Origin of the sequence: Streptomyces sp. 184, from assembly GCF_045781775.1 — a bacterium.
Lineage (GTDB): Bacteria > Actinomycetota > Actinomycetes > Streptomycetales > Streptomycetaceae > Streptomyces.
This window is the reverse complement of record NZ_CP123230.1, coordinates 425,001-481,753: the sequence shown is the minus strand read 5'-3', so window position 1 is coordinate 481,753 and position 56,753 is coordinate 425,001. Positions and strand designations below refer to the sequence as shown.

Sequence of the window (56,753 nt, the reverse complement as noted above, 5' to 3'; positions counted from 1 at the left end):
GAGGCTGGCGGCGGAGCGCAGGACGCCGGCGCCGGCGGTCATGACGCGCTGGACGTCGGCGCGGGCGTCCGGCGGGAGGAGCGGGATCTCGCGGGGCGCGGCCTTCTGCGCGGGCCTCTCCTGAGGCGGAGTCGGGTCCTCCGTTACGGGCCCGGCGGCGACGTCCGCCGCGATGCGCTCGGCGAAGACCAGGCCCTCCAGCAGGGAGTTGGACGCGAGCCGGTTCGCGCCGTGCACCCCCGTGCAGGCCACCTCACCGCAGGCGTACAGCCCCGGGACGCTCGTCCGCCCGCGCAGGTCCGTGACGACGCCGCCGGAGGCGTAGTGGGCGGCGGGGGCGATCGGGACGAGGTCGTGGACCGGGTCGAAACCGTGCGCGCGGCAGGCCGCGAAGATCGTCGGGAAGCGCTGCTTCCACATCTCCGCGCCGAAGTGCCGCCCGTCGAGGTACATGTGGTCGGCGCCCTGCTCCCGCATGCGCCGCGTGATGCCCTTCGCCACGATGTCGCGCGGCGCCAGCTCCGCCAGTTCGTGCTGCCCCACCATGAACCGCACGCCGTCCGCGTCGACGAGATGGGCGCCCTCACCCCGTACCGCCTCGGAGACCAGCGGCTGCTGGCCCTGGGCGTCCGGGCCCAGGAACATCACCGTCGGGTGGAACTGCACGAACTCCAGGTCCGACACCTCCGCCCCGGCGCGCAGCGCGAGCGCGACGCCGTCGCCGGTGGAGACCGCCGGGTTGGTGGTCGCCGAGAAGACCTGGCCCATGCCGCCGGTGGCGAGCACCACGGCGGGGGCGTGCACGGCGCCCACGCCGTCGCGCGCGCCCTCGCCCATGACGTGCAACGTGACGCCGGCGGCACGCCCTTCCGCGTCCTTGATCAGATCGAGTACGAGTGCGTGCTCGACGGTCTCGATACCCGCCTCGCGCACCGCCTCGACCAGCGCGCGGGAGACCTCCGCGCCGGTCGCGTCGCCGCCCGCGTGGGCGATGCGGCGGCGGTGGTGGCCGCCCTCGCGGGTCAGCTCGATGGCGCCGGTGGCGGGGTCGGTGTCGAAGGCGGCGCCGGTGGCGATGAGGCGGCGTACGGCGGCGGGGCCCTCGGTGACGAGGGTGCGTACGGCGTCCTCGTCGCACAGCCCGGCGCCGGCGACGAGGGTGTCGGCGAGGTGCTGCTCGGGGGTGTCGCCCTCGCCGAGGGCGGCGGCGATGCCGCCCTGGGCCCAGCGGGTGGAGCCGTCGTCGAGGTTGGCCTTGGTGACGACGGCGACCCGGCGGCTCGCCTCGGCGCAGCGCAGCGCGGCGGTGAGGCCGGCGACGCCGGAGCCGACCACGACGACGTCGGTGTTCAGCACCCAGCCGGGGGCGGGGGCCCCGAGCCGTATCGCGGTCACCGGTTACCTCCGAAGGTGAGGCGGATGTTGTCGATGAGGCGGGTGGTGCCGACCCTGGCGGCGACGGCGAGGACGGCCTCGTACGCGACGCCGTCCTTCCGCGCCGTGCCGTCCGCGACCGGCGTGAAGTCCGCCGGGTCGACCAGCGCCGCGTAGTCAGGCTCCAGCGGGGGTGTCCGTCCCTCCGCGTCGTGCAGTACTTCCTGTGCCGCTTTCAGCGCTTCCTCGGGCCCGCCGCTCGCGGCGCGCGCCGCGAACAGCGCGCGGGAGAGCGCGAGCGCGGTGCCGCGCTCCGGCGCGGAGAGGTAGACGTTGCGGCTGGACAGTGCGAGGCCGTCCGGCTCGCGTACGGTCGGCACGCCGAGGATCCGTACCGGGAAGTCCAGGTCCCGCACCATCCGCGTGATCAGCGCGAGCTGCTGCGCGTCCTTCTGGCCGTACAGCGCCGCGTCCGGCCGCGTGAGGTGCAGCAGCTTGGCGACGACGGTCAGCACGCCGTCGAAGTGCCCCGGCCGGTACGCGCCCTCCAGCCGCTCCCCCATCGGCCCGGCGCTGATGCGCACCTGCGGCTCGCCGCCCGGGTAGACCTCGCCGGCGGACGGCGCGAAGACGACGTCCGCGCCCTCCTTGCCCGCGAGCAGGACGTCCGCGTCGAGAGTGCGCGGGTAGCGGTCCAGATCCTCGCCGGGGCCGAACTGGAGCGGGTTGACGAAGACCGTGACCACGACCTGCCCCCGCGGGCCGACCTCGGCGCGGGCGGCGCGGACGAGCGCGGCGTGGCCCTCGTGCAGGGCGCCCATGGTCATCACCACGGCGCGCGACGGGCGCCCGGGCGCCGCGCCGGGCTCACCCGGCGGACCGTGCGCCCCCGGCGGCTCCGGCAGATCCGGCAGGGCCGGCAGGGCCGGCAGATCGGCGGCTTCGTGTACGAGCAGAGCGGTCATCCTCGCCGTCCCTCAACGTCCTCCGTCGGCGAGGACCCCGAGCAGGTCCTCGGCCAGCTCCGGCTTGAGCAGCCCGCCCGACAGCGCGCGGTCCGCCGTCGCCCGCGCCATCGCGACGTACGCCGGCACGGCCTGCGGCGCGTGCACGCGCAGCTCCGCGATGTGCGCCGCCACGGTGCCCGCGTCGCCGCGCGCGACCGGGCCGGTGAGCGCGGCGTCGCCGCTGCGCAGCGCGTTGTCGAGGGCCGCGCCGAGCAGCGGGCCCAGCATCCGGTCGGGGGCGCCGACGCCGGCCTTGACCAGCAGCTCCATCGACTGCGCGACCAGCGTGACGAGATGGTTGGCCCCGATGGCGAGCGCCGCGTGGTACAGCGGCCGGGCCTCCTCCTCCACCCACTCCGGCTCGCCGCCCATCTCCACGACCAGCGCTTCCGCGGCCGTACGCAGCTCGCCCGGCGCGGTGACGCCGAACGAGCAGCCGGCGAGCCGCTGGACGTCGACGGCGGTGCCGGTGAACGTCATCGCGGGGTGCAGCGCGAGCGGCAGCCCGCCGACGCGGGTGGCGGGATCCAGCACCCCGGCCCCGTACCGGCCGGAGGTGTGCACGAGGAGCTGGCCGGGGCGTACGGCGCCGGTGCCCGCCAGGCCCTCGACGAGGCCGGGCAGCACGTCGTCCGGCACGGTGAGGAGCACGAGGTCGGCGCGGGCCAGCACCTGGGCGGGCTCGGTGACGGGCACGTCGGGCAGCAGTTCCTCGGCCCGCCGGCGGGCGCCGTCGGAGACGGCGTGCACGGCGACGGGGCGGTGTCCCGCGAGCGCGAGCGCGGCGGCGAGCGGCGGGCCGACCCGGCCGGCGCCGACCACGCCGACGGCGAGCCGGGCGGGCTTCTCCTGCGGCTCGGGGGTGGGGCTGGGGTTCACGTCGCCTTCCGTTCCAGTCCGCTTCGGGTACCGGACGTACGGGTTCATGGTACTTGCGGCGCGGCCAGGTGCCGGTGTGTGCCTGAGCACGCCGGGCCCGCCGTACGGGCACAGGGTGCGGCAGGCGCGCGTACGCGCGCGTGCCGGTGCGCGGCGGACGCCGGATGGCCCTGCCGGGTGCCCCCGGGGCGTAAACCCGCTGTGCCGGAGGTGCGGCGGCGGGCATGATCGGGGCCCATGACGGACGCGGACGACCTCATGACCCGTAGGCGCGCGACCTGGGCGGCGGCCGAGCACACCCTCTCGGCCTCCCTGCCCACCATCTCCGCACGCCTGGCCCGCCTCGCCACCACCCGCCCCGGCGGCGTCGACCTCGACCAGCAGGTGGACATCTACGCCGGCGGGATCGTCGGCGAACTGGAGGAGCGCACCGCGGAACTCCTCGGCTGCGAGGACGCGGCGTTCTTCCCCACCGGCACCATGGCGCAGCAGGTCGCGCTGCGCTGCTGGGCGGAGCGCACCGGCAGCCCCGTCGTCGCCTCGCACCCGCTCGCCCACCTGGAGGTGCACGAGCGGGCGGCGTACGCGGTCCTCACCGGGCTGCGCACCGTCCACCCCACGCGCGCGCCGCGGGTCGCGACGGCGGCGGAGGTACGGGCGCTGGGCGAGCCCTTCGGCACGCTGATGCTGGAGCTGCCGATGCGCGAGCCGGGGTTCGTGCTGCCGGGGTGGGCGGAGCTGGAGGAGCTCGTCGCGGCGGCGCGGGAGCGGGAGGCGGTCGTCCACTTCGACGGCGCCCGGCTGTGGGAGTGCACGACGCACCTCGGGCGCGGGCTGGCGCAGATCGCGGGGCTCGCGGACAGCGTGTACGTCTCGTTCTACAAGTCGCTGGGCGGGCTGTCCGGCGCGGCGCTGGCCGGTCCCGCGGGGTTCGTCGAGGAGGCGCGGGCGTGGCGGCACCGGTACGGCGGCGCGTTGTTCCAGCAGTGGCCGGCGGCGCTGGCCGCGTTGGAGGGGCTCCAGCGGGAGCTGCCGCGGCTGCCGTCGTACGTGGCGCACGCGCGGGTCGTCGCGGGGGCGCTGCGGGAGGGGTTCGCGGGGGCGGGGGTGCCGTTCTTCCGGGTGCATCCGGAGGTGCCGCACACGCACCAGTTCCAGGTCTGGCTGCCGTACGGGGCGGAGGCGCTGATGGACGCCGGGACGGCGCTGGCGCGGGAGACGGGGACGTGCCTGTTCCGGATGTGGACGGAGCCGGGCGACCCGCCGGGGCTGTCGGTGACGGAGGTCACGGTGACGGAGCCGGGGCTGGCGTGGACGGCGGAGGACGTGGCGCGGGAGGCGGCTCGGGTGGTGGAGCGGGTGGCGGCGGGCGCCGGGTCGAGGTCCGGCGGGTCGGGGTCCGGCGGGTCGGCGGGCGGCTGAGGCGCCGCTGCCCAACGACGCTGTCCAACTGCTCGAAAGTGAATCCGAGCCCGTCGTTTCGGGCTTTGTCCAACTGCGCAGCCGCGGAAACGGGCTCGCGGGCCCCGGCGGCGTCAGTGCCGTACCCGACCATGGATTCATGAGCGTCACCCTCGACATCACCGGCCTGGCCGCCGAGCGCATCGGCTTCACGCCCTCCCCGCTCGCCGAGCTGGGCGCCGCGCTGCACACGCTCACCGCGCCCGCGCACCACCCCGGGGCGGCCGGCTGGGCGACCGCGACCGCCGCCGCGCTCGACCCCGGGCTCGCGGACCGGCTGAGCGAGGCGGAGTTCCTGTGGAGCGCCGGGCGGGCGGACATCCTGCTGCCCGCCGCGCCGGGAGCGACCCTCGCCGAGGATCTGGACGCGCTCGACCGGATCCCGGACGACGCCTTCGTCACCGCCGCGTTCGAGATCGTCTGCAACCCGGCGTACCAGCACGGCGGCCCCTCCCCGCTCGCCGACCCGGTCACCCGCCGCGCCGCCGTCGAGCGCGCGGCCGCCCGCGGCCCGCGGCAGGCGGGCTTCGTGGAGCGGATGCTCGCCGACCCCGACGGGCTGCGGGTGTGGCTGCGGCGGCTGTTCGAGGACTGCGCGCAGGCGTTCTTCGACGAGACGTGGGAGCGGGTCCGCCACCCGCTGGCCGCGGACGCCCGGCACAAGACGGACCTGCTGCGGCGCAAGGGCCTGGCGGTGACGCTGGCGGACGTGTCGGGGGCGCTGCGGCTGGACGAGGGCGAGGACGGCTCGGTCCGGATCGTCGCGGACAAGCTGAGCAACGGCGGCGCCGTCGCGCGGGAGAGCGTGACGTTCATACCGACGGCGTTCGGCTGGCCGCACGTGCTGGTGGTGTACGCGCCGGGCTGGCGGCCGGTGATCCAGTACCCCATACCCTCGCCGGACCTGCCCCGGACGCCGACGCTGGAGACGCTGCAACTGCGGCTGGAGGCGCTGGCGCACCCGGTGCGGCTGCGGCTGTGCCGCACGATCTCGCGGACGCCGACGACGACGGGCGAACTGGCCGCCGTGCACCAGCTCACGGCGCCGGAGGTCTCGCGGCACCTGGCGGTGCTGAAGAAGGCGGGGCTGGTCGTCACGCGGCGCCGCGGGCGGTACGTGCAGTACGAGTTGTCGCTGCCGGCGGTCGCCCACCTGGGCGGGTCACTGCTGGAGGGCCTGCTGCGCTGAGACGGGCCGCAGCCCGCCCTCGCCCTCGCCGCCTGCCCCGCGCCGGCCTGCCCTGCGTCAGCCGTCAGCCTCCGGCCCGTACGAGACCCGTCTCGTACGCCAGGACCACCGCCTGCACCCTGTCCCGCAGCTCCAACTTCGTGAGGATCCGCCCCACATGCGTCTTCACCGTCGCCTCGGACAGCACCAGTTGCGCCGCGATCTCCCCGTTCGACAGCCCCTGCGCGATCAGCAGCAGCACCTCGCGCTCCCGGTCCGTCAGCCGCTTCAGCTCCGGGTGCGCCCGCTCGCCCGCCGGGGCGGGCATCACGGCGGTGAACCGGTCGATGAGCCGCCGCGTCGTGCTCGGCGCGACGACCGCGTCGCCGCTGTGCACGGCCCGGATGGCGCTCAGCAGGTCGGCGGGCGGCACGTCCTTGAGCATGAAGCCCGACGCCCCGGCCTGGAGGGCGGAGAAGGCGTACTCGTCGAGGTCGAAGGTGGTCAGGATCAGCACCTTCGGCGGCGCCTCCGCAGGCTTGTCCGCGCAGATGCGCCGCGTCGCCTCGACGCCGTCGAGGCGCGGCATGCGCACGTCCATCAGGACGACGTCCACCTTGGTGACGTCGAGGAGCTGCACAGCCTCGTCGCCGTCCCCGGCCTCCGCGACGACGTCCATGTCGGGCTGGGCCGCCAGCACCATCCGAAAGCCGGTGCGCAGCAGCGCCTGGTCGTCCACGAGCATGACCCGGATCGTCACGTGAGTCCCTTCTCTTTCAGCGGGGCAGCCTGGGCCGCCCCGGGTATTCGTTTCTTCCCGCGTTTTTCCCCGCGTCTCTTCCCGCGTCCGACGGTAAACCGTCGGGGCCGCCCGTCAGGCGGCCGTCTTCAGCGGCAGCACGGCCCGTACGCGGAAGCCGCCGCCGGGCCGCGGCCCCGCGTCCAGCTCGCCGCCGGTCATGCCCACGCGCTCGCGCATGCCGATGAGCCCGTGGCCCTGGCCGTCGGCGCCGCCCTCCTCGTACAGCTCGGGCAGCGACCCGCGGCCGTCGTCCTCGACCAGCACCTCCAGCTCGCCGTCCGCGTACGTCAGCCGCACCGCCGCGCCCGCCTCGGGACCGCCGTGCTTGCGGGTGTTGGTCAGCGCCTCCTGCACGATGCGGTACGCCGCAAGCTCGATGCTGCTCGGCAGCTCCCGCGGCGAGCCGGCCACCTCGAACGAGACCGCGAGCCCCGCGCCGCGCACCTGCTCGACCAGCTCCGCCAGTTGCTCCACGCCGGGCTGCGGCACGTACTCGCCGCCCGCGCCGTGGTCGCCGGTGCGCAGCACGCCGAGCAGCCGGCGCATCTCCGCCAGCGCCTGCCGGCCGGTGCCGGAGATGGTGGTCAGCGCCTCCTTGGCCTGCTGCGGGGCGCTGTCCAGCACGTACGCGGCGCCGTCGGCCTGCACGACCATCACGGACACGTTGTGCGCCACGACGTCGTGCAGCTCGCGGGCTATCCGCGCCCGCTCGGCCGCGACCGCGATCCGCGACTGCGTCTCCCGCTCCCGCTCCAGGCGGGCGGCCCGTTCCTCAAGCTGCGCGTAGTAGGCGCGGCGGGTGCGCAGCGAGTCGCCGAGCACCCAGGCGAGGAGGAACGGGACGGTCAGGAAGGCGAGGCCGACGACCTGCTCGACGACGGTCTCGCTGGAGATCTGCCAGCGGAGCTGGTTGACCGCGGGCGCGATGGCGGCGCCGACCAGCGCCAGCCGCGACGCCCAGGGCACGTCGCCGGCGGCGACGGTGAAGATGACGACGAGCATGGCGAAGTTCGCCGGGCCCGGGGACGAGTCCAGCACGACCTGCGCGACGCCGAGCGCGCCGGCGAAGAGCAGCATGCGCTCGGGGTAGCGGCGGCGCAGCGCGACGACGAGGGCGTATCCGATGCCGATGAGCAGCGCGATCGTCTTCTCGACGTCGGTGACGGGGGCGTGCGGGTTGTCGTCGGGGGTGGTCGTGTCCACGGCGATCAGCCAGGCACCGGTCATCAGGACGAGGCAGACAGCCCAGAAGCTGTCCACCAGCGTCGGATGACGGCGGAGGAAATCGTAGACACGTTGCACGTCACCCAGCGTAGGCACGCGCGCGTAGGCGGGAGTCAGTCCGCGGGGCGATCCCTGGCCGATGCATCTACTCCGCAGGGTGGAGGATGCGCCTGTGGAGAACGGTGGGACCGGTCGACTGGACGCGGGGGCGGAGGGCAGCCACTCGGGCGCTGCCCCGGGGGCGGACGGCGGGCTGCGCTGGCGGGAGGCCATGCGGCGGGCGCTGTACGGGCCGGAGGGCTTCTACCGCCGCGGCGGGCCCGGCGCCGGGGCGGCGGCGCACTTCCGCACCTCGGTGCACGCGTCGCCGCTGTTCGCGGCGGCGGTGGCGGAGCTGGCGGGGCGGGTGGCGGTCGCGCTGGGGCGGCCGGCGGAGCTGGACGTGGTGGACGTCGGCGCGGGGCGGGGGGAGCTGCTGACCGGGGTGCTGGCGGCGTACGGCGGACCGGGGCGGCTGCGGGCGTACGCGGTGGAGGTCGGCCCGCGGCCGGAAGGGCTGGACGAGCGGATCGCGTGGTCGGCGGCGCCGCCGGAGGGCGTACGGGGGCTGCTGTTCGCCAACGAGTGGCTGGACAACGTGCCGGTGGAGGTCGCGGAGACGGACGAGGAGGGTGTGCCGCGGTACGTGGAGGTCGCGCCGGACGGCACCGAGCGGCTGGGGGCGGAGGTCGGCGACGCCGACGCGGAATGGCTGCGCTGCTGGTGGCCGCTGGCGGGCGCCCCGCCGGGCAGCCGCGCGGAGATCGGCGCGCCGCGGGACGCGGCGTGGGCGGCGGCGGTCACGACGCTGACCGCCGGCCTGGCGCTGACCGCGGACTACGCGCACACCCGCGCCACCCGGCCCCCGTACGGCACGCTGACGGGCTTCCGCGGCGGGCAGGAGGTGAGTCCGGTCCCGGACGGGAGCTGCGACGTGACGGCGCACGTGGCGCTGGACGCGGTGGCCGCCGCCCTGACCGGGGACACCGGTACGGGGCGGGCGGAGGCCGGCGGTGACACGCCCGGGGGGCGGGGCGCCGGGCGGGCGGCAGGTACGGACGGCGGCGTGTCTCCGGACCCGCCGTCCTCTGCCGGAACCGGTGCCGGGCGGCCGGAGGGCACGGACGGCAGTCCGCCTGCGGGCCCGCCGTTCGGCGCCGGGAGCGGGCGGCCGGTGCTTTTGTCGCAGCGGGAGGCGTTGCGGGGGCTCGGGGTCGACGGCAGCCGGCCGCCGCTGGCGCTGGCGTCGTCCGACCCGGCCGGCTACCTGCGCCGGCTCGCCGCCGCGGGGCAGGCCGCCGAACTCCTCGACCCCGCGGGCCTCGGCGGCTTCACCTGGCTCGCCCACCACGTGTGCATCGCCCCGGTCCTCCCCTGACCCCGCGGGGGCACGTACGCGCCGACACCCGGCACCCGCCGCCGGCCGGTGCGGCTCCGCGGCGCCCGTAGCCATGCCCGTGCCGTACGCGCACGCACCGCGACCCCGGGCCCGCCCGGCCCGTACCGGCACACCCGCTCCGCCCCCTCACACCTGCGGCAGCGAGTCCAGCTCCACTTCCTCCCGCGCCACCGCCCGCGCGTCCGCGTCGATCGACCGCCGCAGCGCCTCGTGCAGGCTCGCCGGTGTCAGGACGCCGGCGAACCGACCCGTCTCCTCGGCGTCCACCACGGCGATCCACCCGGCGTCGTACTGGAGCATCGTCGCGAACGCCTTCTTCAGGCTCGCCCCCAGCGGCAGCCAGGCGTCCATCCGCCGCGCGTAGTCCGACACCGCGCCGCCCTGGGCGATCTCGTCCGCGCCGACCCACCCGTGCAGGTCGCCGTCGCCGTCCAGCACGACCGCCCACCGCGCGCCCTCGTTCCGCAGCGTCGCCGCGGCACTGCGCGCGTCGTCGTCGAGGCGGACCACCGGCGGCTGCTCCAGGTCGCTGCGCTCGATCTCCGTCACCGACAACCGCTTAAGCCCCCGGTCGGCGCCGACGAAGTCGGCCACGTACGGGGTCGCGGGCGCGCCCAGGACCGCCGCCGGCGAGTCGAGCTGTTCGATCTTCCCCTTCCCGAAGACCGCGATGCGGTCGCCGAGGCGTACCGCCTCCTCGATGTCGTGCGTGACGAAGAGCACGGTCTTGCGCATCCGCGCCTGGAGCTTCAGGAACTCGTTCTGAAGGTGCTCCCGCACCACCGGGTCCACCGCCCCGAACGGCTCGTCCATCAGCAGCACCGGCGGGTCCGCCGCCAGCGCCCGCGCCACGCCGACGCGCTGGCGCTGGCCGCCGGAGAGCTGGTCGGGGTAGCGGCGGCCGTGTTCTTCCGGGTCGAGGCCGACCATGTCCAGCAGCTCGGCCGCCCGCTTCAGCCGCTTCTCGCGCGGCCAGCCCAGCAGGTGGGGCACGGTCGCGGTGTTGTCGAGGACGTTCTTGTGCGGGAAGAGGCCGACGTTCTGGATGCAGTAGCCGATGTGGCGGCGCAGCTCGACGGGGTCGGTGGCCATGACGTCCCGGCCGTCGACCTCGATGCGGCCGGCGGTGGGCTCGATGAGCCGGTTGACCATCTTCAGGGTGGTGGTCTTGCCGCAGCCGGAGGGACCGACAAGTGTCACCAGCTCGCCCTCGGCGACGTCGAACGACAAGTCGTTCACCGCGGTAGTCCCGTCGGGGTACCGCTTGGTCACGTGCTCGAATCGGATCATGCTTCCTCATTCTGCCCCGCCCTCCCGCTGGGATGTCGGTGGCGGAGGGTCTAATGGAGCTGCCTACGGGAAGGAGCGGTGGCGTGAAAGCGTCAAGCTGCCTGGCAGCGAACGAGTGGATCTGCGGCGAATACGTCCGCAGCCGCAGCGATGAGCTGGTCGACGCCACGGTCCAGCACGTCTGGATCACCCTGGCGTCCGTGGCCATCGGCCTGCTGGTCTCCTTCCCCCTGGCGCTCGTCGCCCGCCGCTGGCGGGTGCTGACGGGACCGGTGCTCGGCCTGACGACGGTGCTGTACACGATCCCGTCGCTCGCCATGTTCTCGCTGCTGGTCCCCCTCCTGGGCATCTCGGCGTCCGTCGTCGTCACCGGCCTCGTGCTCTATTCGCTCACGATCCTCATCCGCAACCTGCTGGCGGGCCTCGACTCCGTGCCGGCAGAGGCCCGGGAGGCGGCGCTCGGGATGGGGTACGGGCAGACGCGGCTGCTGTTCGCCGTCGAGCTGCCGCTCGCGCTGCCCGCCGTCATGGCCGGGCTGCGGATGGCGACGGTGTCGACGATCGCGATGACGACGGTCGGCGGAATCATGGGCTATGGCGGCCTGGGCAACCTGATCGTCGAGGGCATGCGCAGCCTGTTCAAGGCGCAGGTGCTGACGGCGTCGGTGCTGTGCGTGCTGCTCGCCGTGCTCGCCGACCTGCTCCTCCTGGGCCTCCAGCGGCTGCTGACGCCGTGGGCGCGGGCGCAGCGCAAGAGCGGTGGCGGTGGCGGTGCGGGGTCGCGGACGCCTCTGGGCAGGTTCCGCGCGAAGGCCGCCGGGCGGCAGAAGGAGACGGCCTGATGGGCACCATCGCGGACGCGTGGACGTGGCTGACCACGGGGTCCAACTGGTCGGGGCAGAGCGGCATCGGCGTGCGGCTGGGCGAGCATCTGTATCTGACCGGCATGTCGCTGGCCATCGCCTGCGCCATCGCGCTGCCGATCGCGTTCTGGCTGGGCCACATCGGCAAGGGCGGCGCGCTGGCGATCAACATCTCGAACGTCGGGCGGGCCGTGCCCACCCTCGCGGTGCTCGGCCTGCTCCTGCTGACGCCGCTGCGGATGCACGGCGACTGGCCGACGGTCATCGCGCTGGTGCTGTTCGCGGTGCCGCCGCTGCTGACGAACGCGTACGTGGGCATCCGCGAGGCCGACCGGGACGTGGTGGAGGCGGCGCGGGGCATGGGCATGTCCGGGCCGCAGTTGCTGGGCCGGGTGGAGCTGCCGCTGGGCTATCCGCTGGTGATGACCGGCCTGCGGTCGGCGACGGTGCAGGTGGTCGCCACGGCCACGCTGGCGGCCATCGCGGGCGGCGGCGGGCTGGGCCGGATCATCACCGCGGGTTTCCGGACGTACAACACCCCGATGGTGGTGGCCGGCGCCTTCCTGGTGGCGGTGCTGGCCCTGGTGCTGGAGGGCGTTCTCGTCGTCGCCCAGCGGCTGCTCGACCCGATGCGCGGGCGCCACGACGGCCGCCGCGGGCGCGGGCACGGGACGCCGGCGGACCACCTGGCCGGGCCGGGAGCGGAAGGGGCGGACGTACCGCCGGGGGAACAGAAGCACGCGCCGGCGTCGCTGTAGGGTTCTGCGTCACATCGCGCGCGGCGCAGCGCAGCGCCGTGCCACGTGGCGTCGGCATGTTCGTATAACGTCGGCATTCTCCTCCGGAAGAACTCAATCAAACCGCACGTAATCCCACACCCCTTTCGCAGCGCATTGCCACGAATACCAACTCCCTACGGATGGAGAATCCCTTGATCACCAACCGCGTTCGAGCCCGCGCCGCCGCCTCGGTGCTGGCCGCCGCCGCCCTGACCGCGGGGCTCGCGGCCTGCGGCGGCGACAGCCTGGAGGAGAAGAGCGGCTCGGACTCCACGGACGACGACAAGTCGTCTCTGGTGGTGGGCCAGGCCGGGTTCACGGTCTCCACGGTCACCGCCGAGCTGTACTCGGCGATGCTGAAGGACGCCGGCTACGACGTCACGATAAAGAAGCTGGAGAACCGCGAGCTGTACGAGCCGGAGCTGGAGAAGGGCAGCATCGACGTCTTCCCGGAGTACGCCGCGACCTTCGCCGAGTTCCTGAACGCTAAGGAGAACGGCGCGGAGGCGCCCGAGAAGAACCCCGTCGCGTCGAACGACGCGGACGAGACGGTGACGGCCCTGCGCGAGCTCGCCGAGCCCCGCGGCCTGAAGGTGCTCGACGCCGGCGACGCGGTCGACCAGAACGCCTTCGCCGTCTCCAAGGACTTCGCCGCCGAGAACGACCTCAAGACGCTCAGCGACCTCGGCAAGACCGGCGACCCGATCCGCCTCGCGGCCGGCGACGAGTGCCCCGAGCGCCCGTTCTGCGAACCGGGCCTGGAGAACACGTACGACATCGACATCACGAAGATAGACCCCCTCGGCGTGGGCACCCCGGCGGCCAAGCAGTCGGTCCAGGACGGCACGAACCAGCTCGTCCTGACGACGACCACGGACGCCACGCTGGACGACTTCGACCTGGTGCTCCTGGAGGACGACAAGGGCCTCCAGAACGCGGACAACATCCTCCCTGTCGTCAACGCCAAGGAGGCCGGGACGAAGGAGATCGCGGCCACCCTGGACAAGCTGACGCGGGTGCTGACGACGGAGGACCTGATCGAGCTGAACCGCAAGGTGGACGCGGAGCGGATGAAGCCGGAGGACGCGGCGAAGGAGTACCTGGAGGAGAAGAGCCTGATCGGCTCGTAGAGCCGACTCGCCGAGGCGACCCACCAAGGCGACTCGTCAGGCCGACTCGTCAGGCGAGCGGCCCCGCCGGTCCGGACCGGGCCGAAGTTCGGTCCGGCCGGCGGGACCCGCAGACGTCCCGGATGAACGGCAACCGATCCGGCCCGGGCGGCGACCAACTCACGCGCGCAGCGCGCACCCCCCACCATCCGGGAGTTGGTCGACCATGGCACCAGGCAAGCCCGACAGCAGCCCCAGTCCCGCGAGCCGGAGCGCCGGACGCGACAGCCGCACCGGACGCCGTCGGCGTACCGCCGCGCTCACCGCCGCCTGCCTGACGGCACTGGCAGCCGCAGCCGCCACGCTGACGGCCCAGAGCAGCGCCCACGGCGAGGAGGCCCCGGCCGCGCCTCTGGCCTGCGGCGACGGTTCGTACCACGCGGAAGCGGTGAAGAGCGGCAGCACCTGGACCGCCCGCCGCGGCAGTTCGGTCGTCTACAGCGGCAACGACATGCTGTCGGCCATGAGCGCCGCCGTCGGCAGCCTCACCCCGGGCCGTACGGCGAAGGAGCGCGTCGTCGTCCGCGGCTCCGGCACGATGAGCGCCAACGCGCGCCTCTCCCTCCCCAGCCACACCGCCCTCGACGTCTGCGGCACCATCGACGTCACCGGCTCCGGCTCCGGCGACCGGGCCCCCGTCTACGCCCGCGGCGCCACGAACATCGAGGTCCAGCACCTCAACGTCACCGGCAACCCGCTCTACGGCATCTTCATGCGCAACGTCACCGACGTCACCCTCGGCCAGATCGACATGCGCCTCTCCGCCGGCCTCGGCATCCGCATCGACAACCACGGCGACACCAGCGTCCCCACCCGCAACGTCGACATCGGCAACGTCTACGTCTCCGGCGCGAGTGCCCACGCGGTCGAGACGTACGGCGTCGACGACCTCACCATCGGCACGGTCACCGCCCGCGACGTCGGCGAGTCCGGCCTGCTCCTCAACGACACGACCAACGCCACCATCGGCACGGTCGACGCCGTCGACGCGGGCACCGGCACCGGCTACGCCGCCTTCCGCATGGCCAACCGCAACGGCCGCATCGGCGACAGCTACTCCACCAACATCCGCGTCGGCCAGGTCATCGCCCGCGGCGGCGGCCGGGGGGTCTTCTGCGTCTCCGAAAGCGGCGGCGCGGTCATCGACCGCGTCGACATCGCCAACACCGGCAGCAACGCGATCCTGCTGGAGAACTGCTACAACGTCACCATCGCCGGCCAGAGCGGCTCGGTGGCCGGTCCCGGCGACATCCGCATCGCGGCCCGGTCGGAGTTCGCGAACTCCCGGGACATCACGCTACAGAACCTGACGGTGACGAACTCCGCCCTCAACGAGAGCCCGTGCGCCGACAACCTCACCGTACGCAACGTCCAGTTGGTCAACTCCAGCCGGAACACCTGCTGAAACGCTACTCCTGGGGCGGGGCGAAACTCACGGTACGGAGGACGGCGGCGACCATGTCGCAGAACTCGCCCCAGTAGTCGGTGGCCACGGTGTCGAGGGTGAAGACGGCGATGTACGGTCCGGTGGGAAACGGCACGTGGACCTGGATCTGCCCGGTGTGGAGCCTGGTGTCCTGCCCGTCGGCCGATAACTCCGCGGGCACGGTGAACTCCCGTAAGGAGACACAGGACACGGCGGGCCCGCACGGCAGGTCCAGCCACCGCACATCGTTCGTCTCATCCCGTACGAGCACCTCCTTGATCCCCGTGGCGGCGACCTCGGCGGAGGAATGCTCGCTCTCCAGCGCACCCACGTTGAACGCACAGTGCGCCACACCACCCTCGTCCCGCGCAAACAGCCCCAACGCCGAGTACTCAAGCCCACAACTCCCCATCACCTCCCCCATCCCGGCGTAATACGGGGAGGTGGAGGCCCAGAGGGCGTCGTCGCCGTTGGGGAAGAGTTCGCGTACGAACTCGTCGGCCAGGGCGGCGCGTTCTTCGGTGGTGGCGGCGATGGGCAGGGAGTGGAACCCTTCGGGGACCGTGAACCAGAGGGGCGGGATGCTGTCGGAGTCCAGGGGAGCCATCAATTCATCCCACCGATCCAATCCGTGTCGCCGGGCTTCAATTTGCCAGGTTCGCCGTCCGGGCCGAACCAACTACCTGGGCCGGCGGAGATGCCTTTGACCGGATCGACAATTTCGGACCAGGTCTCGAAGTAGAGGTTTCCGCTCGGCATCCGCGTGACGGTGCGATAGGGGTACGCAGAACCTGCGACACCGGAGTCGCCCTCGGCGGGTGCAACCTTGGCCAGAAAATCATCGACGGCTTGACGTTCACCGGGGGTGAGTCGATCCATCGGAACGAATTCACTCGGCACGCCGGTGTGCAGGATCAGGCGATTGACGCAGTCCGAATCGTACGAGTGGAGCCGACACCACGAGCCGTCGGTGAACGTGATCGTGAAGTCCCGTTTGCCTTCACTGAACTTCTTCCGCGCCACCTGTGCGACGACCGAGCGGTCCGCTTCCCAGAGAAGTTCGTCCCGGGACGGGTCGTCGTCGGGAAATCCGACCACGACCAGGCGCACGTCGGTGACGATGATGTGGGTCCGGAGGTTCGCGGGACGGCGAGCGGGGTCGAGTTGCCAGGGAAGGTCTCTGGCAATCCCGCCTGGCTGCCCCCACATGGCAGGGAAGTCATCGACCTCGTTCTTCGGGTCCTCGCTTTTACCGCGCACATTCGGTGAGCCGAACGGGCTCCCCACGGCCCCCAGGACACCGGCGGCCAAGACGACCAGCGAATGGGTCACTACGCCCACCCCCCTGGCCGCACGCCGGGTCGTCTGGTCCGCCCGGCTGCGTACGACGTATGTCGGCCCCTCCGGCCATCCGGGCAACTCCTGCTGGATATCGCGGCGCTCGGTGTCACGGAACCAGCGCATTCCGGAGACCGGCGCCGCCATCCCCGTGGCGAACTCCACCGCCCCGCGGCTGAGTAAGGTCTCTCCCTGACGTGGCTGCCAGGCTGCCATGATCCGTCCTCTCCTCAACGGCCGAATGCCGCCTCGAAACGATCACCGATATTCACGTCACCGCCGAGGTGTTGCGGAAGGGTCACCAGCTTCGGCGCCATCTTCAGCCCGGAGTCCAGCATCCGGGCGCCCGCGGAGAACGGGTCGATGGCCACGTTCCCTCCGCTGACCAGGCTGAGCCCTCGGGTGCCGAGCCACTGGCCTTGCCCGTAGCCTGCCTGGGCCACACCGGCCATGCGGCTTCGCAGACCGCTCCCCGCGAATTCCACGATGCCGACACTTTTCTGCCCCCAGAGGGCCACGTCCTTGCCGAACACGGTCTTTTGGAGACCACCCCTGACCTCGCCTGCCCTCCGGCCGAGCGAGACGTAGTTGCGCGCGTCCTTCACGTCCGCGACGTATTTCGTCCCCAGCTCGAAAGCTCGAGTCTGCGCCGACCCGAGGTCGGCCAGCTTCGCGCCCTTCGTGAACGCCCCGAGACCGGGCAGCACTCCGAGGACGTCCAGGCCGATCGTTGCCCAACTGATCTCCGCGCCCGCCGCCTTGGCGATCCCGTGCGCGGCCAGCGTCAGCCCGCCCGTCACCAGCGCGGCCGTCGCGAAGGCCGCCCCGATCCCGAAGGGGGCGGTGACGATGGCGAGCACCGCCAGCGCGGCGGTGACGTAGCTGAGCACGTCGCCTATCGCCTTGATGAGGTCCGCGTGGTCCTTGACCCAGTCGAGGGTGGCGCCCAGCACGTCCGACACTCCGCTGGCGATCCGGTCGAACAGCCCGGGCTCGTTCGGTGCGATACCCGCCGCGGTGTCCAACTGCCGGCAGATCGCTCCGGCCGCCGCGAAGTAGCGCGTGCGCAGTTCCTCCGCCCGCTTCCGTACCTCCTCCAGCGCGTCACCCGCATCCTCGGCGGCGGCCTTCCGCTTCTCGTGCTGCTTCTTCTCCCGCTCCGCCTCACGGTCGTCCGAGCCACCGCCCGCCGACGGGGTGTCGAGGTACGGCTTCGCCACCACGGCGGCCACGAGGCCCTGCGCCGTGTCGAGAGCCTCCCGCTTACGCCGCGCCTCGCGCTCCAGCCCCTGGGCCTCGTCCTGGAAGCGCTCCAGGTCCACGGACCAGCGCCGCAGGGCGGTCGCGGCCTTCTCGAACGACGTGTGCGCCCGCTTCATGTCGGGCGCCACGTCCTCCGCCACATGATCGGTGAAAGCGGTCGCCGCCTTGCCCTTCCACTGGCCGCCTTCGAGGCGCTCCAACTCCCGCACGGTGGTGCCCAGCTCATCGGCGAGCTTGCCGATGGCGCGAGACAACTGGCGCGTGCCGTGTACGTCCCCGGGCGCCGGATCGAAGCCGAGGTTGGGGAAGTCCTTGTCGCCCACCTCAGCTCCCCTTGGGCTGGAGAGCCGCCTCGAGTTCGCGTTCCAGCCCGTCGAAGTCCTTGGCGATCTTCCGCAGCATCTGCGCCGCCCCGTCGGCGTGCTTCCCCAACTGCTCGATGCCGTAATCCCACTCGTCGGCGAAGTCCTTCACCTGACGTACTAACATCCAGGCCCCGACGGTCTCGCTGTCCGCACCTTTCATGGACCTGCCGGCGCGGTCCATTCGCTTGGCTATGGTCGTGAAGGTGTGATGCAGTTCATCGAGAACTTCGCCGTTGATTTTCAGGTCGGCCATGGTGTTCCTTCCCGTCGGGGGCGGGCGCATCCGGCAGCGGAAAGCCGTTGCCGAGGCGGGTGGGGGTGCGGGTCTGGAGAGCGTGGGCACGCGGCCGGTCAGCGGACGACTGACTGGACTTCCCTGACGGTGACGTCCTGGGCGGTGCCGAATGTCCCGGAGGGGAGGTCGGTGGGTTCGGGATTGCTGCTCCCGGTCCAACTGACCTTCCATGTGACGGTGCCCTCGAACGCGTACGGCCCTGTTGCCTCGGTGGACCGGAGGTACTGCACACCGCACGGCGGCGGCCCCTCGGCTCCGGCCGGCCGCTTCTGGCCGACACTGCCGTCGTCGTTGAGGGGGCATTCGCCGGACTCGGGGAAGGTGAGGGCGTCATCGGTGCCGGGTTCGATGCGCAGGCTGCCGGGTGTGGCGGTGGTGGTGGCCGAGATGCCCAGCGCCTCCACGGACGCGGTGACCGACACGGGCTGGAAGGCGGCGTCGTCCAGGGACACCCAGGTGTGCAGGTTCACGACCTGCTTGTCGCCCTCGGGTTGGAGCGTCGGAGTGGCCTCCGGGATACGGATCTGCTCGTAGGCGAGCTGGGCGAGGATCTCGGGGCTGATGGTGTTCGCGATCTCAGTCGGCGGCTCATCCCCGGTAGCCACCCAGAAGGGCATCTCTGTGCACTCCATGGCGGCCGCATCACCCATGCGATCAGGATTCTTGTACACGCCCCACCAATAGCCTTCATCGCCCTTCTTGGTATTGAAGGGGCCGTGCTTGCCATCGATGTACTTTTCTCGCATCGAATCCGCGTTATCCGCGTCGTGCTGCGGACTCAGGTCGATCAACCCGTCGAACCGGCTTTGTGCGGCCTCGTCAGCGGTCCATTTCGGTGCGTACCAACACGCGGGAGGCGTCCAATTCCCCACCGGCATCATCTGGCCCGAGCCGCCTCTGCTGGACCCTCCGGTCTGATCGTATGTGATCTTTGCACCAGCGGTCGCCGTCGCAGTCCCGTCCGTCAACGACCCCTTCTCGGTGATGTCGCCGCGCGCCCCCTTGTCGCCCCAATCCTTGGCGTAAGCCAATCCAGGCGACAGAACGACACCTAACGCGACCACCACGGTCAGCCCTCGGGCGCAGCTACTCACGGCAGGCACTCCGCTGCCCCCCTCTTCGCCTCTACCTCAACGGTCTGCCATACACCTTTATCGTTTTCAACAAGCCGCGTGCTCGTCAAGGCATAGGCGTCGTTCGACGAGGATGACTTGTCAACTTTCCCCGTCCTCCCATCCTTGATGAACGCGTTGCTCTGGTCGATGCAGTAGATGACGACCGCGGATCCGTCGTCATTGAAGCTGACCTTCTGATCACGATAGCGAGCAGTTCCAACCCACGTGTCTTTGTCGTCGACCCAACGCTCGATGTAGTCGACTGAGTCCGCGAGGGCCGTGCCGCTGTTGTAGAAACTCAGAGCATCCGATTCCTTCACACCACGAAAGATGGCGTCGTCGACCGCGTTGACAGACTCGGCGCTGTCCGCCAGAACCGCGTCCTTCTTCGGATCGCCGGTCTCCCAGTCCTCGAAGACGTTCTTCGCGTCGTCCGGCAGTTCGATCTCCGGTCTTTCCGCGGCCGATTCGCTCGGCGACGGGGACGGCTTTGCCGAGTCGGCGCCGTTGATCTTGTCTTCCGACTTCGTGTCGTCGTCGCTGCCGCCGCAGGCGGTGAGGAGCAGGCTCAGGGCGGCAACGGCCGCCGCGGCGGCGGGGAGAGGGCGGCGCTTCACGTTCAACTCCGGGGGGATCGGGGGGCTCTGTCGTGGTGTGACGCTATCGAAGGTTGATCCAGTTGCACCAGCGTCGGCTTTTCGTCAGACATTGCCTCTTCCGGCAATGATGGAATTCCACGCACCGCAGGATTCGAGCCAATCGGCTCCGACTCCTGCTAAACCGATTCCCCTTATCGGTCTCCCCGCCCGCCAGCGCATCCCCGGTGGTCCTGATCGCCGGCGCAGCGCACCTCCGCGAGGCGGTCGGGGCGGCGGGGACGGGTGGGTGGGACGTAACTGGCGGGAAACGATCGGTTCGGGGCTGCTCCATTTGGGACATCTCCACGGTAAGTTGCGGCCTATGCCACGTGGACGCCATCGCTTCTCCTCGCCGATGCGCGGGCTGCTGCCGCCCGTGTCGTTCGCCGCGGTCGCGCTGGGTTGCGCGGCCGGGGCTTGGCTGGTTTCCGGTGACGGGGCCGCCGTGCGCTGGTTGGCCATGGGGGCTGCCGGGGCCGCCGTGGGGGCTTCGGCGCTGCTGCGGTTGCGGGATCGGACGGCCGCCCTGCACGTCACCGAGGCATCCGGGGCGCAGGCGCGGGCCGAGCGGCGGCACGAGGAGCAGTTGGCCGAGTTGAAGGGCGACCTGGAGGAGGCGCGCCGGATACGCGGGGAGTTGGAGAAGCGGCTCGGGTCGCGGCACGGGGACCTCGCCCGGTTGCGTACGGATCACGCCGCGTTGCTCGCGCGGTACGCCACCGCCGAGTCCGAGCGCGCCGCCGCGCTCGAAGGGCGGCGGCAGTTGGCCATCGAGGCCGCGACGCCCGTCAAGCAGTTGCCGGCCGCCGGTTCCGGGCCGCAGACGCGGCCGCCCTCCCTCAGCGCGTACCTGCGCGCCTCGCACGCCCTCGACAGCCTGGCCGGAAACGCCGCCCGTCAGGGCCACGGGCAGAGCCACGAGCAGGCGCCGTCCGGCGACGCCGGCGGCTTCAGCTACTTCGCGCGGGCGAAGCAGCCGCATTCCCCCGCGCAGCCTCCCGCCCGCGGCCCCCAGGAGGGCCGGCGGCAGGCTCCCCCCGCGTCCGGTCGTCCGCGTCGGACCGGCGCGGGCCACCGTTCCGCCCCCGAGGAGCCCGGTGCCGCCGGTACCGATCTCGCCGACGTCGTCGGGCCCGAGGTCCTTGCCGAGGCGGAGGCGGAGGCCGAAGCGGAGGCGGGGACCGGCTCCGGCGCCCCTCCCGCTTCCTCCGGCGAGGCCGACGACCCCGACGACGACCCGCACGGGCCCGTCGGGCGCGTTATCAACCTGGAGCAGGCGAGCTGATCGGGGATTCGCCCCCGTTCGTCCTCACTTGTCGATGTCCCCGACCACGAAGAACATCGACCCCAGGATCGCCACCATGTCCGCCACCAGCGTCCCCGGCAGCAGCTCGGTCAGCACCTGGATGTTGTTGTACGACGCGGAGCGCAGCTTGAGCCGGTACGGCGTCTTCTCGCCCTTCGACACCAGGTAGTAGCCGTTCAGCCCGAGCGGGTTCTCCGTCCAGGCGTACGTCTCCCCCTCCGGCGCCTTCAGCACCTTCGGCAGCCGCTGGTTCACCGGCCCCGGCGGCAGCTCCGCCAGCCGGTCCAGGCATGCCTCGGCCAGGTCGAGGGAGTTGTGCGTCTGCGCCAGCAGCACCTCGAAGCGGGCCAGGCAGTCGCCCTCCTCGCGGGTCACGACGCGCAGCGTGCCGCCCAACTCCCCGTACGCGAGATACGGCTCGTCGCGCCGCAGATCGAAGTCGACGCCCGAGGCGCGGCCGATGGGCCCGCTCACGCCGTACGCGTGCACCGTCCGCGGCGGCAGGACGCCCACGCCGCGCGTACGGCCGCGGAAGATCTCGTTCCCGAGCACCAGGCGGTCGAAGACGTCCATCCGCGCCCGCGTCGCGCGTACGGCCGCGCGCGCCCGGTCCGTCCAGCCTGCCGGCAGCTCCTCCTTCAGGCCGCCGACGCGGTTGAACATGTAGTGCATCCGCCCGCCGGAGACCTCCTCCATGACGGCCTGGAGATCCTCGCGTTCGCGGAAGGCGTAGAAGATCGGCGTGATGCCGCCGAGTTCGAGGGGGTACGAGCCGAGGAACATCAGATGGTTGAGCATCCGGTTCAGCTCGGCGAGCAGCGTACGCAGCCACACCGCCCGCTCCGGCACCTCCATGCCGAGCATGCGCTCGACCGCCAGGACCACGCCCAGCTCGTTCGAGAAGGCCGACAGCCAGTCGTGGCGGTTGGCCAGGACGATGATCTGGCGGTAGTCGCGCGCTTCGAAGAGCTTCTCCGCGCCGCGGTGCATGTAGCCGATGACCGGCTCCGCGGTGACGATGCGCTCGCCGTCGAGGACCAGGCGCAGGCGCAGCACGCCGTGGGTGGACGGGTGCTGCGGGCCGATGTTGAGCACCATGTCGGTCTGCTCGGCCGCGCCTCCGATGCCGACCGTCAGCGGTGCCGTACGTGCGGCGGGGGCGGCGTCTCCGGTGGGCGCGGCAGTCATGCCGCCGAGCCTAGCGGCCGTACGAACCGGGCCCTAGGCCCGCGGCGGGGACCCGTCGCCGTCGTCATCGTCGTCCGGCAGCTTGCACACCCGCTCCAGGAACAGCGCCGCCGCGACCACCAGCGCCGCCGCGACCACCGCCAGCGCCGCGTACACCACCTGCGAGCGGCGCGTGCCGTAGTCCAGCCCGTCCAGGATCAGGAACAGCCCGAGCCCCGCATACGCCCCCGCCACCAGCGCCGAGACCAGCGCGCTCGCCTGGCCCAGCACCACCGCCCGGGCCGCCATCAGCGGGTCGACGCCCTTGGCCCGCGGGTCGCGCTCGCGCTGCGCGCCGAGGCGGGAGCGGATGGACAGCGCCGTCGCCGTGAGGATCGTGGCGATCAGGGCGAGGACCACCGGGGCGGCGACGGGGACGCTCGGCAGCGTACCCACCGCGTTCCACAGCCGGGATCCCGCCCAGGCCAGCACCCCCGCCACCACGAAGATGCCGGCCAACATCCCGACGTGCAGTTGCCTCACCGAACGCGCTCCTCCCAGAACTCCCAGAGATCGTAGCCCCGCAGGGCCGGCAGGACGCGCTCAGTCGGGCAGCCGCAGTTCGAGGTCCGCGCGCTCCTGCACGCCCTGCCTGCCGACCTGCGCCAGCAGCTCGGACACCGGCCCGCGCCCCGGCAGCTCGGCCGCAGGCTCCACGTCGTACCACGGGACGAGGACGAAGGCGCGCTCATGCGCGCGGGGGTGCGGAAGTGTCAGCGCGGGGTCGTCGGAGACGATGCCCTGGTACGCCACGATGTCGACGTCCAGCGTGCGCGGGCCCCACTCCTCGTCCCGCACGCGCGCGAACGCCTCCTCGACGGCGTGTGCACGCTCCATCAGCGACCTGGGCGGGAGGGTGGTCCGTAGGAGCAGGACGGCGTTGAAGTACGTCGGCTGGCTGCCCGTCTCGACGCCCCAGGGGTCGGTCTCGTACACCGGCGAGACCGCTTTGACGCGCAGGCCGGGGGTGTCCTCCAGGGCATCGACGGCGCCCTGGAGGGTCTCCAGGCGGTTACCGAGGTTGCTGCCGATGGAGAGCACGGCGCGTTTGGGGTTTTGCAGGGTCGAGTCGGCCGCGTCGACCTGCTCGACCACGGAACGCGGCACTGGCTGCACGGTCGGGTCGCTGCGATTCAATGATCAACCTCTGCTTCGGGTGATGGTGATGGTCACGTCGTCGAACGGGACGGTGATCGGCGCGTCCGGCTTGTGCACCGTCACCTCCACCTGCCGTACGGGCGCGTGCGTCAAACACTGCGCGGCGATCCGCTCGGCGAGCGTCTCGATCAGGTCCACCGGCTCCCCCTCGACGATGGCGACGGTCTCCTCGGCCACGACGCCGTAGTGCACGGTCCGCGCCAGGTCGTCGGCGGCGGCGGCCGGGCGGGTGTCGAGGTGGAGGACGAGGTCGACGACGAACTGCTGGCCTTCGGCGCGCTCGTGAGCGAAGACGCCGTGGTGCCCGCGGGCCCTGAGGCCGTGCAGAGCAACCCGGTCCGCTCCGGTCATGGTCGCCTCGCCTTCTGCGTCCTCGCGTCGTCCTGCGCCTCGCGCTTGTGTCTTGCGCTGGTGCCTTGCGCTTGCGCCTGCGCCTTGCGTCGGTTGCTTGTCTGCTGCCCTTGTCTGCTGCCCTGTCTGCGTCTGTGTGTGCTGTCTCTTCCGCTGTTCTTTTCGGTCGATGTCCGGCGCCGGCGAGGGCTCGCGAACGCCGAGGGCGCGGCGCCCCGGCGGTCGGCCCCGCCCCCGGACCCTCGATCGAATGTACCTGCGGCTGCTGACAGGCCGGACGACCGGGGCCGCCCGGCGCCTGCTCGCGGGCCGTCCGGTGGGCCGTCGTGGGCTGCGGCGGCGCCTACGGGGAGGGTCGACGGGGCAGCGGTATGGGGCGTGACGTCGACTCGAACGGGCTATGAACGCGAACCAGGTCTTGTGCGACGGGCTGAGGGGTCGGGCGGATTGCGCGGCGGGGGCGGGTGCGAGGGGCGGAGGGGGGCGGGTCGGCTCGCGGCACCGGCCGGGTCGCGGCACCAGCCGGGTCGCGTAGGGCACGTCTCCCGCACGTCCCACGTCCCCCGCACACCCGCCCAAGGGTAGGCCGCTCCTACGACAACGATCGCCGGCCGACGATCAGTCCTCCAGCGCCGCCGCCACCCGTACCGCGTCCGCCGTCGGCCGCACCTCGTGGACCCGTACCGCCCACGCGCCCTCGCGCGCCACTATCGCCGACACCGCCGCGGTCGCGGCGTCCCGCTCGCGCGCCGGCGGCGGCGCGCCGTCGGGGCCGGCCAGCACCCGCCCGAGGAACCGCTTCCGCGACGCCGCCACCAGCAGCGGCCGGCCCAGGTCCGCCCGCAGCCGGGCGAGGCTGTTCAGGAGCACGAGGTCGTGCGGCGCCGCCTTGGCGAAGCCCAGGCCCGGGTCGGCGATGATCCGGTCGAAGTCGACGCCGCCGGCCACGGCCCGGTCCAGGCTGCGGCGCAGCTCGTCGACGACCTCGGTGACGGTGTCCGCGTAGACCGCGCGGTTGTTCATGTCGATCGACTGCCCGCGCCAGTGCATGACGACGAACGGCACCCCGGTCGCGGCCACCGCCGGCACCATCGCGGGGTCCGCTTGGCCGCCGCTGACGTCGTTGACGAGCCGGGCGCCGGCGGCGACGGCCCGTTCGGCGACGGTGGCGCGCATGGTGTCGACGGAGACCAGCACGCCTTCGGCCGCGAGGCCCCGTACGACGGGCAGCACGCGCCGCAGTTCCTCGTCCTCGTCCACGCGGGGCGCGCCGGGGCGGGTGGACTCACCGCCCACGTCGACGATGTCGGCGCCGGTGGCGACGAGGTCGATGCCGTGCTTGATGGCGGCGGCGGAGTCGAACCACAGGCCGCCGTCGGAGAAGGAGTCGGGGGTGACGTTGACGACGCCCATCACGGCGCAGCGGCCGAAGTCCGGCAGCCCCGCCACCTGCCCCCTGCGCGCATCGGTCATACGTCCAGCGTAGGCGCCTCCGGTACGAGCCGACCCCGCAGGGCGCCGGGGGCCGCGGGCCGGGGTGGGGGCGGGGGGCTGCGCGGCGGGGGAGGCGGGGCGTAGAACGGGCCGAGGTGGCGCGCGGGCGACGGGGGCGCGCGGGCACGCCCGGGGCGATGTCAGAGGGCGCACCTACCCTTGGGCGGGTGTGCGGGGCAGGTGGGTGGCCGTGCCGGGAAGTGCAGGCTGCTCCAGGCTCCGGGGGCGTGAGGGGGGGTCGGGCTTCCGTCGGGCCGGAGCGGGCGTCGATGCGGGCCTCGGGCGATGTCACAGGACGCGCCTACCCTTGGGCGGGTGTGCGGGGTCTTGGGGTCTTGGGGTCTTGGGTCCTTGAGACTTCGGCCTGCGGGTACGTGCGGCAGGGCCTCAAGCCGCGCGGATCGTCCTGAAGCCCGTGTTGCCGCTGGAGCTGTCCGGGGTGTTCCCCATCCTCGCCGACGTCCGGTACCGCAGGCAGTACGACTCGTGGCACATGTGCGACCCGCCCTTCAGCACCCGCGTCTGCCCCAGCCGCGGCCCCCGCGGGTTGTCGCGCGGCGCCTTACGGTGGTGCCGGGCGTGGAACCAGTCCGCGCACCACTCCCACACGTTCCCCGTGGCGTTGTACAGCCCGTAGGCGTTCGGCTCGAAGGCGTCCACCGGGCAGGTGCCGCGGTAGCCGTCGGCGGCAGTGTTGCGGTCGGGGAAGGTGCCGCGCCAGATGTTCATCCGGTACGCGCCCTCCGGCTCCCGCTCCGCGCCCCACGGGTACGGCTCGCCCGTCAGCCCGCCGCGCGCCGCGTACTCCCACTCCGCCTCCGTCGGCAGCCGCCCGCCCGCCCAGTCGCAGAAGGCGAGCGCGTCGGTGTGCGAGACGTGCACCACCGGGTGGTCCCACCGGCCGCGCAGGCCCGAACCGGGGCCTTCGGGGTGCCGCCAGTCGGCCTGGTGCACCTGCCGCCACCAGGGTGTCTGCGGCGGTGAGGCGGTGGGCGGGAAGTTCTTGGGCAGGAAGCCCGTGAAGACGAAGGACCAGCCGTAGCGCTCGGCGTCCGTGACGTACGACGTGGCGTCGGCGAAGGCCGCGAACTCCTCGTTCGTCACCGTCGTCGCCGCGACGGCGAAGCCGTCGACCGTCACCTCACGCGCCGGGCCCTCGCCGTCCGCGGGGTACGGGCCGTCGTCGTAGCCCATGAGGAACGCCCCGCCGGGCAGCTTCCGCCACCCTCCGCGCGGCTCGTACGCCCCCGTGGCCGCCCCCGCGTCCGTACGCGCCTTCGCGACCGGCGCCTCCAGGACAGGCCCCGCAACGCCAGGCCCCGCGACGACAAGCCCCTCCGCGACGCCCTCGCGCCCCGGCGCGCAGCACGCGCGCGGCTCCACTCCCCCGGTCTCCGCCCCCGCTCCCGCCCTCGCCTCCATCAGCGGGCCCTGATCAGGCTCATCGCCTCGGCGCGCGTCGCCGGGTCGCGCAGTTGCCCGCGTACCGCCGACGTCAGCGTCTTCGCGCCCGGCTTCCGTACGCCCCGCATCGTCATGCACATGTGCTCGCACTCGATGACCACGATCACTCCCCGTGGCTCCAGTATCTCCATCAGCGAGTCCGCGATCTGCGTGGTCAACCGTTCCTGCACCTGCGGCCGGCGCGCGTACACGTCCACCAGCCGCGCCAGCTTCGACAGCCCCGTGATCTTCCCGTCGTGCGACGGGATGTACCCCACGTGCGCGGAGCCCACGAACGGCACCAGGTGGTGCTCGCACGTGCTCTGCACCTCGATGTCCTTGACCAGCACCATCTCGTCGTGGCCCAGGTCGAAAGTCGTCGTGAGCACGTCCTCGGGGCGCTGCCACAGCCCCGCGAATATCTCCCGGTACGCGCGCGCCACGCGGGCCGGCGTCTCCAGCAGGCCCTCGCGGTCGGGGTCCTCGCCGACGGCGATGAGCAGTTCCCGCACGGCGTCCTCGGCGCGCTTCTCGTCGAAGTCGCCGTACGCCGCATCGCCCTGTTCCGGGCCGTGGGCCGGCCGGACTGCCGCATTCGTCATCGTCGTACCTCTCGTACCTGCGCGAATGGCCGCGCCCCCAAGGCTAGAACCTCGGGGGCGCTGCACACATTCCAGGAGTACCCGCTACGGCTGGCCGCCCTCGGTCGGCGACGGCTGGTGCTGCGGGCCCTCGCCCGGCAGCGTGCCGCCCTGGAGGCCGCCCGGCAGCCCGCCGCCCACCGGCGGGGTGTCGGCCTTGCCGAGCATCCGCGGGCCCGAGCCGTTCGTCTCCCGCGGGGAGGCGACCGGGGGCCGGGTGGAGGGGGTACGCCGCGAGGAGCCGGTCCACGCCGGCCGCAGCGGGCGCTTGACCAGCGGGCGGAAGATCTCGGCGATCTCCTCCTTGCCCAGGGTCTCCTTCTCCAGCAGCTCCAGCACCAGGTTGTCGAGCACGTCGCGGTTCTCGACGAGCATCTCCCACGCCTCGTTGTGCGCGGTCTCGATCAGCTTCTTGACCTCTTCGTCGACCAGCGCGGCGACCTCCTCGGAGTAGTCGCGCTGGTGGGACAGCTCCCGGCCCAGGAAGGGCTCGGACTGGTCGGAGCCGAACTTGATCGCGCCGAGCCGCTCGGTCATGCCGTACTGCGTGACCATCTTGCGGGCGAGGCCGGTGGCCTTCTCGATGTCGTTGGCGGCGCCGGTCGTCGGGTCGTGGAAGACGAGTTCCTCGGCCGCGCGGCCGCCCATCATGTACGCGAGCTGGTCGAGCATCTCGTTGCGCGTGGTGGAGTACTTGTCCTCGTCGGGCAGCACCATCGTGTAGCCGAGGGCGCGGCCGCGGGAGAGGATCGTCACCTTGTGCACCGGGTCGCCGCTGGGAGAGGCCGCCGCGACCAGGGCGTGCCCGCCCTCGTGGTACGCGGTGATCTTCTTCTCCTTCTCCGACATGATCCGGGAGCGCTTCTGCGGGCCGGCGACCACGCGGTCGATGGCCTCGTCCAGCATCTCGTTGTCGATGAGCTTGCGGTTGCTGCGGGCGGTGAGCAGCGCGGCCTCGTTCAGCACGTTGCTGAGGTCGGCGCCGGTGAAGCCGGGGGTGCGGCGGGCCACGGCGGACAGGTCGACGTCCGGGGCGACCGGCTTGCCCTTCTGGTGGACCTTGAGGATCTCCAGCCGGCCCTGCATGTCCGGGCTCTCCACGCCGATCTGCCGGTCGAAGCGGCCGGGGCGCAGCAGCGCGGGGTCGAGGATGTCGGGCCGGTTGGTGGCCGCGATGAGGATGACGCCGCCCTTGACGTCGAAGCCGTCCATCTCGACGAGGAGCTGGTTCAGCGTCTGCTCGCGCTCGTCGTGGCCGCCGCCCATGCCGGCGCCGCGGTGGCGGCCGACGGCGTCGATCTCGTCGACGAACACGATCGCCGGCGCGTTCGCCTTGGCCTGCTCGAACAGGTCGCGGACGCGGGAGGCGCCGACGCCGACGAACATCTCGACGAAGTCGGAGCCGGAGATGGAGTAGAACGGCACGCCGGCCTCGCCGGCGACGGCGCGGGCCAGCAGCGTCTTGCCGGTGCCGGGCGGGCCGTAGAGCAGCACGCCCTTGGGGATCTTGGCGCCGACGGCCTGGAACTTCGCGGGCTCCTGGAGGAACTCCTTGATCTCGTGGAGCTCCTCGACGGCCTCGTCGGCCCCGGCCACGTCGGCGAAGGTCGTCTTCGGGGTGTCCTTGGTGATGAGCTTGGCCTTGGACTTCCCGAAGTTCATGACCCGGGAGCCGCCGCCCTGCATCTGGTTCATCAGGAACAGGAAGACGAGCACGATCAGGACGAACGGCAGCAGGGAGAGCAGGATGCTGACGAACGGGTTGTCCTTGGTCGGCTTGACCGAGTAGCCGTCGGGGATGTTCCCGTCGTCGAACTCCTTCTGGAGCAGGTCGGCGAGCTTGGCGCCCTGGTTGTCGATGTAGTTCGCCTGGACCTTGTCGCTGCCGTCGATCTTCCGGTCGCCCTTGAGCTGGACCTTGACGGTCTCGCTGTTGCCGGTGGTCAGCTCGGCCGAGCTGACCTGCCCCTTGTCGATCGCGGCAACGACTTTTGCGGTGTCAACGGACTTGTAGCCCTCGGAGGAGCCGACCAGTTGCATCAACAGGACCACGGCGAGGACGGCCAGCACGATCCACATGACCGGCCCACGGAAGTAGCGCTTCACGTCCATCCACACGGGGCGGTGTACGCCCCGTCCCTCCTGCCCAGTGAGGCACGGCTGGCTCCTGACCGAGCCCGTGGCCGTGCGTATGCCTGTATGGGTCCAAACTGAAACGACTGACGTTCGGACGGTACCCCAGAATTGTCACCCGCCCCCGGCGGGGACGGCTAACAAACCGGCTTTCCCATGCTCCAACGGCGGGAAACCCGCCGGTGTTCCCCGGACGGGACCCGCCGGCCCGCGTCCGGCCACCCGGGGGGCGGCGGCGGGCGGTCCCCCCGGTCCGCGCGCACGTCTTCGCGGACTGCGTCAGCCACCGTACACGTGCGGTGCGAGGGTGCCGACAAAGGGCAGGTTGCGGTACTTCTCCGCGTAGTCGAGGCCGTAGCCGACGACGAACTCGTTGGGGATGTCGAAGCCGACCCAGTCCACGTCGATGGGGACCTTCGCCGCCTCCGGCTTGCGCAGCAGCGTGAAGACCCGCAGCGACGCCGGCTGCCGCGAACCGAGGTTGGACAGCAGCCAGGAGAGCGTGAGGCCGGAGTCGATGATGTCCTCGACGATCAGGACGTGCCGGTCCTGGATGTCGGTGTCGAGGTCCTTCAGGATCCGTACGACGCCGGAGGACTGGGTGCCCGCGCCGTAGGAGGACACCGCCATCCAGTCCATCGTCACCGGCGTGGAGAGCGTGCGGGCCAGGTCCGCCATGACCATCACGGCGCCCTTGAGCACCCCGACGATCAGGAGGTCCTTGTCCGCGTACTCCGCGTCCACCTTCGCGGCAATCTCGGCGAGCTTGGCGTCGATCTCTTCCTTGGTGATGAGCACTTTCTCTAGGTCCGCGCCCATGTCCTTCACATCCACCCGGGGTCACTCTCGTTCGTTCGACGACCTCTGCCGAACGAACAGTCTGCCATCCGTCCTCCGGCCGGTCAGGAGCGCGTCGGACACGTGTTCCGAACATCCGGCCGCCCGGCCCCCCGGCCGGCGCCGGTACGGGCCCGGCGGCCGGCCGGAGAACCCGCGGATCGCGGGCGGACGGGCCCTCAGCCCTCCCGCCGGACGACCAGCCGGCCCTGTTCGCGACGGGCGGACACCCGGCCCGGGAGGTTGATGGCGCCCTGCCCGCGCCACCCGGTGATGAGCTTGTCCATCTCCTCGACGTGCCGGCTGAAGAGCGAGCCGGCCGGGGAGCCGGCGTCGAGGGCGGCGCGGCGCAGGATGCGGCGGCGGACGGCGGGCGGCAGCGCGTACAGCCCGCGGACGTCGAGGCGGCCCTCGGCGTCGCGTACGCCGCACGCGGCGTCGGCGGCCCAGGCGTCGAGGGCGTCGGCGTCGTCCCGGGAGAGCCGCGCGGTACGGGCCAGGGAGGCGACGACGCCGCGGCCGAGGGCCTTCTCCAGCACGGGCAGCGCCTCGTGGCGGACACGGGAGCGGGTGTAGGCGGGGTCGACGTTGTGCGGGTCGTCCCAGACGGGCAGCGACTGGACCATGCACGCCTTGCGGGCGACCTGGCGGTCGATCTGGAGGAAGGGGCGGCGGTAGCGGCCGCCGGGCCCGGAGGCGGCGGCCATGCCGGACAGGGAGCGCACGCCGGAGCCGCGGGCGAGCGCCAGCAGCACCGTTTCGGCTTGGTCGTCCCGGGTGTGGCCGAGGAGTACGGCGGCGGCGCCGAGGCGCTGCGCGGCGTCGTCCAGCGCCGCGTAGCGGGCGTCGCGGGCGGCGGCTTCGGGGCCGCCGCCGCGGCCTACGTCGACGCGCACGGACTCGACGGGGTCCAGGCCGAGGGCGCGCAGCCGGCCGACGACTTCCTGCGCGCGCAGGTCGGAGCCGTTCTGGAGGCCGTGGTCGATGGTGATGCCGCCGGCGCGGGCGCCCTGGCGGGGGGCTTCGAAGGAGAGGGCGGAGGCCAGCGCCATGGAGTCGGCGCCGCCGGAGCAGGCGACGAGGACGAGCGGGGCGGCGGCGGGTGCGGGGGGGATGCCGTGGCCGGGGGTGTCCGCGGCGGAGCGGGGGCGGGCGGCGGGTGCGGGGACCGCGGCCGTGGAGGCCGCGGGGGCGGCCGGAGACGCGGGGGCGGGGAGGGGTGCCGTGGCGGGGGGAGGGGCCGCGGCGGTGGGGGAAACGTGCGCTGTCGCGTACTCGGTCAGTACGTCGTGCAGGACGTGGCGTACTGCCAGACGTATCGCGGCGACCGCTGGATGGGGACCCATGGCTTTCACTTCACTTTCGCTGGCGGCGGAAGAGCGCGCTCGGGCTCACCTCCACCGACCGTCACTGTAAGTGTGTCGATGGTGACAGAGGAGAGCGGCCAACCGAGCATTGCACGCGGGCAACGCCGGGTTCGCTCCCTCGGACGGGTGAAAGTCGCGCGAATACCGCCGCCATGGGAACCGCCGGGAGCAGACGTCAGCTCTCCGCGCGGCTGTGCACCCGCGCGATCCAGTCCGCCGGTTTGGCGATCTCCGACTTGGTCGGCAGCGTGTTGGGCGAGGTCCACACCCGGTTGAAGCCGTCCATGCCGACCTGGTCGACGACGTGCCGTACGAAGCGCTCGCCGTCGCGGTACTGGCGGAGTTTGGCGTCCAGGCCCAGCAGCTTGCGCAGCGCCTGGTCAAGCCTGCCCGCGCCGGCCTGGCGGCGCTTGGTGAACTTCTCCCGGATCTCCGCGACCGACGGCACGACCTGCGGGCCGACGCCGTCCATCACGTAGTCCGCGTGCCCCTCCAGCAGGGACATCACCGCGGTCAGCCGGCCCAGGATCTCCCGCTGCGCCGGGGTCTGGACGACCTCGACGATGCTGCGCTCCTCGGCGCCCTCCTCCCGGCCGCCGCCGAGGCTCTGAAGCGCCTCGCGTACGCGGTCCAGCAGGGTGGCCGGGTCGATCTCGGTCTCGCCCAGGAACGACTGGATCTCGCCCTGGAGGTGGTCGCGCAGCCACGGCACGGCGGTGAACTGCGTGCGGTGGGTCTCCTCGTGGATGCAGACCCACAGCCGGAAGTCGTGCGGGGCGACCTCCAGCTCGCGTTCGACGTGGACGATGTTCGGCGCGACGAGCAGCAGCCGGCCCTGGCCGGCGCCGCCGCCGGAGGAACCGGCGTGGGCGGCGGGGCCGCCGGGCAGGTCGCGGGTGGCGGGGGCGAAGGTCTCGTACTGCCCGAGGACGCGGGAGGACAGGAACGACAGGAGCATCCCCAGCTCGACGCCGGTGACCTTGCCGCCGACGGCGCCCAGGACGGCCCCGCCGGGCATGCCGGAGCGGCGCTTGTCCATCTTCTCCAGCAGCGGGGCGAGGACGGCGCGGAAGCCCGCGACGTTGGCCCTGACCCAGCCGGGCCGGTCGACCACGAGGATCGGGGTGTCGTGCCGCGGGTCGCTGCCGTCGGGATACATCCGGGAGAACTCGCGTACGTGCTCCTCGGCCGACCGGGCGTGCGCCCGCAGCTCGCCGACGATGGCGCGCGCCTCGTCCCGGCTCACGTCGGGCCCCGGCCGCACGAGCCGCGTCGCGGTCGCAACCGCGAGATTCCAGTCGACCATCTCCGCACCACCGATGCTCGTCATCTCTTCACCGTACGTGCCCACGCGGCCGAGCGGGAGCGCGCGGCCCCCGGAACCGGCTACGGGAGGCCCCGTAGGGGGCCCGGGCGGCTCGGTGCGGAGCGCGGCGGGGGCCGGGCCGCCGGGGAGGTCGCCCGAACGAGGGACGAGGTTCACTTCTCGTTCACTTCAGGCGACGAATCGATTCACCTGTTTTGCCTAACTTCGGCAACGAAAGGTGAATCAGGGCAGGCGGGACGGATGCGAACGCGCATACCTGAGGAAGAGGTCTCGCCCCAGTACCGCAAGAACCGCAAAGGACCCCCACCGTGAAGCTTCCCCGCACCACCCGGCTGCGCACCGCCGCCGCCGGTTCGCTCGCCCTCGCCGGCGCCCTCGTCCTGGGCGCCTGCGGGTCGGACGACAACACCGGCGGCTCCCCCGACACCGCCGGCGGCGCCCAGGCCGCCGCCGGCGACGTGCAGTGCGCCGGTTCCGGCGAGCTGCTGGCGTCGGGCTCCTCCGCGCAGAAGAACGCCGTGGACCAGTGGGTCAGCGACTTCCAGAGCTCCTGCCCGGACATCACCGTCAACTACAAGGCCACCGGCTCCGGCGCCGGCATCCAGGAGTTCCTCCAGGGCAAGACCGGTTTCGCCGGCTCCGACTCGGTGCTCAAGCCCGAGGAGGTGCAGGCGTCGAAGAAGGTCTGCAAGGACGGCGAGGCCATCAACATCCCGATGCTCGGCGGCCCCATCGCCGTGGGCTACAACGTCGAGGGCGTGGACGACCTCGTCCTGGACGCGGACGTCCTCGGCCGGATCTTCGCGGGTTCGATCACCGCCTGGAACGACCCGGCCATCGCCGACCTCAACCCCGACGCGGACCTGCCGGACACCAAGATCCAGCCCGTGCACCGCTCGGACGAGTCCGGCACGACCGACAACTTCACCCAGTACCTCTCCGCCGCCGCCCAGGACGCCTGGCCGCACGAGCCCGGCAAGAAGTGGCCCGTACAGGGCGGCCAGGCCGCGGACGGCTCCTCGGGGGTCTCCTCGCAGGTGACCCAGACCGACGGCGCCATCTCCTACTTCGAGCTGTCCTACGCCACCGCGAACGACATCGACACCGTCGAACTCGACACCGGCGCCGCCGAGCCCGTCGAGGCCACCAGCGAGAACGCCTCCAAGGCCATCGCCGCCGCCAAGGTCACCGGCACCGGCAGCGACCTGGCGATGAAGCTCGACTACACCACCGACGCCGACGGCGCCTACCCGCTGACCCTCCTCACCTACGAGATCGCCTGCGACACCGGCAACAACAAGGACAATCTGGACAAGGTGAAGTCCTTCCTCGGGTACACCGCGAGCGAGGCCGGGCAGTCCAAGCTGAACCAGCTCGGCTACGCCCCCCTGCCCACCGAGATCGCCGGGAAGGTCCGTACGACCGTGGAGTCCCTCTCCTGACCTCCGACCCGCGCCCCCGCAGCCCCCGCGCCGACCGGCGCGGGGGCCGGGAGGGCCCGGGTCCCGTATCCGGTGCACCGCCGCCGGGACGACAGGCGCCCACCCCCGCGCCGCCGCCCCACCCAGACCGGAGACCGCACGTGAGTACCGACACCGACATACGCACCCCGGCCCCGCCGCCGAAGGCGCCGCCCCCGCGGCGCCGCCGCAGGACCGCCACCCGCCTCGGCGACCGCGTCTTCGCCGGTCTGTCGAAGGGCTCCGGCATCACCCTGCTGGTGATCATGGGCGCGATCGCGGTCTTCCTCGCGTACCGCGCCGCGCTCGCCCTCGCCAAGAACGAGGGCAACTTCCTCACGACCTTCGAGTGGAACGCCAACGCCCAGCCGCCGGTCTTCGGCATCGCCGTGCTGGCCTTCGGCACGGTCGTCTCGTCGGTCATCGCCATGGTCATCGCGGTGCCGGTCGCGGTGGGCATCGCGCTGTTCGTCAGCCACTACGCGCCCCGCAGGCTGGCCGCCCCCCTCGCGTATCTCATCGACCTGCTGGCCGCCGTGCCGTCCATCGTCTACGGCCTGTGGGGCGCCCTCTTCCTCGTGCCGCACCTGGTCGGCCCGTACGAGTGGCTGGACGACCTCCTCGGCTGGACCGTCGTCTTCTCCTACGACGGCGGCGCCCCGCGCTCCCTGATGACCGCCGGCATCCTGCTGGCGATCATGATCCTGCCGATCATCACCAACGTCAGCCGCGAGGTCTTCCGGCAGGCGCCGCAGACGCACCAGGAGGCGGCGCAGGCGCTGGGCGCCACGCGCTGGGAGGTCATCCGGATGTCGGTGCTGCCCTTCGGCCGCTCCGGCGTCATCTCGGCCTCCATGCTGGGCCTGGGGCGGGCGCTGGGCGAGACGATGGCGGTGGCCACGGTGCTGTCGCCGTCGGCGGTCCTGTCGGCGAAGGTCCTGGAGCCCGGGGGCGGGACGTTCGCGCAGAACATCGCCTCGGCCTTCAAGGAGGCCGGCGAGTTCGGGCGGGACGCGCTGATCGCCTCGGGCCTGGTCCTGTTCGTCATCACCCTGGTGGTCAACGGCGCCGCCCGGCTGATCATCGCGCGCCGCAAGGAGTACTCGGGGGCCAACGCATGAGCGCGCCCCGGGCCGCCGACCGCGCCGACGCCCTCGGCATCCACCAGCCGCGCCTGCCCCGCTGGGCGCCCGCCGGGGTCGCCCTCGCCGCGGCGGCCGCGGCGGTGGCCGTGGGGATGGGCGCGGGGCTGACCAGCCGGGTGCAGTGGGGGCTGATCGCCGCGCTGCTCTTCGTGGCCGGGCTGTACGCGGTCTCGACGCGCGCGGAGGGCGCCCGCAAGGCGAAGGACCGGCTGGCGACGTCGCTCGTGTGGGGCGCCTTCCTGCTGGCCGTCATCCCGCTGGCGTCGCTGATCTGGGAGACCGTACGGCAGGGCGTCAAGGTCCTCGACGGCTACTTCCTGACCCACTCCATGAACGGCGTCGTCGCCATCGCCCCCGGCGGCGGCATCTACCACGCCCTCCTCGGCACCATCGAACAAGTACTGATCGCCATGCTCATCGCCACCCCGATCGGGCTGCTGACGGCTGTGTACCTGGTCGAGTACGGCCGCGGGCGGCTGGCGAAGGCCGTGACGTTCTTCGTGGACGTCATGACGGGCATCCCGTCGATCGTCGCGGGCCTGTTCGTCCTCAGCGTCTGGATCATGGGCCTGGGCTTCGGCTACTCCGGCTTCGCCGGGGCGCTGGCCCTGGCGATCCTGATGATGCCGATCGTCGTGCGCTCCACGGAGGAGATGCTCAAGCTCGTCCCGAACGAGCTGCGCGAGGCGTCGTACGCCCTGGGCGTACCGAAGTGGAAGACGATCCTGAAGGTCGTGCTCCCCACCTCCCTGGGCGGCATCACCACCGGCGTCATGCTCGCCGTGGCCCGTATCACCGGCGAGACGGCACCTCTTCTGCTGCTCGTCTTCGGTAACCCCGCCATCAACGACAACCCCTTCGAAGGCGCCCAGGCGTCCCTGCCGCTCTACATCTACGAGCAGTGGGCCAACGGCAACGCCGCGTCCTACGACCGCGCGTGGGCCGCCGCCCTGGTGCTCATCGTGTTCGTGATGCTCCTCAACCTGTTCGCCCGCCTCATCGCCCGTTTCAAGGCCCCGAAGACCGGCCGCTGACGGCACGTACGAGAAAGATCGCAGCCCCATGGCCAAACGCATCGACATCGGCGACCTGAGCGCCTACTACGGCGACTTCAAGGCGATCGACGGCATTTCGATGTCCGTCGAGCCCAAGTCCGTGACGGCCTTCATCGGCCCGTCCGGCTGCGGCAAGTCCACCTTCCTGCGCACCATCAACCGCATGCACGAGGTCACCCCCGGCGCGCGCGTCGAGGGCGAGGTCAGCCTCGACGGCGAGAACCTGTACGGGCCGGGCGTCGACCCGGTCGGGGTGCGCCGGGTGGTCGGCATGGTCTTCCAGCGGCCCAACCCGTTCCCGACGATGAGCGTCTACGACAACGTGGCCGCCGGGCTCCGGCTCAACGGCTCGTACAAGAAGCGCGACCTCGACGACGTGGTGGAGAAGTCGCTGCGCGGCGCGAACTTGTGGAACGAGGTCAAGGACCGCCTCAACCGCCCCGGTTCGGGCCTGTCAGGCGGCCAGCAGCAGCGCCTGTGCATCGCCCGCGCCATCGCCGTCGAGCCCCAGGTGCTCCTCATGGACGAGCCCTGCTCCGCCCTCGACCCGATCTCCACCCTCGCCATCGAGGACCTGATGGCCGACCTCAAGGAGCGGTTCACGATCGTGATCGTGACGCACAACATGCAGCAGGCCGCGCGGGTCTCGGACCGCACCGCGTTCTTCAACCTGTCGGAGGTCGGCGAGCCGGGGCGGCTGGTGGAGGTCGGGGACACCGACAAGATCTTCTCCAACCCCGACGAGAAGGCCACGGAGGACTACATCTCGGGCCGCTTCGGCTGAGGCGAAACGCTTTTGCGCACTACTCGAAGGCGAGGTGCGCCAGCCAGTACACCGCCGCAGCCACGCTCGCCGCGGCCGGCATCGTGATGAACCAGCCCATCACGATGTTCTTGGCCACCCCCCACCGCACGGCCTTGACCCGCTTCGTCGCGCCGACGCCCATGATCGCCGAAGTGATCACGTGCGTGGTCGAGATCGGCGCGTGGAACATGAACGACGCCGAGTACATGATCCCCGCGGCCGTCGTCTCCGCCGCGAAGCCCTGCGGCGGCTGGAGGTCGATGATCCGCCGCCCCAGCGTCCGCATGATGCGCCAGCCGCCCGCGTACGTACCGAGCGACAGCATCAGCGCGCACACGATCTTCACCCACCACGGGATGGCGTCGCCCTCGTCCTCCACGTCCGCGATGACCAGCGCCATCATCACGATGCCCATGGTCTTCTGCGCGTCCTGGAGCCCGTGGCCCAGCGCCATCGCCGCCGCCGACACCGTCTGCGCCACCCGGAAGCCGCGCTGCGCGCGGCGCGGGGTGGAGCGGCGGAACGCCCACAGGATCGCGCACATCACCAGGTAGCCGACGCACAGGCCGATGACCGGCGAGACGAACATCGGGATGACGACCTTCTCCAGCACCCCGGACCAGTAGACCGTCGAGGTCGCCGCCAGCGCCGCGCCGACCATGCCGCCGAAGAGCGCGTGCGAGGACGACGACGGCAGCCCGAAGTACCACGTGACCATGTTCCACGTGATCGCCCCGACCAGGGCGGCGAACAGGATCCACATCCCGTGCGTGCCGTGCGGGGTCTCGATCAGCCCTTCGCTCACCGTCTTGGCGACGCCGCTGCCGAGGAAGGCGCCGGCGAAGTTCATCACCGCGGCCATCAGCAGCGCGGCGCGCGGCGTCAGGGCGCGGGTGGAGACGGAGGTCGCGATCGCGTTGGCGGAGTCGTGGAAGCCGTTGGTGTACGTGAAGAAGAGCGCAACCCCGATCGTGACGACAAGCGCGAAGGTGTCCACCGGGCTCAGGACTCCTTGACCGCGATCGTTTCCACGGTGTTCGCGACCTTCTCGAAGGCGTCTGCGGCCTCTTCGAGGACATCGACGATCTGCTTGAGTTTGAGCACCTCGATGGCGTCGTACTTGCCGTTGAAGAGGTGCGCGAGAAGCTTGCGGTGGATCTGGTCGGCCTGGTTCTCCAGCCGGTTGACCTCGATCCAGAACTCCGGCAGGTGGTTGAGCGTACGGAGGTTGGGCATCGCCTCCGCGGTCAGCACCGCGGCCCGCGCCAGCACCTCGACCTGCTGCTCCACACCCCGCGGCAGCTCCTCGATCTGGTAGAGGACGACGAGGTCGACGGCCTCCTCCATGAAGTCCATGACGTCGTCGAGCGAGCTGGCGAGGCGGTAGATGTCCTCGCGGTCGAAGGGCGTGATGAACGAGGCGTTGAGCTGGTGGAGGATCGCGTGGGTGGCGTCGTCGCCGGCGTGCTCCGCGGCCCGCATCCGCTCGGCGATCTCGGCCCGGGCGGAGGAATCCGCTCCGAGCAGTTCCATCAGGAGCTTCGAGCCCGTCACGAGGTTGTCGGCCGAGGCGGCGAACATATCGTAGAAGCTCGTCTCCCTGGGAGTCAGACGAAATCGCACGTGGTGATCCTCAGTGCTGCGAATATCGGCGAATAGGTCGTGATGATGCTAGGCGAGCCGAACCGGCGGAGCGAACCGGCTCTGCGGAACAGCCGCAGGACAGAATGCCACGAACGCGGTACCATATACCCCCTGAGGGTATTTTGAGCACGGTTCGCATACGGTAGTACGCACACAGCGATACGCGCACCGGGCGGATCGAGGGATGGGAACGGAAGGACGGGCACGTGACCGACACCACGGCAACGACGACCCCCGCCGGGCCGGCGCCGGGCGCCGGGCCGCACGGGTACAGCAAGGACAAAGAGGCCCACCTCAAGCGACTGCGCCGGATCGAGGGCCAGGTCCGCGGTCTCCAGCGGATGGTCGAAGAGGACGTCTACTGCATCGACATACTCACGCAGGTCTCCGCGGGCACGAAGGCGCTCCAGTCCTTCGCGCTGCAACTGCTGGAGGAGCACCTGCGGCACTGCGTCGCCGACGCCGCCGCCCGGGGCGGTGACGAGATCGACGCGAAGGTCGAGGAGGCCACCGCCGCGATCGCCCGGATGCTGCGCGCGTAACGCCGGACGCCGGGCCGCTGCCGCGCGCGTCACCCCGCGCGGGTGCCCGCGGCCCGTACCGCCGTGGCGGCACGTGCCCTCCGCTACGGCGTGACCTCCTGCCGGCCGCGCCTGCGGTCCCGCTCGGAACCGCGCCGCGCGGCCTCCACCCTCAGCACTTCGTCGATACGGTCGTCGCTCAGGCGCTCTTCCGGCGCGCTCGTCGCCGCGATGATCAATTCACCGCACAACTCGATTTCGGCGAGAGCCACATGGTCCTGGACGGCCGACCCCCGACCCACGTGCAATCACCCCACTTCCCCATGCACACCCGCCGGCAGCCGGGCTCACCGCTCAGAGTAGGTAGGGCGGCACAGTCCGCGCATGACACGTCTGGACCATTTACGGCCCCGGCTTTCCCGGGCGAATCCCGACGCGCCCGCGCAAACGCCCGGAATCAACTCCTGCTAGGAAGCAGGCTGTTGGCCGCTCTGGCGAACCGTTCCGGCATAGATGTCGCCCTCCGCCGGCAGCGTCACCTCGGCGGGCGCCCCGAAGTCGTAGGTTTCGACGGTCGACGCCACCCGCACCGGCGAGTCGCCGGACAGCGCGAACTCGTGCCGCACCCGGCGCGGCCGGCCGTCCTCGTCGAGATAGGCGTCGAAGACCACCGCGTCCTCGACGAACCCGTCGGCCGCGGCGGCCAGCGCCCCGCGCGCGTACGGGGACGCCGCGCGGGCGGCGCGGCCGAGGTCGGCGGTGCCCTCGTAGTGCCGTACGAGGCTGTCGCCGACCCGCTCCTGGCCCACGTACCGCACCTCCCGGGCGCCGCGCAGCAGTTCGGCGGCGGTCAGCGGGTCGGTGGCGCCGTTGGTGAGGAGGTTGCCGTCGGACAGCCGGGTGGTGTCGAGCCGGAGCCACTTGTCGGCGGGGACGCCGGCGCCGCGGTTCTTCATGTACAGCTCGCCGCCCGCGTACAGCTCCGTGATCGGCTCGTCCTCCGCCTGCGGCAGCACCACGCGCAGCAGGCCGCGCCGCCCCGTGTAGTCGAAGGCGCCGTCCCCGCTGACCGTGACCCGGGTGCCGCCGCTGGTCATCTCCATCGCCGTACGCGCCCGGGAGCTGCCCGCGTCGGCCAGCGCGTCCGCGGCGCGCTGCACCGCGCTCAGCGGGTCGCCGCCGGGGTGCTCGTCGGCCACCGCGCCGCGCTCCGAGCAGCCGGCGGTGCCGGCCAGGGCCGCCGCGGCGAGGGCCCCGACGAGCGCGCGCACGGTCCCGGAGCGGGCCGCGGGGGCGGCGCCGGGCCGTGCGGGCGCAGTTCCGGTACGTACGGTCCGCCGCTGCTCCGCCGCCATCTCTCGCTACCCCCGGCCGGTGTTTTCTCGGTTCGCTTAACGATGTGGAGGGGGCGCCGTCACGGTCTGGCCCACCGCGGTACCGTGACCGCGTGCCCAGCGACGGACCCGGCGACGGGCCGGGTGACCTCCGCGACCCGGGCGGCTCGCGCCGCCGCGGGGCGCACCGCACGTCGACCGCCGAGCAGGGCTCCTTCTCGTTCGCCCGCTGCACGTGCGGCTGGACCGGCCCGGCGCGCCGCGCCCGCTCGCGCGCCCGCGCGGACGCCGCCGCCCACCCACCGGACGGGATCGGCTGAGCACCGCGCGCGCCCACGCTTTGCTACTTGGGGGTAGCGAAGGGGGGACACCATGCGCTGTGCTGTGCGGATGGACAGGCGCACAGTGCTCCGTACCGCCCTCGCCACCGCCGCCGGCGTGGGCGCCGCCGCCGGGGTCGCCGGCTGCTCGGGCGACGACGACGGCGGCAAGACCGACGGCGGGAAGCCCGACCCCAAGCCCACCGGCTCCAACGGCGGCACGGCCACCGGCCCGCCGGACTGGCCCGCGCTCGCCCAGTCCCTCGCGGGCCGCCTCGTCCTGCCCGGGCACGACGACTACCGGGTCGCCGCCCAGCAGTACAACACCCGCTTCGACGACCTGCGCCCCGCCGCCGTCGCGTACGTCGACCACGCCGACGACGCCGCCGAGTGCCTGCGCTTCGCCCGCGGCGCCGGCGTCCCCGTCTCCGTACGCAGCGGAGGCCACTCCTACGCCGGCTTCTCCAGCGGCAACGGCCGCCTCGTCGTCGACGTCTCCGCCCTCGCCGGCATCGACGCCGACTCCGACACCGCCACCGTCGGCGCCGGGGCGCGCACCATCGACGTCTACGAGGCCCTCGCCGTCCGCGGCCGGACCATACCCGCCGGCTCCTGCGCGACCGTCGGCATGGCGGGACTCACCCTCGGCGGCGGCCACGGGGTCGTCTCGCGCGCGTACGGGCTCACCTGCGACCACCTCCGCGGCGCCACCGTCGTCACCGCCGACGGCAAGACCGTCGAGTGCTCGGCGGAGGAGAACGAGGACCTGTTCTGGGCGCTGCGCGGCGCCGGCGGCGGCAACTTCGGGGTCGTCACCGAGCTGCGCTACGACACCCGCGAGGCCGGGGACGTCGTCGCCGCGAACATGGTGTGGCCGTGGTCGAAGGCCGAGGCGCTGCTGACCACCTGGCAGCGGTGGGGGCCCGACCAGCCGGACGAGCTGTGGTCCGCGGTCCACTTCGGCAACACCCGCGGCGGCGAGCCGACGATCTCCGTGGCCGCGCTGTCGCTGGGCTCCGAGGACGACGTGCACGACGCCGTCGACCTCCTCGCCGACCAGGCCGGCGGGCCGGGCCCCGCCGAGGACGTCTCCATCGGCCCGCAGACGTACATCCACGCCATGCGCACCTACGCGGGCTGCGCGCAGGCCACCCGCGAGCAGTGCCGGCTGCCGGGCAGCGTCCCGGGCCGCAACGCGCGGGGCATCCTCCAGCGCGACACGTTCGCGGCCCGCTCCGACTTCTACGACGAGGAGTTGAGCGCCGGCGGCATCGGCACGCTGCTGGACCGGGCGGAGAAGGCGTCGCGGTCGGCGGACGCGCTGTTCATCCTCACGGCGCTGGGCGGTGCGGTGAACAGGGTGCCGGTGAGGGACACGGCGTTCGTGCACCGCGACTCGCGGGTGCTCGCGCAGTACATCTCGTCGTGGGACGAGGGCGAGGACGGCGGGCCGGGCGAGCGGTGGCTGGCGGACACGCACGCGGCGATGCGGGAGCACGCCTCGGGGGCGGCGTACCAGAACTACACGGACGCGGGCCTGCGGAAGTGGCGCGGCGCGTACTACGGGCCGGCGGCGGAGCGGCTGGCGAAGGTGAAGGAGCGGTACGACCCGGAGCGGCTGTTCGACTTCGACCAGGCGGTGTAGCGGCGGGGCTTGCGGGCGCGGAGCCTCGGGGGGCGCACGGGCGCACACGCCCTGCCGGGAGTGCTTCCGTACGCCCCGGGCCCCGGCCTCCGCAGCCTCCGCAGCCTCCGCCGGACGGGCCCGGCGCCCTCCGCCGTACCCGCCCGACGACCGCCGCCGTACCCGCTACGCCGCCAACTCGTCGCCGTCCCGGCCGCCTCCGCCGCGCTCCAGCGGCTCCGTCCGCGGCGCCGGAACCGCGCCGTGGCCGGTCGCCGGTGCCGCGTCCGGCTCCTCCGGGTCGCCGACGAGCCACTCCGGCGCCCGCCGCACCAGCGGCACCAGCGCGGCCGTCGCCGCCGGCGCCAGCAGCAGCGCCACCGACGTGCCCAGCGCGATGCCGCCGACGACGTCCGAGGGGTAGTGCACGCCCAGGTAGACCCTGCTCAGCGCCTCCAGCAGCGCCAGCGCCAGCGCGGCGAGCCCGTACCGCTTGCTCGCCATGAAGATGCCGACCGCCAGCGCCATGGCGAACGACGTGTGGTCGCTGACGAACGAGTACCCGGTGGTGCCCGGCAGCAGGACCTCCAGGCCCTCGTGCTCCCGGAACGGCCGCGGGCGCTCCACGATCGCGCGGATCGGCATGTTCGCCACCCACGCGAGCGCCGCCGCCAGCGGCCCCCACAGCAGCGCCGCCACGGCGGGCGCCGCGCCCGGCCGCCGGCGCACGCGCCACCAGCAGACGGCCAGCAGCAGGCCGAGCAGTCCGATCAGCCCGTACTCGCCCAGGAACGCCGCCCCGCGGTCGAACCAGGGCGGTGTGGAGTCCGCGACGCCGTTGATGTCGTACAGCACGGAAACGTCGGCGTTCGACCCGCTCGGGGGTGCCCCCGCCAGGTGCAGCGAACGCATGTCCACTCGGCTCCTCTCCCCACCCGTTTCCCGCTGACCGGCGGCTGCCGTCTTTCCTATTGCAACGGTGCCGCTCGCCCTTTGCAACGGCGCATCGTGGGTCGGCGTTCCGCCCGCGACCGAAAGATCACCGGGAGGTTATCGAAGAGTGACCGCCCTCGCGGCCGTACGACACCCGCCTCCGGCGCCGCCGCGGCGGGCCGCCGCACGTCAGGGCTTCGGCAGCCGCCCGGCAGCGCGCCCTCAGCCCTTCGGCAGCGCCTCGGCGCCGGCCTCCGTGACCCGGGTCGCGCCGAAGTAGTCCGGCGAGTCGATCGGATCGAAGCGGATCACGGCACCGGTGTAAGGGGCGTCGATCATGTACCCGCCCCCTACATACAGCCCGACGTGGTGGATGGAGCGCGAGTCGTTCATGTCGTACGCGAAGAACACCAGATCGCCCGGCAGCAGTTCGTCCCTGCTCGGGTGCGGCCCGGCGTTCCACTGGTCGTTCGCCACCCGCGGCAGCTCGATGTCCACCGAGGCGTACGCCGCCTTCGTCAGCCCCGAGCAGTCGAACCGGCCGCCCTCCTCGGGCGTGCCGTCACCGCCCCACAGATAGGGCGTGCCGAGCTTGTCCTGCGCGTAGTGGATGGCGCCCGCGGCCTGCTTCGACGGCGACAGCCGGGAGGTGGGCGCGGCGAAGCTCTGCTCCAGCGCCTGGATGATCTGCACGTAGTTCTGCGTCTCGCGGTAGGGGGGCACGCCGTTGTACTTGATCACGGCGTACGGGCCCGCGTTGTACGCGGCGAGCATGTTCTCGGTGGGGTCGCCGGGCACGTCCTCGACGTAGCCGGCGAGCTTGCAGTCGTACGTGGCCGCCGACGGGATGGCGTCCTCGGGGTCGTTGATGTTGCGCTCGCCGTCGCCGTTGGCGTCGAGGCCGTGGGTGGCCCAGGTGCCGGGCATGAACTGCGCGATGCCGCGGGCGTCGGCGGGACTGACGGCGTTGGGGTCCCAGCCGCTCTCCTGGTACAACTGCGCGGCGAGCAGGGCGGGGTTGAGGGCCGGGCAGAGGTTGCCCCACTTCTGCACCAGCGGCTGGTACGTGGCGGGCACGGCGCCCTTCGCCAGGCCGACGCCGCGGCCGGCGATGCCGGACGCGGCGGTGTACGTACCGACGACGAGCAGGGCCAGGAACGACAGGACCATCCCCGACCCCAGCGCCACGATCAGCCAGAGCTTGCGCACCCCTCAACCATCCCTCATCGGGCCCCGGCTGTCTGCCCGTTCCCTGCCCGCCGCGCGCCTCAACGCCCGTTGCCCGTACGGCCCTTCGCGCACAGCGCCGCGTCCACCGCCCCCTGGAGGTCCGCCAGCCGGTCGCCCTCCGCGGCCCACGTGGTGGTGTAGACGGTGACCGTCCCCCGCCCGCGGTCGGCGCGCCCGCCGGCGACGGAGTCGCCGGGCAGGTCGCCGCCGTGGCCCCAGTACCCGCCGCCGCAGCTCAGCGGGAAGGACGCGACGCCGTAGCCGTAGCGGCTGCCCTTCGGGTACGTGTCGAGGCCGCCGACGTCGGTGGTGTCGTGGGTCATCGCCCGCAGCGCCCAGCCGGGCAGCAGCCTGCCGCCGAAGAGGGCGTTCCAGAAGGCGTTCTGGTCCTTCGGAGTGGTGACGAGGCCGCCGGAGGCGCCGAACTCGTGGCCGGGCAGCTCGGTCACGTCGGTGACGCCCCCTTCGGGGTCGGTGGGGTGGATCCCGTAGTTGCGGGCGTGCGGGCCGCGGATCGTGTACTCGTCCTTCTCCGGCCAGTACGTGTCCTTCAGGTGCAGCGGCCGGATGAGAGTGCGTTCGATGTGCGTGCGGTAGTCCTCGCCGGTGACGTGATCGATCAGCAGGCCGAGCGCGAGGTAGTTGGTGTTGGAGTAGCCCCAGTCGGCGCCTGGTTCGAAGTCGGCGGGGCGGTCGAGGGCGAGCGCCAGGTACTCCTCCTCCGTGTAGGCCCGGCTCCAGTCGATGAACCGGAGGTACTCCGGCAGCCCGCTGGTCTGCTTGAGCAGGTGCCGCACGGTGATGCCGGTGCCGGCGAGCCGCGGCACGTACCGCGCGGCGGGTGCGTCGAGCCGCACCTCGCCCCGGGCGACCAGCCGCATCACGGCGGTGGCGGTGAACGCCTTGGTGTTGCTGGCCATCCGGTAGCGCCCCTCGGCGCCGACCATGGGCCGGCCGGTCCCGGTGTCGGCGACGCCCGCGGTACGGGTGGTGCGGCCGTCGTACGCGAGGGCGCCGGGGACGCCGTCGCGCTCGACGAGGGCGTCGAGGCGGCGCTGTACGGGGTCGGGGTCGCCGGAGGCGCCGCGGGCGGCGGCGACGGGCGCGGCGGCACCGGCGACGACGGCGGCGAGCAGCGCGGCGGCACCGGCGCGGCGGGCGTTGCGGCGGGCGTTGCGGCGGAGGGCGTGAGGGCGGGCGGGGGCGGGGCGGTTGCGGTTCATGGCGGTCTCCCTGGGGCGTGGTCCGGGTGTCGCGGACCGGCGTCGTGCTCCGTCGGGCTCCACCCTCGTCCCCGTACGACCTGTGATCACTGGTGCCGGCCGCCGGGCAGATGGTGGCGCCAGCACCACCGCCGCGGGGCACCGTACAGCCACCCCCACCTGCCCCCACCTGGGGTGTTGACATAGAGAGCACTCCAAGTGGTGCACTCGCCGCATCCCACCAGACCGGCACCCGGAGGCCCGTACCCCATGACCGACGACTCGCCCGTCACGCTGATCACCGGCGGCGGCAGCGGCATCGGCGCCGCCGCGGCCCGCCAGCTCCTCGCCCGCGGCGGCCGCGTCGCCGTCACCGGCCGCGGCGCCGAGCGGCTGCGCAGCTTCGCCGAGGACGCCGGCGACCCCCCGGAGCTGCTGACCCTGCCCGGCGACGCCTCCGACCACGAGGCCGTGGACGAGGCGGTACAGGCGACGCTCAAGGCGTTCGGACGGCTCGACGCCGTCGTCGCCAACGCCGGCTTCGCCACCCACGACGACCTCGGCACCGGCGACCCGGCCGGCTGGCGGGACATGGTCCTCACCAACGTCCTCGGGCCCGCGCTGCTGATCCGCAGCTCGCTGGAGGCGCTGCGCGAGACGCGCGGGCGGATCGTCATCGTCGGCAGCGTCGCGGGCTTCGTCTTCGGCGCGGGCAACATCTACGGCATCACCAAGTGGGCCATGACGGGCCTGGCCGAGAACACCCGCCGCATGGTGACCGACGACGGCATCGGCGTCACCCTCGTCGCCCCGGGACGTACCGACAGCCTCTTCTGGGACGGCAGGGGCGGGGCCCCGGAGGGCATGGAGATGATGACGTCCGACCAGGTCGCCGCGTCGATCGTGTGGGCGCTCGGGCAGCCCGCGGGGGTCGACGTGAACACCGTCGTCATGCGCCCGATCGGCCAGCCCGTCTAGCCGCCGCCCGCACCCGGCGCGACGGGCACGCACCGGAGGCTAGCGGGCCGACGCGGCGGCCACGAAGGCGGAGTTCGCGACCCCCGCGGACTCCGCCTCGGCGTCCCCGGAACCGCCCCACCGCACCACCTCGGCCGCACCCGCCGCCGGCCCGCCGGCCTCGTGCAGGGACGACGCGACGCCGCTCACCGCACCGACGAGCACCACGACCCCCGAGACGACCGTCATCCCTTCGAACACATCCGCCGCCTCTCCTAGGGCCTGTTTGAGTCAAATCCACCAACGAGACCCGCCCGGCGCCCGTCACCGCAACGCCCACTCTTCACATACTCCGATTCGTCGCAGGTCGGACAACCCGACCGCCTCCCGGACCCCGCAGGCACGCAGCGTTGCCAATAGTCACCTAACGTGATACACACAGGAAAGTCAGTAGAGAGCGCCGAACACCCTTGTGAAATCCGCGCGGTTGACGCCAAATCGACTCTCACGAGGGCATCATCAGAGAGGATGGACGATGACTCCTGCCGTCCATCCCGGACGGCAACACAGCGCATGGGGCGGTGAGTTACGACATGTTCCTGGCAGCCGACAAGGGCGACATCAATACCATCATCGGCGGTATCGCCCCTGACTGGGGCCCCTTCGGGAGCCTGGGCCAGGAAGCGCGCGTGATGATCGAAGTGGTCATGGCGGTCGCGATCCTGCTGTGCCTGGGCATCGCGATCTGGGGCGCTGCCAAGCAGCGCATCGGCGCGACCGCGCTGCGCGACACGTTCAGCGCGGAACAGGGCAAGGGGCTGATCGTGGCAGGTCTGACGGGAGTGTTCATCATCGGCTCCCTCGGCACCGTGTTCACGATCGTGTACGGAATGGCGGTGTAGGCCGGGCCGTGACTTCAGGGCCAGGCGTACGGCGAACGGCGGTGCGGCACACGGCGGCGGGACGTCGACCGAGCCCGCGACCCGGGAGGCAACCACCCCCCGGCCGCGGCCCGGGGACCCCCGTGAGACGTCAGACGGCGCACCGCTACCTTCTTGTGCCTACGGCAAGCCGGCGCGACGCAGCACCGGCGCGCGGAGGGGGGTACCCGGCATGAGCCACGACGACGACTACGTCGACTACGCCACCCCCGAACCCGGCACCCGCACCCGCTTCGCCGAAGGCGACAACGACGCCCGCTACGACGGCCCCCGCCGCGGCGGCCGCGTCTCGCCCTCCCGCGCGATGATCACGGTCGTGGGCGTCGTGGTCCTGCTGATCGCCGCCATCGCCTTCGCCAACCGCGGCGGCGACTCCCAGGACGACGGCAAAACCACCGCCGACCCCGACACGAACACCCAGCCCACCTCCCCCACGGGCGACACCCCGGCCAAGACCACCACCAACGGCATCCCCTCGGGCTTCCCCCAGTCAGCAGCGGGCGCCCAGTCGGCGGCGGCGAACTTCGCCGTCGCGCTCGGCGGGGACCAGATGTTCACGCCCGAGGGCCGCCACAAGCTCGTGGACGCCCTGTACACACCGGACCTGGCGGAGAAGACCAAGACCGGCATGGACGCGGCGTACTCCGAAGAGCTGCTCGCCAACCTCGGCCTCGACGCCGAGGGCGAGCCCCCCTCCGGCATGACCTTCATCTCCCGGACCGTCCCGATCGGCACGACCGTCAAGGAGTACGAGGACGGAGCGGCCACCGTCGCCGTCTGGTACACCGGCCTGATCGGCCTGGCGGGCCCCGACTCGGACGTGCCCGTACGCACCACCTGGCACACCTGGACCTTCGAACTCCAGTGGTCGGGCGGCGACTGGAAGATCGCCGCCGACTCCCAGAAGCGGGGCCCCGCCCCCGTCCCCGGTGACGTACCGGCGGCGACCGACGAGCAGATCGAGGACGCCGTCGAGCAGTTCGGAGGCTTCACCTATGCCCGGTAGCCCGCGGCGCCGCGTCGCCTCAGCCCTGACCCTGCTCGCCGGCGCGCAGGCCGCTCTCCTGCTCGCCGCCCCCCGCGCCCTCGGCGCCGTACCCGCACAGGACGACGACGGCGCCTGCGACAGCCTCATCGGCCCGGCCCGGGACTACTGCGAGAAGGAAGACGACGGCGGGCGCTCCGCGCCCAACTCGCCGGGCGACGTCACCGAGTCCGTCGATCCGTTGTCCTCGCTGGCCAAGGGGTGCGCCGAAGCCGCCGCCTGGACCATCGACAAGCTCTCCGACGCCGTCACCTCCACCACCACCGTCGACTTCACCAACGCCACCTTCCTGCGCCAGTACGCCGTCGTCTTCGCCGCCTCCACCATCCTCACCCTCACCCTCTGGCTCCTCGCCGTCGCCAAGCGCGCCATCCGCGGCGTCCCCCTCGGTGAAGCCCTCGGCGAGGCCATCGGCTTCCTCTGGCTCACCGTCCTGGCCTCCGCCTTCACCCCCCTCGTCCTCTACACCCTCGTCACCGCCACCGACTCCGTCACCGAGGCCATCGCCTCCGGTACGTCGTCCAACACCGACACCTTCTTCGGCGGCTTCTCCGAGGCGCTCAAGAAGGGCGAGGACATCGGCGGCGGGCCGATCATGCTCATCGTCGTGTCCCTCGTCTCCGTGCTCGCCGCCGGCGTGCTCTGGCTGGAGCTGGTCATCCGCGCCGCGCTCCTCTACGTCGGCGCCCTCCTCGGCACCGCCGTCTACGCCGGGCTCGTCGACAAGAACATGTGGCACCACGTACGCCGCTGGGCCGGGATCATGATCGCCGTGATCCTCGTCAAACCGGTCATCGTCATCGTCCTCGGTCTCGCCGGCGCGCTCTCCGCCGAGGAGGGGCCCGACGCTTTCTCGGCCGTCGTCTCGGGCCTCGCGATCATCCTGCTCGCCATCTTCGCCAGCGCGATGATCTACCGCTTCGTGCCCGGCTTCGGCGACGAGATCATGACCGCCAAGCAGGGCCGCCGCGCCACCTCCGCCAACCCGGCCTCCGCCGTCATGGCCACCCCCGCCGCCCTCGTCACCGCCGGCATGAAGACCCACGGCTCCCGCACCTCGTCCTCCGGCCCCGCCGGCGGCGCCACCGGCGAGTCCCGCTCCGCCGCGAAGCCCGCCAACCCCGTGGCCGGCGGCGTCTCCGCGCACAGCACCCGCCCGCAGCAGTCCGCCCCGCCCAAGCCCAGCACCGCCAACCACAGCTCCGGCTCCGGTTCCGGCGGGCAGGGCGGCCGGGGCGTACCCTCGCAGTCCCAGCAGCCCGGAAACAGGAGGTGACCTGCGGTGACCACGCACGACACACCACCGATCACCCCCCGTCGCACGTACCTCATCGGCAAGGCCCGCCCCAACGCCATCGTCGGCCGCAACCGCGAGACCGGCGAGATCGGCATGATCATCAGCGGCGCCTTCGTCGGCATGATGTGCGGCCTCCTCGTCCCCGTGCTGACGCTGCGCATCGTGCTGCTCATGGGCTGCCCGATGCTCGCTCTCGCCGCCGTCTACGTCCCGTACCGCGGCCGCACCTTCTACCGCTGGTTCGAGATCAGCCGCAGCCACCGCCGCCTCCTGCGCAGCGGCGCCGCGGTCTACCGCTCCGGCGCCCAGGAAGCCGGCACCCGCATGAACGGCGAGGAGGTCGCCGTCGGCACCCCGCCGGGCATCGGCCGCATCAACTGGCAGGTCGCCCCCTTCGGCCCCGACGAGATCGCCGTCCTGCTGCACGCGGACCGCCGCACCGTCACCGCCGTCATAGAGATCGAGGGCCCGGGCGTCGGCCTGCGCGACAGCGAGGACCAGGAGGCCCTCGTCGACCGCTTCGGCACGCTGCTCAAGCACGCCGCCAACGGCGACGGCTTCGTACGCCGCCTCCAGATGCTCGCCCGCACCCTGCCCGCCGACCCCGACGCGCACGCCAAGGACGTCACGCAGCGCGGCGACCCGCGCGCGCCGCAGTGGATAAAAGGCTCGTACGACCAGCTCCAGTCCATGGTCTCCACCTCCTCCGAGCAGCACCGCGCCTACCTCGTCGCCTGCATGCCCTACACCCGCGACCTCGGCCAGGAGGCCACGGTGATGGGCCGCGCCACCAAGCAGAGCCGCGACGAGTGCATCGCCGTGATCATGGCCCGCGAGCTGGGCGACATCTGCGCGCGCCTCGCCGAGGCCGACATCCGCGTACGGCAGCCGCTGGGCATCGCGCGCCTCTCGGCCCTCGTGCACTCCATGTACGACCCGGACCACCCGATCGACCACATCCAGGCCATGACCCAGCGCAACGCCTGGCCGGCCGAACTGGACGCCGTGGACCCGCAGTACCTGCGCGCCAAGACCCGCGAGTCGGCGACCCGCGACCCCTGGTGCCACTCCACCGCGTGGGTGAAGGAATGGCCGATGACCCCGGTCGGCGTCAACTTCCTCGCCCCGCTCCTCGTCCACACCCCGGACGTCATCCGCACGGTCGCCGTATGCATGGACCTGGAGCCCACAGAAGTGGCCATCGAGCGGATGCTGACGGAGAAGACGAACGACGACGCCGAGGCGTCCCGGCAGGCGAAGATGAACCGCGTCGTCGACCCCCGGGACATCGCCCACCACGAGCGCATCGACCAGCGCGGCGAAGACCTCGCCTCCGGCGCCGCCGGCATCAACCTCGTCGGCTACATCACGGTCTCCGCCCGCTCCCCCGAAGCACTCGCCCGCGACAAGCGCACGATCCGCGCCTCCGCCGGGAAGTCATATCTGAAACTGGAATGGTGCGACAGAGAGCACCACCGCGCGTTCGTGAACACGCTGCCCTTCGCGACCGGGATCAGGTGACCCATGGCTGAGCGGTTGTTGCTCCCCCGGGAGACGGCACGCGCGGTGCGCCGCAGCCTGTCGCCCCACCTTCAGGTCCCCGCCCGCACGGGCGCACCGCGCGGCAGAGAGCACCGCCGCGTCTTCGTGAACATCCTGCCCTTCGCGACCGGGATCAGGTGACCCCCACATGGCCGACCTCCTCGATCTGGCGACGCGCGCCTTCGCGGGCTTCGTCTTCGGCAAGACGGAGTCCCAGCGGCTGCCCGTGCGCACCTCCACCGCACAGGCGCAGGCCGTCTACCTCCCCACCGCCGCGCCCGGCCTGGGCGACTCCGGCGTCATCATCGGCCGCGAGGTCTACAGCGGCAAGGGCTACATCTACGACCCCTTCCAGCTCTACGGCCAGCAGCTCCCCGCGCCGCACTGGCTGGTGCTCGGCGAGTCCGGAAACGGCAAGTCCGCGCTGGAGAAGACCTACGTCCTACGCCAACTGCGCTTCCGCGACCGCCAGGTCGTCGTGCTCGACGCGCAGGGTGAGGACGGCGAGGGCGAATGGGCGCTCATCGCGCAGGAGCTGGGCATCACGCCCATCCGCCTCGACCCCCTCGCCGCACTCGACATCGGCATCCGCCTCAACCCCCTCGACCCGGCGATCACCTCCACCGGCCAGCTCGCCCTGCTCCGTACGATCATCGAAGTCGCCACCGGCAGCGGCCTGGACGAGCGCTCCGGCTTCGCGCTCAAGGTCGCCCACGCGTACGTCAACGAGACGGTGACCGACCGCCAGCCGGTGCTCACCGACATCGTCGAACAGCTTCGCCACCCCGCACCGACGGCCGCCGAGGCGATGAACGTCGACGTCGAGGACGTCCGCAACTGGGGCCTGGACGTCGCGCTCGTCCTCGACCGCCTCGTCGACGGCGACCTGCGCGGCATGTTCGACGGCCCGACGACCGTCGGCATCGACCTCGACTCGCCGCTCATCATCTTCGACCTCTCCCACATCGACCGGAACTCGATCGCCATGCCGATCCTCATGGCGATCGTCGGCGTGTGGCTGGAACACACCTGGATCCGGCCCGACCGCAAGAAGCGCATCTTCCTCGTGGAGGAGGCGTGGCACATCATCAACTCCCCTTTCGTCGCCCAGCTCTTCCAGCGGCTGCTGAAGTTCGGCCGCCGGCTCGGCCTGTCCTTCGTCGCCGTCGTGCACCACCTGTCGGACGTCGTGGACGGAGCGGCGGCGCGGGAGGCGGCGGCGATCCTGAAGATGGCGTCGACACGTACGATCTACGCCCAGAAAGCGGACGAGGCACGCGCGACGGGAAAAGTGCTCGGGCTGCCGCGCTGGGCCGTGGAGATCATCCCGACGCTCACCCCGGGCATTGCCGTATGGGACGTCAACGGCAACGTCCAGGTCGTCAAACACCTGGTGACCGAGGCCGAACGGCCGCTGGTCTTCACCGACCGGGCGATGACGGAGTCCGCCGCGCTACCGGCCCTGGAGGCGGCGGACGACACCGGTCCGGTGGTGATGGAGAAGGAAACGACGGTGGCCTGAGATGGCGCAGGGTCGCGGTGGACGAAGCCGGGGCGGAGCGGAGCGGGGCGAGCAGGAGCGAGGCATCCCCGACGCCCTGCTCCTCGGCATACTGGCGTTTCTGCTCGGTCTGACGATCCTGGCGTGGACGGCCACGGGCCTGTCCGGGGTGCTGGCGCACGGCGCGTGGCCGGACGGCGTGACGTTCACGCGGACGCCGCTCGCGATGCGCGAGCTGGTCTCCGAGCCGCACGACCTGCCGGCCGCCTGGCCGGACACGCCGCCGGAGTCCCTGTCGGGCTGGGGCCTGTTCTGGGGCGTGTTCATCAGCCAGTTGATGGTGCTCGGGACGTTCGCGCTCGTGGGAATGACGACGATGGCAACCTGGCGGGCGCGCCGGCAGAGCGCACGCAAGGCCGCGGCGGGCGACGAGGCGCTGGCGGACGGCCTGGAGGACCCGTACGAGGACACCGAGCCCCCGGCACCCACGCGCCAGACCCCGCCGCCGGCCCGACGCCGGCCCGACGCGACGAACATGACGAAGGACCCGCACCCGCGGGCCGCACAGCACACACAGCCCACGCAGCCCCTCCCGAGGGTCCCGCAGCAGAGCCCGCCACCGACCCCGGCGGGCACGCCGCCGGCGCACGGGGGCCCGCTGGTCTTCCGCAAGGGCAGCCCGACGGCCCTCGCCCTCACCCGCGAAACGCTCCTGGGCGCAGAGGGCCCGGCCCTCGTCATCACGTCCGACGCCGCCCTGTGGGCGGACACCAAGGACGCCCGTGCCAAGCTCGGCCCGATCCTCGTCTACGACCCGGGCCAGCTCTGCGACACCCCGGACCGCCTCCGCTGGTCCCCGGCCGCCGGCTGCAAGGACCGCGCCACGGCAGCGATCCGAGCGGAGGCTCTTCTCCTCCCGGTACGCCCCCAGCACCGTACGGACACCACGGTGGCCGACACCGCGGAGACGATGCTGGCGTGCTGGCTCCATGCCGCGGCCGTAGCGGCCCGCCCCTTCGCCCAGGTACACCGCTGGGCCCAGGGCACGGGCGCCCACGAACCGGTGGGCATCCTCCGCTCCGCCCCCGAAGCGGCGTCCGGCGCGGCCGGCGAGCTGGAGTCCGCGCTCACGGGCCACCCGGACCGGCGCGACGCGGCGTCGGAGTTGGTGGCGACGGCGCTGGAGGGCATGTCGTCGATCCACATCCGCAACGCATGCAAACCCACCCGATCAGATTCGCTCGTCCGGGAGTCATTCATCGACGAAGGGGGAACGCTCTACTTGGTGGGTGAAGCCATCGAGAGCCCTCGGTCCCGACCGGGAGCGATGCCACTACTCACCGCTCTCGCCGCAGACGTGGTCGAGCACGGCCGCCGCATGGCCGAAGGGTCATCCACCGGCCGGCTCGACCCACCACTTACCCTCGTCCTCGACGACATCGCCGCAGTCGCCCCCCTCGCCCAGCTCCCCGCCCTCCTCACCGAGGGCGACCGCGAGGGACTCCCCACACTGGCGACGATGCGCTCCCCGGAGCAGGCGCGCAGCCGCTGGCCGGGACTGTCGCTCGGGGTGTGAGGGGTGTGGAAATGACTCAACCCCCGGACGATGTCCGGGGGTTGAGTACTAAAAATCGTTCGGCGGTGACCTACTCTCCCACACGGTCCCCCATGCAGTACCATCGGCGCGGTCGGGCTTAGCTTCCGGGTTCGGAATGAGACCGGGCGTTTCCCCAACGCTATGACCACCGAAACACTATGAAACACACCCCCACACCACCCCACACCACACATGCGGTGGTGGCGGATGGAATGTGGGCGGGTTGTTGTTTCAGAACCCACACAGTGGACGCAAGCAGCTATGGACAAGCCCTCGGCCTATTAGTACCGGTCACCTCCACCCCTCACAGGGCTTCCAGATCCGGCCTATCAACCCCGTCGTCTACAGGGGGCCTTAACCCCACTAGGGGGTGGGAGTCCTCATCTCGAAGCAGGCTTCCCGCTTAGATGCTTTCAGCGGTTATCCCTCCCGAACGTAGCCAACCAGCCATGCCCTTGGCAGAACAACTGGCACACCAGAGGTCCGTCCGTCCCGGTCCTCTCGTACTAGGGACAGCCCTTCTCAAGACTCCTACGCGCGCAGCGGATAGGGACCGAACTGTCTCACGACGTTCTAAACCCAGCTCGCGTGCCGCTTTAATGGGCGAACAGCCCAACCCTTGGGACCGACTCCAGCCCCAGGATGCGACGAGCCGACATCGAGGTGCCAAACCATCCCGTCGATATGGACTCTTGGGGAAGATCAGCCTGTTATCCCCGGGGTACCTTTTATCCGTTGAGCGACGGCGCTCCCACAAGCCACCGCCGGATCACTAGTCCCTGCTTTCGCACCTGCTCGACCCGTCAGTCTCGCAGTCAAGCTCCCTTGTGCACTTACACTCACCACCTGATGACCAACCAGGCTGAGGGAACCTTTGGGCGCCTCCGTTACATTTTAGGAGGCAACCGCCCCAGTTAAACTACCCACCAGACACTGTCCCCGATCCGGATCACGGACCCAGGTTAGACATCCAACACGACCAGAGTGGTATTTCAACGACGACTCCACAACCACTGGCGTGGCCGCTTCACAGTCTCCCACCTATCCTACACAAGCCGAACCGAACACCAATATCAAGCTATAGTAAAGGTCCCGGGTCTTTCCGTCCTGCTGCGCGAAACGAGCATCTTTACTCGTAATGCAATTTCACCGGGCCTATGGTTGAGACAGTCGAGAAGTCGTTACGCCATTCGTGCAGGTCGGAACTTACCCGACAAGGAATTTCGCTACCTTAGGATGGTTATAGTTACCACCGCCGTTTACTGGCGCTTAAGTTCTCAGCTTCGCCACCCCGAAGAGTGACTAACCGGTCCCCTTAACGTTCCAGCACCGGGCAGGCGTCAGTCCGTATACATCGCCTTACAGCTTCGCACGGACCTGTGTTTTTAGTAAACAGTCGCTTCTCGCTGGTCTCTGCGGCCA

53 protein-coding genes and 2 rRNA genes (2 of these 55 cut by a window edge) are annotated in these 56,753 nt (G+C 71.9%); 22 read left to right on the top strand and 33 right to left on the bottom strand.

What is annotated here, in order from left to right:
• The 3 genes from QBL21_RS02010 to QBL21_RS02000 all read right to left on the bottom strand — a co-directional run.
• Positions 1-1,395, bottom strand: the 5' portion of a protein-coding gene (locus QBL21_RS02010) for an L-aspartate oxidase (protein WP_407560226.1). 417 nt of this gene lie to the left of the window's left edge; the window shows 1,395 of its 1,812 coding nt (coding positions 1-1,395); its start codon is at positions 1,393-1,395; its stop codon lies beyond the left edge, outside the window.
• Positions 1,392-2,195: a pantoate--beta-alanine ligase gene (panC, locus tag QBL21_RS02005; protein WP_407566274.1), complete on the bottom strand. Its 804-nt coding sequence runs from the start codon at positions 2,193-2,195 to the stop codon at positions 1,392-1,394. Before panC ends, QBL21_RS02010 begins: the two co-directional genes overlap by 4 nt.
• A gap of 156 nt (positions 2,196-2,351) precedes the next feature.
• Complete coding sequence (locus QBL21_RS02000) at positions 2,352-3,260, bottom strand: Rossmann-like and DUF2520 domain-containing protein (RefSeq protein ID WP_407560225.1); 909 nt, start codon at positions 3,258-3,260, stop codon at positions 2,352-2,354.
• 237 nt (positions 3,261-3,497) lie between these two features.
• On the opposite strand from QBL21_RS02000, the gene QBL21_RS01995 reads away from it, so the two are divergent.
• Together QBL21_RS01995 and QBL21_RS01990 are read left to right on the top strand one after the other, a co-directional pair.
• Positions 3,498-4,682 carry a threonine aldolase family protein gene (locus tag QBL21_RS01995; protein WP_407560224.1) on the top strand — a complete coding sequence of 395 codons (1,185 nt, stop codon included), beginning with the start codon at positions 3,498-3,500 and terminating at the stop codon, positions 4,680-4,682.
• A gap of 139 nt (positions 4,683-4,821) precedes the next feature.
• A complete protein-coding gene (locus QBL21_RS01990; RefSeq protein ID WP_407560223.1) occupies positions 4,822-5,910 on the top strand; it encodes a DUF5937 family protein in 1,089 nt (362 codons plus the stop codon).
• 64 nt (positions 5,911-5,974) lie between these two features.
• Here the strand turns inward: QBL21_RS01990 and QBL21_RS01985 are convergent, their stop codons facing one another.
• Positions 5,975-6,649 carry a response regulator gene (locus QBL21_RS01985; RefSeq protein ID WP_407560222.1) on the bottom strand — a complete coding sequence of 225 codons (675 nt, stop codon included), beginning with the start codon at positions 6,647-6,649 and terminating at the stop codon, positions 5,975-5,977.
• 114 nt (positions 6,650-6,763) lie between these two features.
• Complete coding sequence (locus QBL21_RS01980; protein WP_407560221.1) at positions 6,764-7,993, bottom strand: sensor histidine kinase; 1,230 nt, start codon at positions 7,991-7,993, stop codon at positions 6,764-6,766.
• Between the two features lie 94 nt (positions 7,994-8,087).
• Between QBL21_RS01980 and QBL21_RS01975 the strand changes: the two genes are divergently transcribed.
• Positions 8,088-9,332 carry an SAM-dependent methyltransferase gene (locus QBL21_RS01975; protein ID WP_407560220.1) on the top strand — a complete coding sequence of 415 codons (1,245 nt, stop codon included), beginning with the start codon at positions 8,088-8,090 and terminating at the stop codon, positions 9,330-9,332.
• Between the two features lie 147 nt (positions 9,333-9,479).
• Here the strand turns inward: QBL21_RS01975 and QBL21_RS01970 are convergent, their stop codons facing one another.
• The gene (locus tag QBL21_RS01970; protein ID WP_407560219.1) at positions 9,480-10,643 is read right to left on the bottom strand and encodes an ABC transporter ATP-binding protein; all 1,164 of its coding nucleotides are present in this window, start codon (positions 10,641-10,643) and stop codon (positions 9,480-9,482) included.
• Between the two features lie 53 nt (positions 10,644-10,696).
• Here QBL21_RS01970 and QBL21_RS01965 point away from each other — a divergent pair, with 53 nt between their 5' ends.
• From QBL21_RS01965 to QBL21_RS01950, 4 genes are all read left to right on the top strand, one after another.
• Entirely contained in the window at positions 10,697-11,485 is a 789-nt protein-coding gene (locus QBL21_RS01965) for an ABC transporter permease (RefSeq protein WP_407560218.1), read from the top strand.
• A complete protein-coding gene (locus QBL21_RS01960) occupies positions 11,485-12,264 on the top strand; it encodes an ABC transporter permease (protein WP_407560217.1) in 780 nt (259 codons plus the stop codon). Before QBL21_RS01965 ends, QBL21_RS01960 begins: the two co-directional genes overlap by 1 nt.
• 161 nt (positions 12,265-12,425) lie before the next feature.
• Complete coding sequence (locus QBL21_RS01955) at positions 12,426-13,415, top strand: ABC transporter substrate-binding protein (protein ID WP_407560216.1); 990 nt, start codon at positions 12,426-12,428, stop codon at positions 13,413-13,415.
• Between the two features lie 205 nt (positions 13,416-13,620).
• Positions 13,621-14,859, top strand: a complete 1,239-nt coding sequence (locus tag QBL21_RS01950) for a right-handed parallel beta-helix repeat-containing protein (RefSeq protein WP_407560215.1) — start codon at positions 13,621-13,623, stop codon at positions 14,857-14,859.
• Positions 14,860-14,863: 4 nt separating this feature from the next.
• Here the strand turns inward: QBL21_RS01950 and QBL21_RS01945 are convergent, their stop codons facing one another.
• The 6 genes from QBL21_RS01945 to QBL21_RS01920 all read right to left on the bottom strand — a co-directional run bounded on the left by QBL21_RS01945 (position 14,864) and on the right by QBL21_RS01920 (position 19,873).
• Positions 14,864-15,487: a hypothetical protein gene (locus QBL21_RS01945; RefSeq protein WP_407560214.1), complete on the bottom strand. Its 624-nt coding sequence runs from the start codon at positions 15,485-15,487 to the stop codon at positions 14,864-14,866.
• Positions 15,487-16,434, bottom strand: coding sequence for a hypothetical protein (locus QBL21_RS01940; protein ID WP_407560213.1), 948 nt, complete (start codon positions 16,432-16,434; stop codon positions 15,487-15,489). The genes QBL21_RS01945 and QBL21_RS01940 overlap by 1 nt, the downstream gene beginning before the upstream one ends.
• 14 nt (positions 16,435-16,448) lie before the next feature.
• Positions 16,449-17,804: an enoyl-CoA hydratase/isomerase family protein gene (locus QBL21_RS01935; RefSeq protein WP_407560212.1), complete on the bottom strand. Its 1,356-nt coding sequence runs from the start codon at positions 17,802-17,804 to the stop codon at positions 16,449-16,451.
• A gap of 1 nt (position 17,805) precedes the next feature.
• Positions 17,806-18,099, bottom strand: coding sequence for a hypothetical protein (locus tag QBL21_RS01930; RefSeq protein ID WP_407560211.1), 294 nt, complete (start codon positions 18,097-18,099; stop codon positions 17,806-17,808).
• A gap of 98 nt (positions 18,100-18,197) precedes the next feature.
• The gene (locus QBL21_RS01925) at positions 18,198-19,235 is read right to left on the bottom strand and encodes a hypothetical protein (RefSeq protein ID WP_407560210.1); all 1,038 of its coding nucleotides are present in this window, start codon (positions 19,233-19,235) and stop codon (positions 18,198-18,200) included.
• Positions 19,232-19,873, bottom strand: coding sequence for a hypothetical protein (locus QBL21_RS01920; RefSeq protein WP_407560209.1), 642 nt, complete (start codon positions 19,871-19,873; stop codon positions 19,232-19,234). The genes QBL21_RS01925 and QBL21_RS01920 overlap by 4 nt, the downstream gene beginning before the upstream one ends.
• 343 nt (positions 19,874-20,216) lie before the next feature.
• Here QBL21_RS01920 and QBL21_RS01915 point away from each other — a divergent pair, with 343 nt between their 5' ends.
• Positions 20,217-21,179 (top strand): hypothetical protein, encoded by a 963-nt coding sequence (locus QBL21_RS01915; RefSeq protein WP_407560208.1) that lies wholly within the window; start codon positions 20,217-20,219, stop codon positions 21,177-21,179.
• 24 nt (positions 21,180-21,203) lie between these two features.
• Here the strand turns inward: QBL21_RS01915 and QBL21_RS01910 are convergent, their stop codons facing one another.
• The 11 genes from QBL21_RS01910 to QBL21_RS01860 form a co-directional block, all read right to left on the bottom strand.
• Positions 21,204-22,388 (bottom strand): NADH-quinone oxidoreductase subunit D, encoded by a 1,185-nt coding sequence (locus QBL21_RS01910; RefSeq protein ID WP_407560207.1) that lies wholly within the window; start codon positions 22,386-22,388, stop codon positions 21,204-21,206.
• A gap of 33 nt (positions 22,389-22,421) precedes the next feature.
• A complete protein-coding gene (locus QBL21_RS01905; RefSeq protein ID WP_407566273.1) occupies positions 22,422-22,889 on the bottom strand; it encodes a DUF3180 domain-containing protein in 468 nt (155 codons plus the stop codon).
• An 81-nt stretch (positions 22,890-22,970) separates the two neighbouring features.
• A complete protein-coding gene (gene folK, locus QBL21_RS01900) occupies positions 22,971-23,564 on the bottom strand; it encodes a 2-amino-4-hydroxy-6-hydroxymethyldihydropteridine diphosphokinase (protein WP_407560206.1) in 594 nt (197 codons plus the stop codon).
• Between the two features lie 3 nt (positions 23,565-23,567).
• Positions 23,568-23,936: a dihydroneopterin aldolase gene (gene folB, locus QBL21_RS01895; protein ID WP_407560205.1), complete on the bottom strand. Its 369-nt coding sequence runs from the start codon at positions 23,934-23,936 to the stop codon at positions 23,568-23,570.
• Positions 23,937-24,554: 618 nt separating this feature from the next.
• Complete coding sequence (gene folP / locus QBL21_RS01890) at positions 24,555-25,409, bottom strand: dihydropteroate synthase (protein ID WP_407560204.1); 855 nt, start codon at positions 25,407-25,409, stop codon at positions 24,555-24,557.
• Positions 25,410-25,817: 408 nt separating this feature from the next.
• Positions 25,818-26,852 (bottom strand): formylglycine-generating enzyme family protein, encoded by a 1,035-nt coding sequence (locus QBL21_RS01885; RefSeq protein WP_407560203.1) that lies wholly within the window; start codon positions 26,850-26,852, stop codon positions 25,818-25,820.
• Positions 26,852-27,475, bottom strand: coding sequence for a GTP cyclohydrolase I FolE (gene folE / locus QBL21_RS01880; RefSeq protein WP_407560202.1), 624 nt, complete (start codon positions 27,473-27,475; stop codon positions 26,852-26,854). Before folE ends, QBL21_RS01885 begins: the two co-directional genes overlap by 1 nt.
• An 84-nt stretch (positions 27,476-27,559) precedes the next feature.
• A complete protein-coding gene (gene ftsH, locus QBL21_RS01875; RefSeq protein ID WP_407566272.1) occupies positions 27,560-29,626 on the bottom strand; it encodes an ATP-dependent zinc metalloprotease FtsH in 2,067 nt (688 codons plus the stop codon).
• Between the two features lie 300 nt (positions 29,627-29,926).
• Positions 29,927-30,466 (bottom strand): hypoxanthine phosphoribosyltransferase, encoded by a 540-nt coding sequence (hpt, locus tag QBL21_RS01870; RefSeq protein ID WP_407566271.1) that lies wholly within the window; start codon positions 30,464-30,466, stop codon positions 29,927-29,929.
• A gap of 197 nt (positions 30,467-30,663) precedes the next feature.
• The gene (gene tilS / locus QBL21_RS01865) at positions 30,664-31,830 is read right to left on the bottom strand and encodes a tRNA lysidine(34) synthetase TilS (RefSeq protein WP_407560201.1); all 1,167 of its coding nucleotides are present in this window, start codon (positions 31,828-31,830) and stop codon (positions 30,664-30,666) included.
• 196 nt (positions 31,831-32,026) lie between these two features.
• Positions 32,027-33,181: a zinc-dependent metalloprotease gene (locus tag QBL21_RS01860; RefSeq protein ID WP_407560200.1), complete on the bottom strand. Its 1,155-nt coding sequence runs from the start codon at positions 33,179-33,181 to the stop codon at positions 32,027-32,029.
• 305 nt (positions 33,182-33,486) lie between these two features.
• Between QBL21_RS01860 and pstS the strand changes: the two genes are divergently transcribed.
• From pstS to pstB, 4 genes are all read left to right on the top strand, one after another.
• Positions 33,487-34,620: a phosphate ABC transporter substrate-binding protein PstS gene (gene pstS, locus QBL21_RS01855; RefSeq protein WP_407560199.1), complete on the top strand. Its 1,134-nt coding sequence runs from the start codon at positions 33,487-33,489 to the stop codon at positions 34,618-34,620.
• Between the two features lie 140 nt (positions 34,621-34,760).
• On the top strand, positions 34,761-35,759 hold the full coding sequence (pstC, locus tag QBL21_RS01850) for a phosphate ABC transporter permease subunit PstC (RefSeq protein ID WP_407560198.1): 999 nt from the start codon (positions 34,761-34,763) through the stop codon (positions 35,757-35,759).
• Positions 35,756-36,817, top strand: coding sequence for a phosphate ABC transporter permease PstA (pstA, locus tag QBL21_RS01845; protein WP_407560197.1), 1,062 nt, complete (start codon positions 35,756-35,758; stop codon positions 36,815-36,817). The genes pstC and pstA overlap by 4 nt, the downstream gene beginning before the upstream one ends.
• A 28-nt stretch (positions 36,818-36,845) precedes the next feature.
• A complete protein-coding gene (gene pstB, locus QBL21_RS01840; RefSeq protein WP_407560196.1) occupies positions 36,846-37,622 on the top strand; it encodes a phosphate ABC transporter ATP-binding protein PstB in 777 nt (258 codons plus the stop codon).
• A gap of 19 nt (positions 37,623-37,641) precedes the next feature.
• On the opposite strand, the gene QBL21_RS01835 is transcribed toward pstB, so the two are convergent.
• Together QBL21_RS01835 and QBL21_RS01830 are read right to left on the bottom strand one after the other, a co-directional pair.
• Positions 37,642-38,640: an inorganic phosphate transporter gene (locus QBL21_RS01835; RefSeq protein WP_407560195.1), complete on the bottom strand. Its 999-nt coding sequence runs from the start codon at positions 38,638-38,640 to the stop codon at positions 37,642-37,644.
• Positions 38,641-38,645: 5 nt separating this feature from the next.
• Positions 38,646-39,266 (bottom strand): DUF47 domain-containing protein, encoded by a 621-nt coding sequence (locus QBL21_RS01830; RefSeq protein WP_407560194.1) that lies wholly within the window; start codon positions 39,264-39,266, stop codon positions 38,646-38,648.
• A 227-nt stretch (positions 39,267-39,493) separates the two neighbouring features.
• Here QBL21_RS01830 and QBL21_RS01825 point away from each other — a divergent pair, with 227 nt between their 5' ends.
• Positions 39,494-39,829: a metal-sensitive transcriptional regulator gene (locus QBL21_RS01825; RefSeq protein WP_407560193.1), complete on the top strand. Its 336-nt coding sequence runs from the start codon at positions 39,494-39,496 to the stop codon at positions 39,827-39,829.
• A gap of 83 nt (positions 39,830-39,912) precedes the next feature.
• On the opposite strand, the gene QBL21_RS01820 is transcribed toward QBL21_RS01825, so the two are convergent.
• Complete coding sequence (locus tag QBL21_RS01820) at positions 39,913-40,116, bottom strand: hypothetical protein (protein WP_407560192.1); 204 nt, start codon at positions 40,114-40,116, stop codon at positions 39,913-39,915.
• Between the two features lie 159 nt (positions 40,117-40,275).
• Complete coding sequence (locus QBL21_RS01815) at positions 40,276-41,163, bottom strand: hypothetical protein (protein ID WP_407560190.1); 888 nt, start codon at positions 41,161-41,163, stop codon at positions 40,276-40,278.
• 92 nt (positions 41,164-41,255) lie between these two features.
• On the opposite strand from QBL21_RS01815, the gene QBL21_RS01810 reads away from it, so the two are divergent.
• Both QBL21_RS01810 and QBL21_RS01805 read left to right on the top strand, forming a co-directional pair.
• Positions 41,256-41,462 carry a hypothetical protein gene (locus tag QBL21_RS01810; protein WP_407560189.1) on the top strand — a complete coding sequence of 69 codons (207 nt, stop codon included), beginning with the start codon at positions 41,256-41,258 and terminating at the stop codon, positions 41,460-41,462.
• Positions 41,463-41,532: 70 nt separating this feature from the next.
• Positions 41,533-43,107: an FAD-binding oxidoreductase gene (locus QBL21_RS01805; protein WP_407560188.1), complete on the top strand. Its 1,575-nt coding sequence runs from the start codon at positions 41,533-41,535 to the stop codon at positions 43,105-43,107.
• Positions 43,108-43,272: 165 nt separating this feature from the next.
• Here the strand turns inward: QBL21_RS01805 and QBL21_RS01800 are convergent, their stop codons facing one another.
• The 3 genes from QBL21_RS01800 to QBL21_RS01790 form a co-directional block, all read right to left on the bottom strand.
• Positions 43,273-44,004, bottom strand: coding sequence for a phosphatase PAP2 family protein (locus QBL21_RS01800; RefSeq protein WP_407560187.1), 732 nt, complete (start codon positions 44,002-44,004; stop codon positions 43,273-43,275).
• A 237-nt stretch (positions 44,005-44,241) separates the two neighbouring features.
• Entirely contained in the window at positions 44,242-45,189 is a 948-nt protein-coding gene (locus tag QBL21_RS01795; protein WP_407566270.1) for an NlpC/P60 family protein, read from the bottom strand.
• Positions 45,190-45,287: 98 nt separating this feature from the next.
• Complete coding sequence (locus QBL21_RS01790; RefSeq protein ID WP_407560186.1) at positions 45,288-46,472, bottom strand: serine hydrolase domain-containing protein; 1,185 nt, start codon at positions 46,470-46,472, stop codon at positions 45,288-45,290.
• Positions 46,473-46,721: 249 nt separating this feature from the next.
• On the opposite strand from QBL21_RS01790, the gene QBL21_RS01785 reads away from it, so the two are divergent.
• Complete coding sequence (locus QBL21_RS01785; RefSeq protein WP_407560185.1) at positions 46,722-47,429, top strand: SDR family oxidoreductase; 708 nt, start codon at positions 46,722-46,724, stop codon at positions 47,427-47,429.
• A 39-nt stretch (positions 47,430-47,468) separates the two neighbouring features.
• Here the strand turns inward: QBL21_RS01785 and QBL21_RS01780 are convergent, their stop codons facing one another.
• Positions 47,469-47,669 (bottom strand): hypothetical protein, encoded by a 201-nt coding sequence (locus QBL21_RS01780; protein ID WP_407560184.1) that lies wholly within the window; start codon positions 47,667-47,669, stop codon positions 47,469-47,471.
• Positions 47,670-48,001: 332 nt separating this feature from the next.
• Between QBL21_RS01780 and QBL21_RS01775 the strand changes: the two genes are divergently transcribed.
• The 6 genes from QBL21_RS01775 to QBL21_RS01750 all read left to right on the top strand — a co-directional run bounded on the left by QBL21_RS01775 (position 48,002) and on the right by QBL21_RS01750 (position 55,310).
• Entirely contained in the window at positions 48,002-48,310 is a 309-nt protein-coding gene (locus QBL21_RS01775) for a hypothetical protein (RefSeq protein WP_018840935.1), read from the top strand.
• Between the two features lie 211 nt (positions 48,311-48,521).
• Positions 48,522-49,355, top strand: coding sequence for a hypothetical protein (locus tag QBL21_RS01770; protein ID WP_407560183.1), 834 nt, complete (start codon positions 48,522-48,524; stop codon positions 49,353-49,355).
• A complete protein-coding gene (locus tag QBL21_RS01765) occupies positions 49,345-50,670 on the top strand; it encodes a hypothetical protein (RefSeq protein WP_407560182.1) in 1,326 nt (441 codons plus the stop codon). Before QBL21_RS01770 ends, QBL21_RS01765 begins: the two co-directional genes overlap by 11 nt.
• 6 nt (positions 50,671-50,676) lie before the next feature.
• Entirely contained in the window at positions 50,677-52,212 is a 1,536-nt protein-coding gene (locus QBL21_RS01760; protein ID WP_407560181.1) for an SCO6880 family protein, read from the top strand.
• Positions 52,213-52,381: 169 nt separating this feature from the next.
• On the top strand, positions 52,382-53,755 hold the full coding sequence (locus QBL21_RS01755) for an ATP-binding protein (protein ID WP_407560180.1): 1,374 nt from the start codon (positions 52,382-52,384) through the stop codon (positions 53,753-53,755).
• A 1-nt stretch (position 53,756) separates the two neighbouring features.
• On the top strand, positions 53,757-55,310 hold the full coding sequence (locus tag QBL21_RS01750) for a type VI secretion protein (protein ID WP_407560179.1): 1,554 nt from the start codon (positions 53,757-53,759) through the stop codon (positions 55,308-55,310).
• A 57-nt stretch (positions 55,311-55,367) separates the two neighbouring features.
• Here QBL21_RS01750 and rrf read toward each other — a convergent pair.
• Positions 55,368-55,484: ribosomal RNA gene (gene rrf, locus QBL21_RS01745) — 5S ribosomal RNA — on the bottom strand.
• Positions 55,485-55,592: 108 nt separating this feature from the next.
• Positions 55,593-56,753 (bottom strand): 23S ribosomal RNA (locus tag QBL21_RS01740) (it continues 1,967 nt past the right edge of the window).

Coding starts and splice junctions, on each gene's coding strand:
- panC (WP_407566274.1), bottom strand. CDS start 2,195: ATGGGCGCCCTGCACGAGGGCCACGCCGCGCTCGTCCGCGCCGCCCGC.
- QBL21_RS01995 (WP_407560224.1), top strand. CDS start 3,498: ATGACGGACGCGGACGACCTCATGACCCGTAGGCGCGCGACCTGGGCG.
- QBL21_RS01990 (WP_407560223.1), top strand. CDS start 4,822: ATGAGCGTCACCCTCGACATCACCGGCCTGGCCGCCGAGCGCATCGGC.
- QBL21_RS01970 (WP_407560219.1), bottom strand. CDS start 10,643: ATGATCCGATTCGAGCACGTGACCAAGCGGTACCCCGACGGGACTACC.
- QBL21_RS01965 (WP_407560218.1), top strand. CDS start 10,697: ATGGAGCTGCCTACGGGAAGGAGCGGTGGCGTGAAAGCGTCAAGCTGC.
- QBL21_RS01960 (WP_407560217.1), top strand. CDS start 11,485: ATGGGCACCATCGCGGACGCGTGGACGTGGCTGACCACGGGGTCCAAC.
- QBL21_RS01955 (WP_407560216.1), top strand. CDS start 12,426: ATGGAGAATCCCTTGATCACCAACCGCGTTCGAGCCCGCGCCGCCGCC.
- QBL21_RS01950 (WP_407560215.1), top strand. CDS start 13,621: ATGGCACCAGGCAAGCCCGACAGCAGCCCCAGTCCCGCGAGCCGGAGC.
- QBL21_RS01945 (WP_407560214.1), bottom strand. CDS start 15,487: ATGGCTCCCCTGGACTCCGACAGCATCCCGCCCCTCTGGTTCACGGTC.
- QBL21_RS01940 (WP_407560213.1), bottom strand. CDS start 16,434: ATGGCAGCCTGGCAGCCACGTCAGGGAGAGACCTTACTCAGCCGCGGG.
- QBL21_RS01930 (WP_407560211.1), bottom strand. CDS start 18,099: ATGGCCGACCTGAAAATCAACGGCGAAGTTCTCGATGAACTGCATCAC.
- QBL21_RS01915 (WP_407560208.1), top strand. CDS start 20,217: ATGCCACGTGGACGCCATCGCTTCTCCTCGCCGATGCGCGGGCTGCTG.
- QBL21_RS01910 (WP_407560207.1), bottom strand. CDS start 22,388: ATGACTGCCGCGCCCACCGGAGACGCCGCCCCCGCCGCACGTACGGCA.
- QBL21_RS01905 (WP_407566273.1), bottom strand. CDS start 22,889: ATGTTGGCCGGCATCTTCGTGGTGGCGGGGGTGCTGGCCTGGGCGGGA.
- folB (WP_407560205.1), bottom strand. CDS start 23,936: ATGACCGGAGCGGACCGGGTTGCTCTGCACGGCCTCAGGGCCCGCGGG.
- folP (WP_407560204.1), bottom strand. CDS start 25,409: ATGACCGATGCGCGCAGGGGGCAGGTGGCGGGGCTGCCGGACTTCGGC.
- QBL21_RS01885 (WP_407560203.1), bottom strand. CDS start 26,852: ATGGAGGCGAGGGCGGGAGCGGGGGCGGAGACCGGGGGAGTGGAGCCG.
- folE (WP_407560202.1), bottom strand. CDS start 27,475: ATGACGAATGCGGCAGTCCGGCCGGCCCACGGCCCGGAACAGGGCGAT.
- ftsH (WP_407566272.1), bottom strand. CDS start 29,626: ATGGACGTGAAGCGCTACTTCCGTGGGCCGGTCATGTGGATCGTGCTG.
- hpt (WP_407566271.1), bottom strand. CDS start 30,466: ATGGGCGCGGACCTAGAGAAAGTGCTCATCACCAAGGAAGAGATCGAC.
- tilS (WP_407560201.1), bottom strand. CDS start 31,830: ATGGGTCCCCATCCAGCGGTCGCCGCGATACGTCTGGCAGTACGCCAC.
- QBL21_RS01860 (WP_407560200.1), bottom strand. CDS start 33,181: ATGACGAGCATCGGTGGTGCGGAGATGGTCGACTGGAATCTCGCGGTT.
- pstA (WP_407560197.1), top strand. CDS start 35,756: ATGAGCGCGCCCCGGGCCGCCGACCGCGCCGACGCCCTCGGCATCCAC.
- pstB (WP_407560196.1), top strand. CDS start 36,846: ATGGCCAAACGCATCGACATCGGCGACCTGAGCGCCTACTACGGCGAC.
- QBL21_RS01815 (WP_407560190.1), bottom strand. CDS start 41,163: ATGGCGGCGGAGCAGCGGCGGACCGTACGTACCGGAACTGCGCCCGCA.
- QBL21_RS01805 (WP_407560188.1), top strand. CDS start 41,533: ATGGACAGGCGCACAGTGCTCCGTACCGCCCTCGCCACCGCCGCCGGC.
- QBL21_RS01795 (WP_407566270.1), bottom strand. CDS start 45,189: ATGGTCCTGTCGTTCCTGGCCCTGCTCGTCGTCGGTACGTACACCGCC.
- QBL21_RS01790 (WP_407560186.1), bottom strand. CDS start 46,472: ATGAACCGCAACCGCCCCGCCCCCGCCCGCCCTCACGCCCTCCGCCGC.
- QBL21_RS01785 (WP_407560185.1), top strand. CDS start 46,722: ATGACCGACGACTCGCCCGTCACGCTGATCACCGGCGGCGGCAGCGGC.
- QBL21_RS01775 (WP_018840935.1), top strand. CDS start 48,002: ATGTTCCTGGCAGCCGACAAGGGCGACATCAATACCATCATCGGCGGT.
- QBL21_RS01770 (WP_407560183.1), top strand. CDS start 48,522: ATGAGCCACGACGACGACTACGTCGACTACGCCACCCCCGAACCCGGC.
- QBL21_RS01765 (WP_407560182.1), top strand. CDS start 49,345: ATGCCCGGTAGCCCGCGGCGCCGCGTCGCCTCAGCCCTGACCCTGCTC.
- QBL21_RS01755 (WP_407560180.1), top strand. CDS start 52,382: ATGGCCGACCTCCTCGATCTGGCGACGCGCGCCTTCGCGGGCTTCGTC.
- QBL21_RS01750 (WP_407560179.1), top strand. CDS start 53,757: ATGGCGCAGGGTCGCGGTGGACGAAGCCGGGGCGGAGCGGAGCGGGGC.